Source organism: uncultured Veillonella sp., assembly GCF_937981445.1.
Taxonomy (GTDB): domain Bacteria; phylum Bacillota; class Negativicutes; order Veillonellales; family Veillonellaceae; genus Veillonella_A.
The window spans coordinates 1-57,671 of the sequence record NZ_CALJON010000008.1 but is presented as its reverse complement, the minus strand read 5'-3'; the positions used below and the strand labels follow the sequence as shown (position 1 = coordinate 57,671).

Genomic DNA, 57,671 nt, shown 5'->3' with positions numbered 1-57,671 from the left:
TATTATCCTTAATTGTTCTTCCCATTGTTGGTGGTTGGACTGCAGTACATGTAATTGCTGGTGAAACGTCAGCGATTACAGCACTTGCAGCAGCCGGTGCTGTTGGTGGGTTCTCCTACTTATTATGGTATAGTGCCAATAATAAAGTAGGCTGTGCAAAAGGTATGGCTATGAACTCTACATTTGTTGTATGGGGTGTATTACTCAACATTATCTTTGGTAATATTACTGAGATTACAACAAATATGGTAGTTGGTTGTATTAGTGTAACAATTGGTGTAATTTTAGTTTCTATGAATCCACTCGATTTTTTCAGAAAAAAATAGGAGGCACATAATTATGGCTCAAGTTTTGCCTTTACGATTTCGTTTGCTTCACTTTTTTTCTACTGTAGAAAAAGCGAATGTGGATCAAATGATGGAAGGCTTACGCGCTGAATATGGCACGGAAAGTCAATTTAAAAAGAGTAAGTTTAAAGATCATGCTTTATCTATGATGGCCAATGGCGTAATTGATGAAGCAGAACTCGGTATTACAGAAGATGGCGAGTTAGATGTATATTATTGTATTAGTGAAGAAGGTCGTAGGTTATTGAAAAAGTACTTACCTAAATCCTTCCGTCAATAATACTGATGTATTAAGCACAGTAGGGAGGGCGTTATGTCTGAACAGCTTTGTATAGAGCGTAAGGCACGAATCTTTAACGTCCAAAAGTACTCGATTTATGACGGCCCTGGCATACGGACGCTCATCTTTTTTAAAGGATGTCCGCTCCGTTGCCGGTGGTGTGCAAATCCAGAGGGATTGGAACGTAAATATCAAGTGATGTTTCAAGATAATTTATGTACACGCTGTGGTCATTGCGTTCCAGTTTGCCCTATGGATATTCACTCCTTAGTGCAAAATGGTGACAAGATTGATCATATTGTTAATCGTGAAACCAACTGCGTCGGTTGTCGTAAGTGCGAAAGTGTATGTCCGCGAAAGGCGATACATATTGTAGGACAGGATAAAACAGTAACTGAACTGGTTGATACAGTGCAGGAAGACTCCTTGTTTTATCTTAGCTCCGGTGGCGGCGTAACTCTTGGTGGTGGCGAAGTATCTACACAACCAGAAGCGGCTACCGATATCTTGCGTGAGTGTCAAGCCTTGGGCATCCACACGGCTATTGAAACTTGTGGCTATGCAAAATTAGAAAATCTCTTAATGATGGCAGAACATCTTGATTTGTTCTTGTTTGATATTAAACAGATTGATTCTGATCGACATGCAGAACTGACAGGCGTTCGTAATGAGCTGATTTTAACCAATATTCAAGAAATCTTGAAGCGTGGTTACAATGTAAAAGTTCGTATGCCGTTAATTCGTGGCCTCAATAGTCAAGATGAAACAATTCGAAAGACAATGGAGTTTTTATTACCATATAAAGACTTACCAAACTTCAAAGGAATAGATATTTTACCATATCATAAATTAGGTGTTAATAAATACGCACAATTAGATAAGGAATATACTATTAAAGAAGATTTGTCTTTCAAAGCAGAAGAGCTAGATCATATTGAAGCGATTGTAAAAGAATATGATATGGATGTAAAAGTTGTTAAACACTAGCATTTAGAAAGAGGTTTTCCAATGGATCGATTAAATCAATTGCTAACAGAAATAGATAACCTCGGTCGACAAGGACGGGATGTGGAAATGCTGCCCTTGTTTGAAGATGCCATTCATGAAACGCGCAGTCGCAATGACAATGGTTTATTAGCTCGCATTCTTAATGACTATGGTGGGGTCTTACGCAACACTGGTCGCTATGCACAGGCCAAAGACGTTTTGGATGAAGCAAAATCATTAGTTGCGAGTACGAGTGGTGTTAAAAGCCAAGCCTATGTAACTACCTTACTTAATGCAGGCACAAATGCGCTTGATTCTAAGCATTTTGATGAAGCTGAGAAAGAATTTACTACAGCTCTTGATATTGCAAGACAATTAAACATTCGCAATATTGTATATGTGTCCTTATGCAATAATCTAGGTAATTTACATTTGCAACGCAGAGAATATGATAAAGCCTATACGTATCAAAAAGAAGCGTTAGGCCTACTTAGAACACAGGAAAAAAGTCGAGTCAAATTGGCCATTTCTTGTAGTAATTTTGCAGAGACTTGTAGACTCATGGGTAAAACTGATGAGTATCAAGCCTTGATGAATGAGTCCGTGGACTTACTCTCTCAGGCTGTAGGGGAACAGCATCCTCTATATGCTACAGTAGTTAATAATATTGCTACTATGTTCTACAATGAGGGGCAGTATGAAAAAGCCTGCTCCTTAATGGAAGAGGTGCTCCCCATTATGGAGCGAACTTATGGTACAGAGAGTAAGGGCTATCGGTTATTAACTCAAAACCTAAACATAGTAAAAGATAAATTAAATCAATCAGGCCGTTCTAGTGTTTCCACTAGTCCTGCCTCAAGTATTGGCTCTAACGCAAGTTCAAGCGTTACTAACTTAAATGAAAGTGTTACGAGCCAAACTTCGAGTGGTATTAGTAATTTTGCTACGCAGGGTAATATCGATAAGGCTCAGCCATCGGTATCGAATCAAAGCAATGAGTTTGATTTTGCTGATGTAGGTTCTTTAGAGGAATTACTAGCGAAAGCAAGCGCTGCTCTCATGGGCGAGTCAAGTAGTGCCCAGCGTACAAGTGGTGCAACGAATCGGGGCTCTGTAGCAGGTATTGCACCGAGCACAGGGACGGTTCAGATTAGAACTGCTGATTCGAGTACTGAGACTGCTACGAGCACAGGCATTGTACGGAACACGGGGGCATTAGATGAGGCTTTTTTAACAAAACAATATTGGCCAGGTTCAGGCATGGGCTTAGCACACAGTTTGTTAAAAGAGGAAGTATATCCTATCTTAAAACAATCCTTCCCAGAATTACTTGCGCGGATGGCGGCCGGTTTAGTGGGTAAAGGATCGGAATGCTTAGGCTATGATGATGAATTTTCAAAGGACCATGATTTTGAAAGCAAAGTACTCTTATTTATGAGTGCTGCCGATTATGAGGCACATCATAGGGAATTAGAAGAAGCCTTAAAAGGAATTACTAAAGGACATGCTTATGTAGTGCCGACTCAAGATTTCTATCAAAAATATACGAGTACAAGTCAGGGGCCTAAGACTTTGGCAGAATGGCGAGCGATTCCAGAAGATTTCTTGGCAACGGCTACATCAGGTGAAATTTTCTTTGATAATTTAGGTGAGTTTACTCAAATTAGGCAATATTTATTAGACTATTATCCACGAGATTTATGGTTAAAATACTTAGCTTTTGAATGTATTAAGCTCGCACAGGCTGGGCAATATAATTTCCCGCGTTGTTTGAAGCGCAATGAAATTGTAGCCGCTAATTTAGCCTTAAGCGAAGCGATGAATCATGCAATGGCTATCGTATATATTTTGAATAAAACCTATATGCCATTTTACAAATGGCGTCATAGAAAGCTTCAATCCTTGCCTATTTTAGGGGCGGAGATTGGACAAATTATTGAATCAATGGTAAAAACAGGCACCATTGATGCGGACAATACAAATCGTATTGAACGTATTTGTGAATATATTATCGATCGACTTCGTGAAATTGGCTTAAGTCAGTCGAAGGACAGTTTCTTATTAGCTCATGGGTATGAAATTTTTAAACAAATTTCCGAACCTAGCTTACTAAAAGAAAGTCCTTGGTCTAGATAGAGAGGTACATATGCAGGTTATTGATAAAATTGCTAATTATGAATGGGATATGTTGCTCGCTACGCGCAGTGACCAAAAACATTTAGAATGCAAAAACAATAAATACATGTTTCTCCTTATGCGGCGAAGCCAATGGAATGTATATCCGCTCCATATTCAAGCCTCCTATTTGAGAGACATCCATAAGGCTATAGCGGAACGGCGTAATCTTATGATTGAAAAATATGGCTATATGATGGAAGATACAGATTCATTGGTATATGAACGCATTAAGGGAGAATTACCTGCTAAAAGTCCAGAAAAAGTAGCCTTAGTTCAGGACCTTATGGCTTATCATAGGGCTTGGTATGATGAGGCGAAGGAGATAGTACCTAAAACAGTTACCTTTGGACGGTCCATAAGTGCTGATGGCAGTAGGGATACCGCCATTGATACGTATTTAAAAGGTGAGTTTTACACATATAGTATAGATACATTGACGCGCTTAGTAGCCTATGCTAAGGATATGAAAGAGGCGCAGGTGAATCTAATTGTGGAAACTTATAAGCAGTATGTGGCATTACAGTAGTGAGGTATATAATGGATGGATTAGAAACAAATAAACAACGAATTATACAAGAGTTGGTTCCAGGAAAACAAGTCACTATGGCCCATATTATTGCGTCACCAGATGAAGAAGTGTATCAACGGATTGGCGTCGACCCAGTGGGCGCCATAGGGGTGTTAACCATATCGCCTGCTGAAGGTGCTATTATTGCTGGCGATATAGCACGTAAGTCCGCCAATGTGCACTTAGGATTTTTAGACCGATTCACCGGTTCATTAGTTATTACAGGTGATGTATCCAGTGTAGAAACTTCAGTACATGCAATTAATGATACTTTGCATACGCTATTGGGTTTTACACCGGCTACGGTGACAAAGGCGTAGCGATGAGACTTAAAATTATAATCATAGGGCCTCGTCAGTCTGGTAAGACAACCTTGGCTCATGTCATTGAAGAAAACGAGGCGCCTTTAAAAGCTACCTCAGATATTCGCTACGGTGAGTACACGATGGATATGCCCAGTGGCTATTTAGAAAGCCCCTGGATGTATGACTGTTTAATTGCATCAAATCAAGATGCCAGTGTGGTATTTTTCTTGATTGATCCCTTAAAAGACAAGCAGGAATATCCACCATCGTTCTCGAAATCTTTTCATGGGAGGCTTTGCGGCATTATTACTAAATGTGATCTTGCTAGTGAAGCACAAATTCAAAACGCCTATGATGCATTGCGCTGGATTGGGATTACAAGTCCTATTATTGAATGGTCGAGCGTAACTGAAGAGGGCAAAGATAATATATTAGCCTATAAAGAGTTTTGTAAGCTTCTATATTAATACATGGGAGCCAATGTATGAAATTTATTACAGAAGATACGTTGCGGTGGCAATATCGGCAAGAGCCGTTTACGTCATTTCACGTACAAAAAGATACGCGCCTGACACCAGAAGCTTATCAGTTTTTAGTAGATCGTCGGATTGTAGTCCACTACGAAGACCCTAAGTTTCAACGAGTGCAAGGCAACAATAAAATACAGGCCGCAGGAGCCGGTAAGGTTGGCGCTAGTGAATCAGTGGCTGTACCAGCTATTGGGAGTTCATTAGAATGGGCCTTAGCTTATCTCTTTGTGGCACAAACAATGGCCGCTACCATGTGTAATCGAAGCTTTAGTAAGGCCTTAGGCTCTATAGCAGAACAGTTAGGGGCGGTAAAAAAAGCAGCACTAGAACAAACTGATATAAGCTTAGCCTTATTAGAAGGGATTCCTGAAGGAAGTGTAGATACTGATTTTTCGATTCATCATATATCAGTTGAAGCACCCTATGCAGTAGCGGCGGGACAGTTAAATTTAGTACGCGTTAGTTGTATTGACCTAGTGGAACAATTAAGCACTGCCAGCGGCAGTAGTATAGCAATGAATTATAAAAAAGTCATTGAAGCTTGTATTGTACAGCTGGAGCAGTTGATTAAGAGTTTAGCGGGGGAATGATATGGACTACAGAATTATAAAAGCACCTACGGCAGGGGTCAGCTCCATTTTGCAGCGCCGTATTGATATGTCAGCAAAGCTTGATGTGAAGTCCTTTGAAGCCATTGGACTTATGCAAGGTAAGCTCTGTGATATGGTATTTGCTGCTGATATTGCTGAAAAAGCTTCTGGCGTTACCGTAGTAGATGTACGAGGTAATTGTCCTCAAAATTTAGTTATGATTGCTGTATTTGGTGATACGGCCAGTGTGGAAACAGCAATGAAAAAAATAAGCGAAGAAATTGAGCATCAGAAGGTTATTTTTAGAGCCAATCCAAAGTAAAAGGTGGTGAGACGTGTTGAAGAAACTGATTACAGTGTCTGATGTGGAAAGCGCATTGTCAAAACAGCAAGTGACTATTGCTATTGATGATAATACACTAATCACACCAGCTGCAAAGGATTTAGCAAAAGCTAAAGACATTACTTTTATTGAACAAATTTCTTTAGAACCTACTAAGCCTTGTGCTAAAACAGAAGTTGTAGGGGCCATAGGTGGGGCTGTAGGAGTTCCGTCTACAGGCAATCAAGTGCTTGACTTATTGCAATCTATTTTAGTCAACAAGGTGGGTGGTTCAGTAGCGTCTGATGGATTAGTTAGGGATAAAGATGCATCAGGCTTACAAATTGTTCGCGCACAAGATGTGGACTTTGATGAATTTGATACAGGGGTACCGGGTGCCAATGTACAGTACAAAGAATTAATCGGATATAGTGATTCGCCTAATATTAGTGCTGGTCTATTAAAAATTGTAGGGTCAAAATTTCCTTGGAAATTGCTTTACGATGAAATAGACATCGTTCTTGAAGGTGAATTAAATATAACCATTAATGGAGTTAAACGCACCGCAAAAGCAGGCGACGTTTTATACGTGCCAAAGAACTCTGACGTTATTTGGGGCGCAGATGAATATGCAAAAGTATTTTATGTAACTTACCCAGCTAACTGGGCAGAAACTATGGCATAATTAGGTATGGGAAAGGAGGATGTAGAACATTGGAAACTATTTTCGATAAAGATCTACAATCCATACAAGAAGCTCGCTGCTGTGCACGTCGAGCAAAAAAAGCACAACAAGAATTTGCGAATTTTACAGATGAACAAGTGGACCGTATTTTACAAAATATGGTGCGCGTAGCTGAAGAAAATGCTGAGCGTTTAGCTCGCATGGCTGTGGAAGAAACAGGCTTTGGTAAAGTTGTCGACAAAATTACTAAAAATAAATTAGCGTCCACTATTTTATATCGCGATATTAAAGATATGAAAGTAAGTGGTATCATCAACAATGATACAGCTAAACGAGTTGTTGAAATTGGTGTTCCTGTAGGCTTACTATTTGGTATCATCCCTTCAACAAACCCTACATCTACAGTAATTTACAAATCCATTATTGCGTTAAAAGCAAGAAATGGCATTGTATTCTCCCCACATCCATCAGCTAAAAATGCAACTGGTGAAGCGGCTCGTTTAATGGCAGAAGCTGCTGAAATGGCAGGGGCTCCAAAAGATATTATTACTTGGGTGACTATGCCTTCTATGGCAGCAACTAAAGAACTTCTTCATGCTCCAGAAGTTAATATGATTATTGCTACTGGCGGTGAAGCCATGGTTCGCGCTGCCTATAGCTCTGGTAAACCAGCATTAGGCGTTGGTCCTGGTAATGGCCCTTGCTTCATCGAACGCACGGCAGACATTCCAAATGCTGTACGTCGTATTATTGCAAGTAAAACATTCGACTATGGTACTGTTTGTGCATCAGAACAAAGCATCGTAGTAGAAGAATGCATTAAAGATCAAGTAGAAGCTGAATTTACTCGTCAAGGTTGCTACTTCATGAGTGAAGAAGAAACTAAGAAAATTTGTAAAATCCTCTTCAAAAAAGGCTTTGCTATGAATGCACAGTTCGTTGGCCGTGCACCACAAGTATTAGCTGATGCGGCAGGCATTACAATTCCAGCCGGTACTAAGATTTTAATTGGTAAACAAACTGGCGTTGGTAAAGACAGCCCATTATCTTATGAAAAATTAACTACTGTTCTTGGCTACTATGTAGTAAAAGATTGGCATGAAGGTTGTGAACTTTGTATCGAAATTCTAAACAATTGTGGTACTGGTCATACGATGACACTTCATACTAGCAATCCTGAAATTGCTATGGCCTTCTCCATCAAACCTGTTAACCGTATTCTTGTAAATACATCTGGTTCTCAAGGTGGTACAGGGGCATGCACAGGCTTATTACCAGCCTTTACTTTAGGTTGTGGTACACAAGGTGGCAGTGCTACTTCTGATAATGTGTCCCCACTTAATTTAATCAATATTAAACGCGTAGCCTATGGTTTAGAAGAATGCTACCCAACAGATGAAGTACCAGGCGTGGGTTGTGGTTGCGGTTGCAATACAGCAGCACAGGGCACTAACAGCGCAGCAGGATCAGTTACTACTGATGAAAGCTTGCGCAATGCAGTTGCTGAAGTACTTGCATTCTTGCAAAAACAATAAAACTTTTATTATAGAGGTCATAGGCCCTATAACGCGCCCTGTGCGGCGCACTAGTAAGATGTAGTTTTATAGAGTACGCACCTATAAAAGGCAGATAAAATTAATACTCTTTAGTTAAGTCAGAAAGTTGGTTTGTAGGTAGGATTAGGTGCAATTTTTATACATTTGATTACTATGTATTTTTACATTTAGTTTTGTGTCATTAAGAACATAATTGGAGGTATTCATTATGAAAAACGAAGCATTAGGTTTAGTGGAAACAAAAGGTTTAGTAGGTTCTATCGAAGCAGCTGACGCAATGGTAAAAGCAGCTAATGTATATTTAATTGGTAAAGAAACTATCGGCGGTGGTTTCGTAACAGTTATGGTTCGTGGTGATGTAGGGGCTGTTAAAGCGGCTACTGATGCAGGCGCAGCTGCAGCACAACGTGTTGGTGAATTAGTATCCGTACACGTAATTCCTCGTCCTCATTCTGACGTGGAACTTATCCTTCCTCAAGTAGACAACAAATAATCTGCCTAGCAAACTGCTGCAAACCTGCTTGAATTGAATAAATAGCGAAAAAGGGCTTTGCGATGCATATCGTAGAGCCCTTTTTATATAACTTTATATGAATTAGAAGCACTGTTTTTATCTAATGTGGTACACATATATTTAAAGGGAGTTATATGATGTATAAAAAAAATACTAAACGAACAATGATACTATTGGCTACATTTGCTTGTTTATCATTACCTTATGTAAATGGGGCAGAGCCGGTAGAGGTAGCAAAAGGAGTTTATGTACAAGAAGGGGCAACTCCTATAGAAAACGGCATGGCAAATCATAAAGATGATTTTACAGTTATTAATAATAAAATAGCTGTTTCTTTTGCAGCTGGCTCTAATAATTATTGGAATATGACAAAAGGAAGTATCTTAGATATAGCCTTAGTTGATAAGTCAGGAGACGTTGGTATTGATTTAATAAATGATATAGAGTTTTTGAATAATATGTGGTCTGCATCTGCTAGTTATGATGGAAAAGATTTATTACATCCAGATAGAGACCAGATAACATATCGCAAAGATGGGGATAATGTTATAGTTCAAGCGGATACACAATATTATGTTGATGGACATGATAAGCCGCTCGATGTAAAAATAGAGTATACGATTAAACCTGATAGTAATTATATTCCAGTAAAAACTACCGTTACTAATACAGGTAATGATGATTATAAGGATATGTATTCGGGCTATTCAATTAGTACATTAGCTGATAGCATGTATGGTCCATTTGGATATTATCCAGATAAAAAAATTACTGGAATTCGTATGGGTTCGGATTTAAGGATTAACGAAGAGTTAGGCAATTACATTGTAAGTTATGGAAAAAACTATGCAATTTCAGTTCAGCAAGACGGTGCTGATGCTTATAAAGGTTCATCGGGGTATAAGGACTTATATACATTGAGAGATATTAAAGCAAAAGAGTCCTATATTTATACTGGGGAAATTCTTGTTAATAACAGTGGAAGTACAACACCTATCTTAGCGCGGTATTTGCAGAAAAATAAAGAGATTCAATCTATTAATGTAAAAGGACAGGTTATTGATAAATTAGGTAAACCTGTGCCAGGGGCTTATGTTATTATTTCAAAAGAAGGAGCCTATGTAAGAACTCCTAAAGCTGATGAAACTTTGAATTCAGATGTAGTGATAAGTCATAAGCAGCCTTTAGCATGGCATGTGACTAATGAAGCTGGTGAATATGAATTTTTATTGCCTACAGGGTCTTATGAAATACATGCTGAGGCAGCAGGGATGACACCATCACAGCCGATTAGTATTAGTAAAGATGATAAGAAGTTAGCTGATGCGAAACTAATGTTAAATGAAGGTGCTCAGATATATATTAGACCAGTTGATGAAAAAGGGAATTCTATACCTGCACGTATAACATTTCCGGAGGCTACAATGGGGGTTAAGACAATTGGAAGTACTGTTTATTTTACAAATCCATATGATAATGTAGCTAATTTTACGTTCCAAGCAATTGATGGTAATACAGTTATAGAGATTGATTATGGAAAGGATTTTTTTGCACGCACTGCAAAACTAGAGATTCCTTTAAAAGCGGGAAAGACATATGATTCTCAAGTTGTTATTCCAACTTTAATAGATATTAACTCTAAACATTGGTACTCTGTAGATAATCATCAACATTCTAATATTGGTGATGGGGCGACTACACCACAAGCATTATTTGATGCTCAAGTAGCTGCTAAATTAGATCTGCATGTTATATCAGATCATGACTCTATTAATAATAATAAAGAAATGTTTGAGATTACTAATAAGGCTGGACATAAGTTTTTATCTAGCTTAGAAGTGTCCCCTGGATGGGGGCATTGGGGAATTTTAAATGTGCCCTATGAAGGGATTGAAGGAACTCCTATAGCTCCGACATCTACACCTAAAGAAATCAATGATTTAGCTCATAAAATGGGGGCTACAGTAGTTTTAAATCATCCGTATACAGACTATGGTTTCTATTTGAACCGTCCAGGAGTTTTAGGTGGACAAGAGGAAGGTGCTGATGATTATGATTTAGTGGAGCTACAAAAAACAATTAATTTATATGGCAATAATAATGATAAAAATTGGGATAAACGGACATTAGATGAAGTCATGACCAAATTTTGGAATCAGGGGATAAAAAAATATTTATCTGCCGGTTCTGATCAACATGATGTAACATCTACTTTATACCCTGGGATTATTAGAATGATTGCGTATGTACCAGGAGAGTTTAATCATGAGAGTTATCTAGCGGCGTTAAAAGATGGACATGCTTATATGTCTATGGGACCAATTATTTTCCCTGATAAAGATAATTTATTTGGTGAAACTATATGGGGTTATAAAGGCGAAGCTATCAATTTAGGATTTGACATTCATTCAGTTAATGGCATTGCTTTAGTTAATGTAATTAAAAATGGGGAAATAGTTAAATCGGTGAATCTTGATACAAAAGATATATTTACATATCGCTTAGAGTGGAAAGATGAACTTGAAAAAAATGGTTGGTACAATATTGTAGTTGTTGATACTAATAATAATTATGCAGTTACAAACCCAATATGGGTTAATATTAATAATTAATTAAAACTATATATTTAAATCTTACCTAATATAATTAAAAGGGTGTAATAATTGAATGTGTATGAAGTTGTTACACCCTTTCATGTTTTAATTGGGGATGATTTTCTTAACCTATAAGTTTAAAACAAGCGAACTTGCAACTGTTTTTATGGGGCGATAAAACTCTTATGTTTCTAATATAAAGATATAAAATGTATTTATAGGCAGTCAAAAAATACGCTATACCTAAACAGTATTTTTAATAGAAATAAAGCGCATAATAATGTAAAATGGTGAGTAAGATACTGGTGGTGAATTCATAACGCTTGGAGGTATGGTTTATGGAGATTGAAGGGCATAAGAGTGAAGGACATAAGAATGAAGGCCATACAAGCAATTCCTTCTATGAGGTAGGAAGCACTTATGGAGCGACAGAGAAAAAAATCTTAGACAGTATACAGGGATTAGCGAGTCAGTTAAAGGAAATGAGTGATTTTATTTTCGATAATCCCGAGTTAGGTCATAAAGAAGTACGGGCTCATGCATTGCTCTGTGATTTCTTAGAAGATCATGGTTTTTCTGTGAAACGTGAAGTGTGCGGTTTACAGACGGCCTTTAAGGCTGTGTATAAGAGTGCTGGTGGAGGACCTAAGATAGGGCTTTTATGCGAATATGATGCCTTAGAAGGACTAGGACATGCTTGTGGTCATCATATGCAGGGACCATCCATTGTGGGCGCTGCAGTAGCTTTAAAGGATTGTTTGACTGAACCAGCTACATTAATTGTATATGGCACACCGGCTGAAGAGACGGCTAGTGGGAAGCTTATCATGGCAAAAGATAATGTTTTCGATGAATTAGATCTGGCCTTTATGATGCATGGCAGTGATTCTACTACCGTAGATGGTAAATCATTGGCATTAAACCTTATTGATTTTAATTTTTATGGTAAAGCGGCCCATGCAGCCATTGCTCCGGATCAAGGGATTAGTGCCTTAGATGGAGTACTATCTTTTTTCAATGGCATGGAGTATTTAAGGGAACATGTGCCTGATGAGGTGCGCATGCATGGCATTATTACGGATGGTGGTAAAGCGGCCAATATTGTTCCTGAGTTTGCCTCTACACAGTGGTATATTCGAGCTCATACACGGGATCGATTAAATCAAGTATTAGAACGGGTTACACAGGTTGCTGAGGGCGCAGCCTTGCAAACAGGCACAAAGGTGGATTTGGTGACAAAGAAGGCGTATGATAATAAGTTTAATGTACCCGTGTTGAATGAACTTTTATTGGCTTATGCGCATAAGATTGGGGCACCAGATATTTCAGAACCACGTAAAAAAACTGGCTCTACGGATTTTTCTAGTGTCACTTATAGGGTGCCTGGGGCTTGCATTCGCGTAAAGTATGTGGAACGCGGCGTTTCGAGTCATTCTAAGAGATGGCTTGATTTGGGTAAGAGTGAGCAGGCGAAAGAGACAATATTAAATGGGGCTAAGATTTTAGCTTTAACGATTCAGCATATAGTACATCGTCCGGCATGCTTAAAAGCGATACAAGAGGAGTTTGAGTCTGCAAGAAGAGCAGCAAAATAGGCTTACAAGAAGAGCCGCAGAAAAGGTTTAGGTTGTTGGTGAAGTACCTGTAAATTAGTTAGGGAGGCGATGCGTATGGCACACACAGGAGGACTTTTAGGTACTATTATTGCATTGGTAGTGACATGTATTACAGGCTATTTTATTTTGAAGAAGTATAAGGCGCAGGCTGTATTGATTTGTGGTGGCTTTGTTATGATGGCCATTGCCCTTATGCTAGGCTTAGGCCCCTTGGTATCTGGCAAGGAATCCACCGGTAATATGTGGTTTGATATGTTCCGATTTGTCGATGTATTGGCCAATACGCGAACTGGTAGTTTAGGCCTTATGATTATGGTTTGTGCTGGTTTTGCTAAATATATGAACATCATAGGTGCCAGTGAGGCCATGGTTGAAGTGGCGGCTAAACCACTTCATCTCATTCGTTCACCATATATTGTATTAGGGGCGGGCTTTTTAATTGGGCAGTGTTTACATCCATTTATTCCTAGTGCGTCGGGCTTCGGGTTGTTATTGATGGTGACTATGTACCCTCTGTACATTTCCTTGGGCGTTAGCCGCACTACAGCGACGGCTGTTATTGCTACTAATGGTTGCTTGGACTTGGGACCTTCGTCAGGGAATACGATTTTAGCAGCTAAGTATTCAGGCTTAACACCAGTCGATTATTTTGTAAGCTATCAATTGCCCGTGGCCATTGCCATTAGTTTAGTTATGGTAGTAGCTCATTATTTTGTAGCTCAATATTTTGATAAAAAACGTAAATTAGGTTTAATGCCTGATGGTGAGACTGTAGTAGAAACTAGCACTAAAGAAACTAAAGATGTACCTAAGATTTACGCTATTTTACCAGCTGTACCGGTTATTTTAGTCCTACTCTTTGGTTTCTTTAAAGTAGGGGGCATTAAAATGGGGATTAATGTGGCCCTGTATATTGGTTTTGCAGCGGCCTTAGTGTGTGAGTTAATCCGGACACGAAATCTTAAAAAAGTCTTTAGTAGTATGCAAGGCTTCTTTGATGGTATGGGGGTCCAATTTGCTACAGTAGTAACATTAATTATTGCTGGTGAAACATTTGCTAAAGGCTTACAGCAATTAGGGGCTATTGATTACTTAATTGGCCTTGCTGAAAATGCCGGCTCTGGGACTACGGCTATGATTCTTGTAATGTGTGCTATTATTGGTGTAGCCACAATTGTTATGGGATCTGGGAATGCGCCATTCTTTGCGTTCTCTGCTTTTGCCCCAAATGTAGCGAATAAGATTGGTATTGAAGCGGTTAATATGCTATTGCCAATGCAGCTAACAGCAAGTATATTCCGCTCCACATCACCAATAGCAGCGGTGGTAGTGGCCGTTTCTGGTGTAGCCGGTGTATCGCCATTTGAAGTGGTTAAGCAGACAGCGATTCCACTGATCCTAGGGGCTATTACAATTCAGGTTATGACCTTTTTGATGTTTTAACTAATGTAAAAGGCTAAGGTGAATTGAAACGGCTCAATTAATCTAAATAAAAACCGCTTCATGACGCAGTATGTAATATACGTCATGAAGCGGTTTATTTTTTACTTATTTAATAGGAGAGAGCGTGTATGCCTCTGATTCATTAGCTAACCTATTATACTGATTCATTAGTTAGTCTATTATTGTAATTTATTAGCCAGTTTATTCCTCTGACTCACTAGCTAGTTTATTTTTAAATTTCAATGTAAAGGTGGTTCCTTCGCCAGGTTCACTGGCTACGCTGACAGCACCTTCGTGGATTTCCATAATGTGTTTTACTAAGGATAGGCCAAGGCCACTACCTTCTCGCTTGCTATTGCGGCTTTGATCTGCCTGGTAGAAGCGTTCAAATATGCGGGCCTGTTTATCTTTGGCAATGCCAACGCCCTCATCAGTAACGGTAATAATGGTTTGTAATTCATTGGGCTCAACCTTAACCGTTATATGATTGTCGATGCCACGGCTAAATTTGATAGCATTGTCAAAGAGATTGATAAAAACTTCTTCAACTAATTTAGTGCAGAGTGGCAAATTAACTTCAGGACCTACAATGGAAATCGTAATATTTTTACCCTGCCGCTTGCCTTCCAACAATTGCCAAGCGGTGTGAATGATGCGACGAAGGGGGCTTATTTCAAAGGTAATTTCAGAATGCTCATCTTCAATGCGCGATAATTTCAAAATCGTATTGATTAAATCTTGCATATGAAGGGCTGCTTCGTGAATATAGCCACCCAGTACAGTGGCCTCCTCTTTAGATGGATACATGCCATTAGCTAAGATTTCAGAATAACCACTAATTGTAGTAAGCGGTGTTTTTAGTTCATGACTCACATTGGACGTAAATTCATGACGGCGTTGTTGCTCTAAATAGGATTGCGTAATATCTGAAATGATGATGAGCAGGCGGCCTTTATAGCGATCATCTTCTGTTATATGGAAGACAATGTGAAAGTGCTGGCCATCATTGTGGTACACATAGTCGCCACCTTGATGTTTTTTTAGGGCATTAATTACATGGCGGCGCCATTCTACATCATCAGATAAGAGCAATAGAGGTTCACCGTGAAGGGAACGCTTGGTGTTTAAAAAATCTGTGGCATGATTATTATATACAATGATGGTACCGTCGAGTTCAGCGAGGAGTAAGCCATCATTCATTTCTTCCATAATGGAACGCAATGTATTCTTTTCACCACGCAGGCGAAGAATCATGGTTTCTAATTCTTGGCGCTGAAAGGAAAGACGCGATAAAAGAGGCGTAATTTCATTATATGCTTCATCAATAACAGGTTGTGTGTCACTGTTGGAGGTCCAAGCCTTTACAATTTCTTCAATCGGATAAATCGCTTCAGATGTCCAACGGCGCGCCACTAAGTAACAACCACCAGTTAAGATGAGGAACAAAGCGATAAAGCCAGGGGCCGCATCTAAAATGACTTTATAAACGGTAGAACCTGTACGCGATACGCGGAGAATGGAATTATCTGGTAGGCGTAAGGCCTCGTAATAACTGATTGTATTGAGGGTGGAGGAGTCCCGTATATCGCTGCCCTCACCGTGAAGGATGGCCTCTTTAATTTCTGGGCGTTCCAGATGATTGTCCATTTCTTCCGGATCTGTTGTATTATCGTAGAGAACTTTTCCTTCATAGGAAATCCACGTAATACGCAGCGCATTATCGGTAGACTTACTTATTGTATCGAGATGCTCTTTGGTTAGTTTACCATCAGCGGCTATGATGCGAGTCTCTGTATATAGGACGGTTTTAAAATCATCTTTCCAACTATTATAGAAAAGGTAACTTAAAATAACCGTACTAAAGAGTAAACTCATCATGCCTAGACCAAAGAGAGCTCTAAAAAACTTCTTCCTCATACTTTAGTCTCCCAGCGATACCCGATGCCACGCACTGTTTTTAAGTGCTTACCGGCAGGGCCTAAATGCTGTCGCAGTGTTACAATATGCATATCTACGGTGCGGGATTCGCCTTCGTAGGAAAAGCCCCATACCACTTCCATAATGCGCTCACGAGATAGAGCAATGCCTGGATTTTCCATAAAGAAGAGAAGTAGTTCGTATTCTTTTAAGGTGAGAGGAATGACCTCACCTTGTAAGGTCACTAGGCGACTACTTTGATCTAAGACTAGATTGTCACAGACCAAAACATTGGATTTGGCTGTACTAGGGCCCTGAGCACGGCGTAATACGGCTTTGATGCGGGATACTAGCTCTACTACACCAAAGGGCTTAGAAATGTAATCGTCGGCACCATTATCTAGGCCTTGAATAATATCGATTTCTGACGTTTTGGCCGTCAACATAATGATGGGCAGGTCCTTGGTTGCTGGCGTATTACGAAGTTTTTGAAGAATGGTGAGACCGTCTTCACCTTCTAGCATAATATCCAGTAATACAAGTTGAGGCCGGCGCTCTTCGATAGCGGCCCAGAAGGGCTCACTCGATTCGAAGGTGCCGACCTCAAATCCCTGCCCTTTGAGTACATACGAGATAAGACCGCGGATGCTGTCCTCGTCTTCAACGCAATAAACTAAGGGTGGGTTGGATTTCATGGTACGCTCCTTTAACTATTCATCACGTGAATAGACTTAATGAGTACGTAAATACGATTGTGATAGATATTTTCTACCAATCAACCGAAGCGACCATTGATGTAGTCTGCTGTTTTTGGTTGATTTGGATCGCTGAAAATAATCTTCGTCTTATTATATTCTATCAAATCTCCCATTAAGAAGAAAGCTGTTTTGTCAGAAATACGAGCTGCTTGTTGCATATTATGAGTTACGATAACGATGGTATATTTTTCCTTTAACTCGAGAGCCAATTCTTCAATTTTAGCCGTAGAAATAGGGTCAAGGGCACTTGTTGGCTCATCCATGAGGATAACTTCAGGTTTAGTTGCCAGTGTTCTAGCAATACATAAACGTTGTTGTTGACCACCGGAAAGGCTAACGGCACTTTTCTTAAGACGGTCTTTTACTTCATTCCAAAGGGAGGCACGTTGTAAACTTTCTTCAACGATTTGATCGAGATCCGTTTTGTTAGTGATGCCTTGAAGGCGTGGGCCAAAGGCTACATTGTCATATAAGCTTTGAGGGAATGGATTTGGCTGTTGGAATACCATGCCTACGCGGTGACGAAGTACGATAGGTTCAATATCTTTGTAAATATCGTCCCCTTCGAGGCAAACACGGCCCTTAACAGTAATATCTCCTTCTAGGTCGTTCATGCGATTTAAAATACGTAAAAAAGTAGATTTACCACAACCGGAAGGTCCGATAAGTGCAGTGATTTCATTCTTTTTAATATTCATATTAATATTTTTTAATGCATGAAAGGAACCATAGAAGAAGTTTAAGTCTTCTACAGTAAAAGCATTAGCCAATGCTTCTTGAGCAACGGCCATACCTTGTACAGCACTAATAGATTGCGGATTTGTAGATAAGGCTACATTAGATAGTTCCATTATTTTGTATCTCCTAAATTTTTACGATTTAAATAACGACTCAGAGCACGAGCTCCAATACTGAATATAAAGACTAAGGCTAATAATAAGAGGGCACTTAGATTCGCCATTGCACTGGCGTGAGGGTCAAGGGACTCACTGCGGGAGGCCCAGATTTGTAAGGATAAGGTTTCACCAGAACGGAATGGGTTAAAGGCATTAGTTGGGGATGTAATATCTGTGTTACTCCAATTAATGTCAGTACTCATACCAGCAGTGAACATTAATGCGGCGGCTTCACCGAATACGCGCCCTGCTGCTAAGATAATGCCGGTAATAATAGCAGGAAAAGCAGCTGGAAGTAATACGCGGCTGATGGTTTGCCATTTAGTAGCACCTAGACCATAGCTACCTTTAGCATATGATACAGGGAGTGCGCGAAGGGCATCTTCTGTAATTGTCGCAATTAAAGGCAAAGTCAAGATGGATACGGTTAAAGCACCAGCGAAAAGATTCCATTGGGAGTTAGTCATGATGATGAATACTAAGTAACCAAAGAGACCAACTACGATGGAAGGAAGTGAAGACAACGTTTCAATGGAAATGCGCAAGATTTTTTGGCTGCGACCATTGGACGCATATTCTGCCATATAGATACCAGCGCCGATGCCAAGAGGCACGCTAATTAATAGAGATAAGAATACTAGATAGACTGTATTGAATAATTGATTGCCGATGCCTGTAGGTGAGAATTCCAATAAGGACGGCTGAAAATCAATTAATGCTGAGTAGGCAATGTAGCCTACAAAGGATAAAAGTAGTAATAAGGTGGCCCCAGCTAAGGCATGTAATGACAGCGTGATAAGGCGATCATTTGTTAGGGCACGGCGCCGAGGCGTTGGAATAGCTTTACTTGCTTGCAAGGGACGCGCCTCCTTTACTGGAAATATAGCGAATTAATAAAATGAAGAATAAGGAAATAACAAAGAGTAAAAGAGCCATAGACCAAAGAGCGAAATTGTACTCGCTGCCTTCCATTGTGCCCCCCATATCAGCGGCGATGGCACCAGTTAAGTTAACTGTAGGTGAAAGAAGTGAAGTAGGTAGGGCTTTCATTTTACCGATTACCATGGCAACAGCTAAGGCTTCGCCGAAGGCTCTTGCAAGGCCTAAGATAATGCCAGCTAAGATGCCATGCTTAGCTACTGGTAAGACAATTTTGTAAATTACTTCCCAACGAGTAGCACCAAGGCCATAAGCACCTTGACGATAGGTTTTTGGTACACTATTTAAGGCGTTCATTGTAACCGATGTGATGGTTGGGAATATCATAATGGCTAGTACGATAGAGGCAGCTAATACAGAGAAACCACTATCAGAACTAGTGTAGCGTTGAATAAAAGGGACTAAGATGGTAAGACCTAACCAACCATAGATGATGGAAGGAATACCAACGAAGATTTCAATAACTGGTTGCCAGAAACGGCGACCTAAGGACGGTGTAATTTCTGCCATATAAATAGCAAGGCCAATACTTACTGGCGTTGCCATTAATAGGGCGAGTCCGCAAGTAATAAGGGACCCGACGATGAAGATGGCAGCGCCGACTTGGCCACCACCGTCTAAGGTGTCTTGTGGTTTGAAAGTAGTACTAAATAAGAATTCTGAAATACTATGTCCATACGTTGTGAAGGTGCCTGTGCCACGATAGATTAGGAAAAAACCTATCGCTATGGTAAGAAGGAGCAGGCAAAAGCCTGCTCCTTGGATCACATGGCGCCAGATTCGATCATTTCGAAGTGTGCTTTCAATGTTCATCCTTTATTTCCCCGTTTTAACTTTAGCTGCGATACCATAGCCTTTGCCTTCAAGGATTTTGCCGAATTCATCGGACATAATGAAGTCTAAGTAGGCTTTTTGAACTGCATCTGGTTGACCTTTAGTATACATGTGTTCATAGCCCCATACTTTGTAAGTGCCATTGTAAGTGTTTTCTAGAGTTGGTGCTACGCCGTCAATGGAAAGTGGAGTTACGCTTGTGTTATTTAATAAGTAAGGTAATGCTACATAACCGATAGCACCTGGTGTGTTAGAGATGCTTTGGATAAGAGCGCCGGAATCATCAGTTTCTAGAGACTTGTTAGAAACTTCTTGGTTGTTGTTAAGTGCGAATTCAGTGAATAGAGCACGTGTACCAGATGTGGAAGGACGAGTTACAAGAACTACATTAACGTCTGGGCCACCTACTTCTTTCCAGTTAGTTACTTTACCAGTGAAGATGTCGATTAATTGTTGTTGTGTTAAGCTAGATACAGCAGCGCCAACTTCTTTGTTAGCTACAGCTGCTACAGTTACAACTGCTACTTTATGGTCAACGAGTTCAGCCGCTTTTTCTTTTGGAAGTTTAGTTTCTGCTGCTACGTCAGAATTACCAATGTTTACAGTGCCATCAGAAACTTGTTTTAAACCAGTACCAGAACCGCCGCCATTGAGTACGATGGATACATCAGGATTTTTCTTTTTGAATTCAGCCGCTGCTTCTTTAGCCAATGGAAGTAAAGCTGAAGAACCAGACGATGTGATTGTTCCTTTTAGGGCTTGACCGACTCCTTGTTGTGCCGTGTTGCCGCTATTGCCACAACCCATTAACCCTAGAGTTAGTAAACCTGCCATGGCCAAAACTGATAATGCTTTCAAGTTGAATTTCATTTCTTCAATGCCTCCTGTAAAATTGAGTAAGTGTTTACATTCTTAACTTGTGCATTCAGTATACACAAAGTTTGTAAAGTTTCTACTCCATAGTTTGTAAAGCTTTTGTAAAATGACAAAACATCAGGAAAAATCATGCTATCAATGCATTTTGGGTATATTTTGGCCTATATATATTATAGGTAAAATATAGTAGGTAGTTAGGGACTATATGTAAAATCAATGTATTAAATAGTTTGCGAATTGTAAAAGGTACACTGTGAATGCACATGGTATGGGCAGTGTATGCTAATTTTGTAATGTAAATTCTAGAGCTTGTCTTACATTCTTTTACAAAAAATAGTTGAGTATTTAATCCTTAGAGGTATACAATAGGAACGTACTAAAAGTTTTAATTTGAGGTGACTTATGAGACCGACCCATTTAAGAATAGATACTGCTGTTTTGCGCGAAAATTTGCGCCGCATAAAAGATAGTTTGCCAGAATGGAGTTCTGCTACGGCTGTAATCAAAGCCAATGGTTATGGTCATGGCAGCGTCATGGTAGGACGTATTGCTGTGGAAGAAGGGTATGAATCCTTAGCTGTAGCCTTTCCTGAAGAAGCTTTGCCACTTCGGCGGGCAGGCATTAATTTGCCTATTTATTTATTGGGGATCACATTGCCCCAATCCTATGATTTAATTGTGGAAGGCCATTCCATTCCGGCTATTTCAGATTGCACGGATCTAGAGGCTCTGGAAGCCTGTGCAGTGCGTCATGATGTAATCATTGATTGTTGTATTGCTGTAGATACGGGGATGCACCGCATAGGAATTCATCCTGACGAGGCCCTTGATTTTATGGCTAAAGTAGAACGTTTCCCACATTTACGTGTGGATGGGTTCTTCTCACATATGGCTAATGCAGATAGTGCTGATAAGACAAGTGCTCATAAGCAAACAGCAGCATTTCGGCATATGGTAGAAATGGTGCGAGCACATCGCAGTGAACCATTCCGTTTCTCCTTGGCCAATAGTGCTGGTTTATTAGATGTAAAAGATAGTTTGTTTACTGATGCACGGCCCGGTATTATTCAATATGGTATTATGCCTTCTTTGGATGTGCCTAATCGCTTAGGACTTAAGCCTGTATTGAGCTTTCACAGTAAAGTTGTGCATGTGCAGCATTTAAAATCAGGTGAACGCATTGGTTATGGTGGCACTTATATGACAAATCGCCTTACTACTGTTGCGACGGTACCAGTTGGTTATGGCGATGGGTATCCTCGAAGCCTTTCGAATCGAGGGGCAGTATTGATCAATGGATACCGTTGCCCTATTGTAGGCCGGGTTTGTATGGACCAGCTTATGGTGGCCATGCCTGAAGGAGTGCCCGTACAGCCAGGTGATGAAGTGGTGCTCCTAGGGACTCAAGGGGAAGAAAGTATTACGGCTTTAGAAATCGCCACTTTAGTGGGGACGATTCCGTATGAAATCTTCTGCGGATTTTCTGAACGAGTACCGCGCATTTATGTGTAAGAGTATACAACATCTGCGGTGTTTTCTGAACGAGTACTGCGCATTGATGTGTAGAAGTATGTAAAATCTGCGGTGCTTTCTGAACGAGTACCGCGTATTTATGTGTAAGAGTATACAACATCTGCTGCGTTTTCTGCGAACGAGCATGACATATTTATTAGTAACATTATATATGACATAGAAAAACTACCTTATTCTAGGCTTAGACTTATGCAAGCTTCTTACTGTTAGCTTTATAGTTTTAACAGTAGGACTTCATAAGAGTGCTTATAGAATAAGGTAGTTTTTTTATTAAAGTTAATGTCTTTATAGTAAAGGAAGACTGTAATTCTATATTAGTAATGGAAATTTTTCGTAGCCATTAATTTTTCAATAATGGTGCCATAGCGCCGAAGATTTTCTTTGATTGTTTCAATATGTTCTTGAGAGCCATCAAAAATGATGAAACTAATACTGAGAGCGGCTACAATTTTTTTATTCACCCGCAAAGGCCGTGCAATACAGCGCGCGTACTTTGTAATTTCTTCTTCTTCATAAGTGAATTCATTATTTGTATCGGCATGGATATTTTGATATAAAGCATGAACTGTAGGAAGAGTCTTTTCCGTCAGACTAGGCAATGGATCGGAAAAAAGCTCTGCTAATTGCTCTTCGCGATGGTCCATTAATAGGGCTTTACCTAAAGCCGTAGCATAGGCAGGGAGTCGTTTACCTACAGAGGAGATGAGTTGTAAGGGTTTAGGGCTAGTTACTTTTTGTAAGTACATAATTTGGCTGCCCTCTAAAACGCCTAAATGCACTGTTTCCTTACAGTTTAATGACATGATTTCCATCTGTTCCTTGATTAGATCAAGAATATCTGCTTGATGATCATAGGTGTTACCAATAATAAATGCTTGTTTACCCATAGTATATATGAGGCTATCCTCTTCACAATGTAAATAATTGGTATCTACTAATGTTTTTAATATGGGGGTTAAGGTACTTTTGGGACAGTCTAAGGTGTCAGCAATTTGCGATAAAGTAAGGCCATGACTACTGGCTATGGCTTCTAGGACTTTTACGACTCGCAAGGTCGGTTTGTGTTGATTACTATTTTGAATTGATTTCATACTAACTCCTAAATATATAGTAAATGAATTGTATGGTATGGAATATATGGTATGGAACATACCTCATGAAATATAGGGCATACAACGTATGTCATGAAATGTATGTTATGAAACATATGGCATAACATATATGTTATGAAATATATTGTACGAAAAACATGTTAATATTCGGATATACGTAATTTTGGTTTTATTTTAGCACATTAATTGATATATGCCTACTCATATGTGGAAAGTGCAAAAGTAATAGATATTTTAGCTTGCATATGCATTATTGGCAATACGTATATACGTAAATTATTGACTTATACGTATAACAAGTATAAGATTAACTCATAGAGCGTACGAAAAAAATATTAATTTACTTATATACGAATGTGTAGGCGTGTGATTATGACGGAGGTGTACGTATGAAAGGCATTCATGTGGGTGCAATTGACAATGTGGCAACAGCCATTGAACCTTTGCATAAAGGTGATGTTGTATTAGATGTAACGATTAAGGAAGATATTCCGAAGGGGCATAAATTTGCTACTGAAGCGATTGCTAAGGGCCAACCGGTTATTAAATACGACTCCCATATTGGCATAGCTGAAGTGGATATTGAAGCAGGTCAATGGGTTCATGTTCATAATATTGAAGGTGAACGCGGGCGCGGCGATGTGGACACTTCAGTTCGTCACATTGAACAAGACGGAAACCGCAATAAAGTGGTAGAACATGTAGATACAAAGTATCACTTAACAGGCTATCGTCGCCCTGATGGTAGTTTTGGCTTCCGCAATCATGTACTTGTAATTCCTAGCGTACATTGTGCTAATAAAGTAGTAGAGCGTATTGCTAATGGTGTTATGTATAGTGATACACCACGACGGGATGATACGAAGGTGGTATATGTAAGTCATCAACATGGTTGTAGTGAGCTTTCCTATGATGCAGATCAAACTACAGATGTTATTGTAGGGACGGCAGCTAATCCTAATGTGTATGCTGTATTACTTGTAGGTCTTGGTTGTGAAGTTGTGCAGGCAGAAGAAACAGCTAAAAAGATTAAAGAGCGGGCACCATATAAGCGGGTTGAATTCTTTAATATTCAAGAATGTGGCGGCACTGATAAGAGTATTAAAAAAGGTATGGAGCTTGTGAAAGCTATGCTTCAAGATGCGTTAAAAGAAACGCGTAGTGAAGGGGACTTAACTGATGTAGTACTAGGTACTGAATGCGGCGGTAGTGATAGCTTCTCAGGGCTTAGTGCCAATCCAGCGCTCGGCGTAGCCTCTGACATAGTAGTAAGCCAAGGTGGTGCCGTTATATTAGCGGAAACAACGGAACTTATTGGGGCTGAACATATTCTAGCTCAGCGCGGTGTTACACCAGAAGTACAACAGGCTATTTTAGATACTATTAAAGGATATGAAAAGGTAGTACTCGATTCTCATGCTGATATTCGCGGCGCTAACCCAAGCCCAGGGAATATTGAGGGGGGACTTAGTAGTATTGAAGAAAAATCGTTGGGGTGCATTTATAAAGCTGGGAACTCTCCAGTGGTGGCAGTAAAACCATATGCAGCACCGATTACTGATAAAGGCCTTACGTTTATGAATACGCCAGGTAATGATATTGAACAGCTTAGCGGTATGGTGGCAGGTGGTTGTAATATTTGCGTATTTACAACTGGCCGCGGGACACCAACGGGCAGTCCTATTACACCAACAATTAAAATTGCATCTAACACCTTTACTTTTGAAAATATGAATGACTCTATTGATTTAAATGGGGGCACCATTGTAGATGGTAAGAAGACGATTAAAGACGTAGGCGTTGAAATTGTCGAAGCCATAGTTACATATGGTGATGGAGAAATGACTAAGGCCGAAATTAATGAGCAAAATGACTTCTCTATTTGGCGCTTAGCTACAACAGTTTAACTTTCTTGGTTGAAAATGGCTAGGTAAGGAGCCATAGGAAATATAATTTATATATTTTGTGTAATAGTGTATTTAGGAGGAATGAATCATGGATTTGCAATTAAAAGGGAAAGTAGTTATCGTTACAGGTGGTAGCAAAGGGATTGGCAGTGGCATCACCTTATCACTTGCTAAAGAAGGAGCGATTCCTGTTATTTTAACTCGTTCACCACTTGATGATGAATTTAAAAGTCAAATAGAAGCGATTACCACAGATTATGATTTCTATGAAATCGATCTTAATGAAACCGATAAAATCAAAGGCATTGTTGATGAAGTAGCTAAAAAACGGGGCGGCATTTATGGGATTGTAAATAATGCAGGGGCTAATGACAATAAAGATTTAGACTCAACTTCCTGGGAAGACTTTGAAAAGAGCTTACATGGTAATTTAACTCATTACTATGAACTCGTTCATGCATCCATTGATTATTTGCGTGAATCAAAAGGTTCTATCTTAAACATCGGTTCTAAAACAGCACTTACTGGTCAAGGCAAAACAAGTGCGTATGCAGCTGCTAAAGGGGCTATTTTAGGGCTGACTCGTGAATGGGCTGCCGCACTTCTTGATGATGGCGTGCGCAGCAATTGCATTGTTGTAAGTGAATGCTGGACTCCATTGTATGCTAATTGGATTAAAACTTTTGATGACCCAGAAGCTCGTAAAAAAGTAATCACTGATAAGATTCCATTTGAACGCCGTTTTACAAGCGTGGAAGAAATTGCCGATACAGCGGTATTCGTATTATCACCTAAATCCTCTCATACAACAGGTCAATGGATTTTTGTTGATGGTGGTTATGTACACCTCGATCGTGCCTTAAGCTAGGAGGAAGTTATTATGAGCAGTAATTCAAATGTAGTTAATAAGGTTGTAACGAGTAGAAATATTAAAATTGCCTTTTGGTTAGTTACGTCCCTATTCTTCCTTTGGGGCTTTAGCTATGGCTTATTGGATGTTATGAATAAAAACTTCCAAAACCATCTAGGCATTACTAAAGCCGTGTCGGGCTTATTGCAAGCGGCGTATTTTGGTGGATATTTTGTTATCGCCATTCCAGCGTCAATGATAGCTACAAAATTTGGCTATAAAGGCGGGATTATTATGGGGCTTGCCCTCTATGCCTTAGGGGCCTTGCTTATTATCCCTGCTAGTAATGCGCAGAGCTTTAATTTATTCTTATTAGCTTTCTTCATCATCGCCTGCGGTCTTGGTAGTTTAGAGACAAATGCGAACCCTTATATTACAAAGCTAGGGAGTGATGAAGACGCGGCGTTCCGTATTAATATGGCCCAAAGCTTTAATGGGGTGGGTCAGTTCTTAGGACCTATCGTAGGGGGCGCTTTATTCCTCTCCCTATCTCATGGCGATGTGGACCAAAACATGTCCAATGTACAAATGGTATATGTTGGTATTGCTGTCGTTGTATTAGCGGTGCTAGTATTGTTCTTCTTAGCTAAAATGCCTGAAGGCTCTGAAGTAAGCGAAGCCGCTGGCGATAAAGCTGTTACAGCTGCTGAAGGAGATACTGGTTCTTACAGTACCTTATTTAAATATCGCCATTTTCGTTTAGGTGTTATTGCTGAATTCTTGTATATTGCTGCACAAGTTGGTGCTGGTGCTTTCTTTATTAACTATTGCGTAGAACACTGGCAAGGTCTAGGGGACCATCAAGCAGCCTACTTCTTTAGTATTGCCTTGGTAGCTTTCTTAATCGGTCGTGTAGTGACTACGCCAATTATGAAAAAAGTTAAGAGTAATGTATTATTAGCTATTTATTCCTTAATCAATGCTGGGATTATGATTGTGTTACAATTCGTACATGATTTACCAGCTGTTATCGTGCTCTGGTTATCCTTCTTCTTCATGTCCATTAGCTTCCCTACGATCTTTGCCTTATCAGTTGTGAAAATCCCTGAAAACTGTGTAAAGAAAGCGTCTAGTTTACTCATTATGAGTATCGTAGGTGGTGCATTCATGCCATTCTTTATGGGGCATATTGCTGACCAATGGGGCACAGGGGCTAGCTTCTTACTCTTAACACCTTGCTTCTTGTATGTGGCTTGGTATGGACTTAAAGGTGTTCATCAAGGTGAATAAGGGATACTGTCCTTGCTTTAGATAGCAGGAAAGGAGTTTTTACATATGTTGGAGATAGTAGATTCCCATTTTCATATTTGGGATTTAGATGTGTTGCATCTACCTTGGCTCAATTCGTGCAAAGGGATTATTAGACGCAGCTTTTCTATGGATGATTTAGTAAAAGAATATGCTAAAGCAGGCGTAGATTTTAAAGGCGGCATCTATGTTGAGGTAGACTGTGATAATGCGATAAAAGAAGATGAATATATATTCAATCTTAATAGTCCATACATTTTAGCTAAAACAATGCGCGTGCGGAATTTAAGTGGTCATGTGCGCTTGCCATCAGGAATTGTAGGGGTTCGCGAACCCCTACACATTGATACGGCACCGCGCGGTCGCTGCTTAGAGCGCAGCTTTATTGAAGGGTTGGAAGTCTTAGCGGAAAAAGGCTTAATCTTTGAAAGCTGTAATCGCGTAGAAGAGTTGCTTGATATTTATCAAGCGGCAGCTGAAGTGCCTAGCTTGAAGCTAGTGGTTAACCATTGTGGCAATGTAACGGAATTGACGCCGGCTTATAAAGAGGCTATGACCAAATTGGCTAGCCTGCCTAATGTGTATTGTAAAGTATCAGGTTTTGCGACAGAAAATAAAACGTTTGTAAAAGAGCTTTTAGATTTTATTAGTGGGACTTTTGATCATGGTAAATTACTTTATGCGTCAAACTTCCCAGTAGTGGAATTATATGCATCCTTTGACAGTCATTTACAGGCGGTACGCGAGTATTTCCAAGATGACCCAGATATTTTCTCAAAAAATGCAAAGAAATTATACAAAATCAATACGCCTCAAGTGTTTGCCAGCGTTATTAAATTGCGTCCTGAAAAAGCAGAATATTACAAAGAGCTTCATGCCAATCCATTCTCTAGTGTAAACAAAATGATTCGCGAATGCGGGATTACAAAATACAAGATTTTCAATCGCGATGATTTATTATTCTCCATCATGGTTTATGAAGGTGATGATTTTGCCTATGATATGGCTAAAATGGCGCAGGACCTAGAAACACAACGATGGTGGCGCGAAACCGATCCATGCCAGACCCGCATTGAAGGGGCCTACAAGGATGAGTGGTGGGCTAATATGGATTTAGTATATGATTTAAACAAGAAATAAAAGGGAGTTAGACCAATGAATGCAAAATATATATGTCCTATACTGACCTCTATGAATCAAGATGAGTCAGTAAACTATGAAGAAATGCATGCCTTTTATGACCGTTTAATTGAAGCTGGCCTAGATGGTGTGTTAGTAGGCGGAAGTGCAGGCGAATTCTACGCATTTTCCTATGATGAAATTAAAGAATTTATTTTAGATGCTATTTCGTATACAAAGGGTAAATGGGAAATCATTGCCGGCACAGGGCGCATGGTTAAAGCAGAGACGATTCAGCTTTCCAATGAAGTGCTAGCAGCTGGTGCTGATGCGGTTATCATCGTGGGTCCGTATTACAGTGCTTGTAATGAACAAGATGTATGGGCTTATTATGATGAAGTATTGAGCGCTATTAATGGGCCTGTGTACTTATATAATTATGCGGATCGCACAGGTTATGATGTGAGTGCTGAAATGCTCCTTTCCTTGCGTGAGAAACATGATAATTTAGTGGGCGTTAAAGACACGCATCCTGTACTTCGTCATACACAGCGATATATTCAGTTTATCAAACCTAAATATGCAGATTTTAAAATCTTTACTGGTTATGATAATAACTGTATTCCATCTGTCATTTCTGGTGGTGATGGTTGTATAGGGGCACTGTCTAATGTAGATGCAGCTATGTGTGCTAAAGTTGTAAAAGCATTGAAGGCTGAAAACTTAGGCGAACTTCAAGAGTTACAACGTCAAATTGATGCTTACTTTGCTTTCTATGAAGTACATACGCCATTTAATCCAGTTATGAAATGGGCCTTAAAGGAAAAAGGCTATCCTATGCAGGAATATTGCCGTGTACCTATTAAGCCATTAACTGAAGGTGAGAAAAAGGCCTTAGAACCAGTGGCTAATGCCTTGTGGCGTAATAAATAATTTAGTTGACGCGTAAAATAAAAAGGGGAAATTAAAAGCAGGGAAATGACCCTTTATGGTCGAATAGTATAAGTATGATGTAAGGGATAATATAAAGCAGTATTTTATCCAAGCGGTATTTTATCCAGATGACAAATCAATTTTAGTGTTACTCAATTAGGAGGCATAGCATTATGGTAAACCGTATGATTTTAAATGAAACATCTTATTTTGGCTTTGGTGCCATTCAGAAAATTGTGGGCGAGTTGAAGGCTAACAATTTGAAGAAGGTACTTGTAACTACTGACAAGGATTTAATCAAATTCGGCGTAGCTACTAAAGTAACAGCTCTTTTAGATGAAGCTGGCGTAGCGTATGAAATTTTTGATGAATTAAAAGCTAATCCAACTATTAAAAACGTGCAAGATGGTGTAGCTGCTTGTAAAAAAGCAGGTGCTGACTGCATCGTTGCTATTGGTGGGGGCAGTACCATTGATACAAGTAAAGCCATTGCCATTATTATGACAAATCCTGAGTTTGCTGATGTGCGCAGCCTCGAAGGGGTAGCAGATACTAAGAATAAATGCTTGCCTATTATTGCCGTAACAACTACATCTGGTACAGCTGCTGAAGTTACAATTAACTATGTAATTACAGACGAAGAAAAACATCGTAAATTCGTGTGTGCGGATCCTCATGACATCCCAATCGTTGCCATTGTTGACCCTGATATGTCTATGGGTATGCCAAAAGGTCTTTGTGCGGCTACGGGGATGGACGCTTTAGTTCATGCTGTGGAAGGCTTCATTACTAAGGGTGCTTGGGAAATGACGGATATGCTTCATCTTAAAGCAATCGAAATTATTTCTCGCTCCTTACGCTCCGCAGTAGCTGGCGATGCTAAAGCACGCGAACAAATGGCTCTTGGCCAATATATTGCAGGCATGGGTTTCTCCAATGTAGGGCTTGGTATTGTTCACTCTATGGCACATCCGTTGAGCGCTTTATATGATATTCCACATGGTAAAGCTTGTGCTATGATGCTTACAGCAGTACTTAAATTCAATGCACCAGCTACAGGTGAAAAATATCGCGATTTAGCTAAGGCTATGGGTGTACAAAATGTAGACGGCATGAGCAAGGAAGAGTATCAAAAAGCAGCTATTGATGCCATTCAGCAATTAGCTGACGATGTAGAAATTCCTAAGAGCCTTCTTGCGGCGGGTGTAAAAGAGGAAGATATTGCATTCCTAGCTGAATCAGCTGCTAAAGATGCTTGTACACCTGGTAATCCTCGTGACGTATCTCAAGGCGAAATCGAAGAAATTTACCGCTCCATTTTATAAGATTTGACTTAAATTAAGGTTTATATAAGGTTAGGCTTATAAGCTTATAGGACAAAACAAAGAAAGAGACTGTAATGATATGGTACTGATAGATACCTGTCATTACAGTCTCTTTTCATATTGTGAGGAAGGATTAACATGGCAAGTTAATAGTCACAATATTATGTAAAATTTTTCTCAACATAAGTAGGAGAGAGTTTTTAATATACCGTAGGCTCCTATTATAAGGTGGTGGTATTTGTATTTGAAACGCTTTCGTTAGGAATATTTGGCGATTTATGTAATAGTAGTAAAGTTAATGATATTTAATCCACTATAAATAAAACAGTCTAACGTAAGAGACGTGTTCTAAATACTTTGATACGTTAGACTTATAAAATCCGTTCTATGTAAATGAGCCTAACGTGATGGTACATTAAAAACTCTCTTTGTAATTTTATTATATCATATGTAGTTGTAGAGTCAATTAGTAGAAGACTAAAATCTTCTTGTAATACACAAAATGAAAAATTACAAATGAAAGGGACCTTTTGATTTAGGGAGCCATAGTTTTATATATTGCTTAGGCATACTGATTGATAACCAAAAGCTATATATGACTAAAATCAAGGTAAAATACTTATCATCAATTAAATTAATAACAAACTTCGTCTTTTACTGTTTTACAGAATGAACTAAGGTAGATATAATTAGCCACTGTAATGAGGTTTTATTAATAATATTTTATTGAGGAGATGTTATTAGCTATGGAGGCTAAAAAAGAAAAGCTTTGGACATTACCGTTCATGCTTGACACAGTAATTAACTTATTGGTGTTTTTGATTTATTATTTATTGATCGTAATCATTGCGGTTGTGGCAAAGGATACTTTGCATGCCACTTCAAGCCAAGCCGGTCTTGCTGTTGGTATCTATATTATAGGTACCGTAGTGGCACGTATTTTTGCCGGCCGTTTTGTAACTACCTTGGGTAGTCGTAAAGTGCTTTATGGCGGACTTTTTATTTATCTTATTTCCACAGCACTTTATTTCTACATGCCAAACTTAATTGTTCTTGACATAGTGCGCTTTATCAATGGCTTTGCCTATGGTGTTACCTCCACAGCTACTAGTACAATCGTAGCCAGTGTTATTCCTAAATCGCGTCGTGGCGAAGGCATTAACTACTATGGTTTAAGTACTAGCCTTGCCGCTGCTATTGGACCATTTTTAGGTATTTTCTTATTATCTACAACAAGTTTTAATTTTATCATCGCCCTTTGCGTAGTGTTAGTAGCACTTTGTGTAGTTGGTGCCTTTATGATGAAATATGATGAACCAGTATTTAGTGACGCTGTTTTAAAAGAAGAATCAGGACGTAAAATTTCTGATTATTTAGAACCTCGTGTTAATTCCATTACACTTGTTTCCATTTTAGTTGGTTTCGCTTATTCTGGTATATTAGGCTTTATGGCGTCTTATACTCGTGAAATTAACATGGTACAAGCTGGTACCTGGTTCTTTGTTGTGTATGCCGTTATTATTACGTTAACTCGTCCATCTCTTGGCCTATTATTTGACCGAAAGGGTGAAAACTATGTATTATACCCTTGCTTTATTTCCCTTGCTATTGGCATTTTATTATTAGCCTATGCCACAGCTAGCTGGATGATTTTACTATCTGCTATTTTTGTTGGTTTAGGTTATGGTACATACATGTCTAATGGTCAGGCCGTAGTTGTAAAAATGGTTCCATTCCATCGCATTGGGATTGCTACTTCAACCTATTTTATTGCTCTTGACTTAGGTCTTGGCTTTGGTCCCTATGCCTTAGGTGGCATTAAGGAACTCATTGGTTTTACCAATATGTTCTTACTTACCGCAGCAATTGCCATTGTAGCCTTCTTGTGCTATCACTTCTTATATGGTCGACTTCTTGGTACACTTAATGATCCATCTTTAAAAGCGCAAAAAGAAGAAATGGAAATTCGCAATCAAAATGGTGAATTTGTACCAGATATGGAAGCATCATCCCTTAACTAGAGGTATCATTATTTAACTATAAGCATTATTTCTTAACTAGAAGCATCATCAGTTAACTAAAAGTATCATCAATTAACTAGAAAATTTATCCTTTAACTATAGGAATGATTTCAAGCTAGTACGTATTACAATTACACAGCATCAAATGTCTTGGTACTTATATTAGCTTATAAAATAGTACTTTTATAAAACAAAATAAAAAATTTCAATGCCCTTGTAAGAGTTTGTTCTTCTTTTACAAGGGCTATTTGTTTATCATAAAGACAAAGATGTGAAAAGTGATATGTAAGTATGAGAAATTATCATTGTAAAGGAGGGGCCATGAATCATAGACAAGTACAAATTTTGCAGCGCATTTTAGTAGATCCGCAATTTTATACAATTAAGAAATTGGCCACCTTGATGGGTCGGACGGAACGGACCGTTTACAATGATCTTCTAGAGATTAATGATTTCTTAAGCTCCTATCAATTAGATACTATTGAGCTCAGTGAGGATAAAAGCATTTCCTTAGAACAAAGGGAAGTGCTAGATAATTTTTTGAAGAATCAATTATCTTACAAAGATTATGAACTCACTGGGGATGAACGAATCGTTCTAGTTTTTTGGGCTTTGCTAGTGACGCCGGATATAACCATTGATCGCTTAGCTGAAATTGTATTAGTATCCCGGTCTACTTTGTTAAAAGATCTCAAATTACTACGACAAAGGCTAGAAGCCTATGATATTAGCATTGTAAATAAATCGGCGAAGGGCATCGCAGTGGAAGGTGATGAGTTCGCTATTCGCAAAGCATTTTTTAATGCCTATAAATCCCATTTATTTATATTGCGGCTCTTTATTCGCGATAGTATGCCGCAGCTCTGTCCTAATATTTTAGAATTAAGCCATCAAGTATATCTTCATATTGTTGATTTGATGATGGCACAAAAATTCTTTTTCACTGAAGAATCCTTAGAGGCCTTGCGGCAATATATTTTGCTCATTGCCTATCGAGAAACTGTGACGGCGGCCCCACTGGTTATGATGGGTGAGGAGAAGCAGTCCAAAGTGCGTTATGACATGGCCAAGGCCATATTGAGCATAGTGGAAAAGGATACAGCCATATGGGAAGTACAATTATTGGCTTTCTTTTTAAATAGTCTCTATGTAGTACGCGATCGAAAGCCAGAGTTTTCCTATTTATCAATTCAATTTTTAGTGACCATTTTCTTAGAAAAAGTGTCTGATATATTGGGGTTCAATCTTATAAAAGACCGTGATTTAATTGCTAATTTAAGTAATCATATGACAGATATAGCCGAACATGGTGTGCCCGCTAATTTAGAAAACTCATCTATCCGTATTTATATGGAAAAGAATATGGATATTATTGTGAAAATAAAATCGGCCGTATCAGTGTTTGAAAATTATTTAGGTCGTAGTTTGAGTGATTTAGAAATTGCCTATATGGCCCTTCATGTATCGGCGGCCATGGAAAAGCTTACTACCTTGAATGCTGATGTGAGAGCTCTTTTAGTTTGTAACAGCGGCATTGGAACGGTGCAATTGTTGAAGGCGAAGCTACTTCGTCAATACAAGATGAAAATTGTGGACACCATTCAGGTATTTGAATTGTACGAATACGACTTAACGAATATAGACTGTGTTATAGCTACGGTGCCTTTGCCAGATTGGCTCGATAAGGAACATATTACGGTAAGTGTTAATTTACCACGAGGAGACTTTGAAAAAATTTCAGAGTTACTTCGCAAAGTAACCGATACACACAGTAGTGTGCGCCATGTAGGGGACAATCAAAAGCTTAAGAAACTTCTTCGTGACTTAGGCGAAGCTACAAAAGAATATCCTGGTTTATATGAAGCCTTAGAGGTGCCGGCCTTGACATACTGGGAAGAAGTGGAAAATAAGAAAAAACGTCTTGTTTCCGATTTTATGGATATTCATTGCATCGACCTAGATGTAGAAGTGAAGGATTGGCAGGAGGCGATTCATAGGAGTTCCGATTTATTGCTTAAGGAAGGTTATGTAGATGTGACTTTTGCCCATAATGCAGTGAAATCGGTAAATCAATATGGTCCTTATATTGTTATTGGCCCAGGCATTGCCTTTCCTCATGGTGGGTTTGAGCAGGGGGCGTTGAAAACAGGATTTTCCCTTTTGAGGTTAAAAACGCCTGTATCTGTTGAAGAGGGCGGTGCTTGTGATATTTTTATCGGCCTTAGTGCTGCCGATAGTACAAGTCATTTAAATGCGCTGTATTCACTTATGGAATTAGTAAGCAATGAGGAGTATTTAAATAAAATACGTCATGCTAAATCAAAGGACCATATACTCGCTATAACGCGCTGGTATGAAACTCATGATAATGGTTGAGACCTTGTTGGCGGCTAATACAAGTACTACTAATACAAGTGCTACTAATACAAGTGCTGCTATTACAGCTTCTCTAAGAAGGGGCAGAAATAGTATGAAGTCTGTGTACTGCATAGAAAGGGTAAAATCCATGCAATGCATAGAAAACGTGCAATCCGTGTAAGGCATAAAAAGCGTAAAACCCGTGTAATGCGTAAAAAGGGTAAAATCCGCATAATGTATAGAACATGTGCAATCCATGTAAAGCATAGACAGAGATAAGGAGGTATTTACATGAAGGTGGAGCAGTTGAGTCCTGTAACTGTAATTTTGCGGGGCTATGGGTATGATGTTGTAAAAAATGTCTGTGAGGCTATTTTGCCTACAAAACATATTCATAATATAGAAATTACTATGAATACAGAGGGGGCCATTGACTGTATTAAAAAAATCAGTGCTGAATATGGAGACCGGCTCAATGTAGGTGCTGGTACAGTGACTAATTTAGAACAGGCTGAAGCGAGTATTAAAGCAGGCGCACAATTTTTATTAGCTCCTGTGGTACTTAGTAAAAAGATTATTGATTTTGCTAAGACGAAACAGGTGGTTACAGTAAGTGGCGCTTATTCGCCTACAGAAATCTGGCAGGCTCTACAAAATGGCTCTGATGTAATAAAGGTATTCCCTATTTCTAATGTGTGTGATTCCTATTTTAAAGATGTAAAAGCACCATTAGGGGATTTTCCTTTAATGGCTGTAGGCGGCGTTAAAATCAGTAATGCAAAAGAACTCTTACAGCGTGGCGCTAGTCATTTAGGTCTAGGCGGAGTATTTTCAAAAGACGTATTAAAAGCAAATGATTTAGAGGCCATGAAGCGCGAAGCCTTAGCCTTTGATCAAGTGGTAGAGGAGGCTCTAAAGTAATGGGTTCAAAAATGTATGACAAAAGTTGTGTCTTCTTAGATGTAGAGGCCAGTAGCAATGTAGCTGCTGTACGCTGGCTGGCTGAGCAGTTGTATGAGCAGGGCCGTGTAAAGGAAGGGTATTTAACTCGCATTATTGAACGAGAAGGGGAGTACCCAACAGGTTTATTATGTGGCGATATTAATGTAGCTGTACCACATACGGAAGTGGAGTTAGTAAATCAAAAGACGTTGGGTATTGCAGTACTAAAGAATCCTGTTAAATTCCACCGCATGGATGCACCCGATGATTTAGTCGATGTTAGTGTGCTCTTCATGTTTGCCCTTACGGAAGCACATGCTCATGTGGAAATGCTCCAGAAGGTTTTTGAGTTCATTCAAGGGGACGGCAACTTAGCGGCTTTGACTAAGGCTAAGGACCTAGATGAAGCCCTTCGCGTATTAGATGAGAAGTTATAACGTAATAGATGAAAAACTATAATGCGTTGGATGGAACGCTATAACTTAATAGATTAAAGGCAATAAAGAGTTGAATATAAATAGTATTTTGTAATGTATAGGAGGAATTTATTATGAAACGTGTATTGATCGCTTGTGGTAATGGTATTGCAACTTCAACAATGGTAGCTATGAAGGTTAAAGAAGCATTAAAGGAAAAAGGCATTGAAGTAAAAGTGGAACAATGTAAATTGTTAGAAGTGCCTGCTAAGGGTGCGGATTATGATGTAGTTGTTACAACTGGTCGTTATGACAATACAACGAATCTACAGACGCCTATTATTTCTGGTATGGCTTTCTTAACAGGCATTAACAAGGCGGCTACAGTAGATGAAATTGTAAATGCATTGGGCTAATTATATTCTGTTGCAACGAGCGCGTTGCTATTGTGTGGGCTGGCTGAAGTAAGACTTCAGCCCCTAGTTTTATATAGGAGGTAGTGTAATGCAATTTTTATATGATGCGTTTCAGGCTTTGCTAAAAGCAGGCGCCTTTGTTATGTTACCTGTAATTATTACAGTGGTTGGTCTTTGCTTAGGTATGAAAATTACTCGTGCCTTTCGTTCAGGTTTGACTGTAGGTATTGGTTTTGTAGGGATTAAATTAGTTATTGATATGCTTGCTGCCAACATCGGTCCTGCTTCTAAGGCGATGGTTGAAAATTTCGGCTTGCAACTCGATATTATCGACGTAGGTTGGGGTGCCATTGCATCAGTTACGTGGGCATCGCCAATTATTCCATTATTAATTTTAACCATTTTCCTTGTAAACGTTGTGCTCTTATCCTTAAAAGCTACTGATACACTTGACGTAGATATTTGGAATTATCATCACATGGCCATTGTAGGCGTACTTGTTTACTTTGTAACAAATAATATTTTTGTTGCAGTTGCATCTGCCGCTGTTATGGCTTTTATAACATTTAAATTATCAGACTGGACATCACCTTTGGTAGAACGCTTCTTTGGTATTCCGAATGTGTCCTTACCAACAATGTCCTTCTTATCCTCTGTGGTGATTGCCTATCCTATGAATTGGATTCTTGATCGTGTGCCTGGTATCAATAAAATTAATATGGACCTTAATAAGGCACAAAAATATTTAGGTATTTTCGGTGAATCCACTATGCTTGGTTTCATTTTAGGTTGTATTATTGGCGGTCTTGCTAAATATAGCGTAGGTGCGGCTTTTAACTTAGGCGTTCATATGGCGGCCGTTATGGTGCTCATCCCTAAGATGACATCGCTTTTCGTAGAAGGTTTGATGCCTATTTCTGAAGCAGCTACTGAATTTACGTCCAAGCGCTTTAAAAATCGTAAGTTCTTAATCGGCCTTGATGCGGCTGTAGTTGTTGGCGATAGCCGTGTTATTACTACTGCGCTCGTATTGATTCCATTGACCATTTTAATGGCTGCTATTTTGCCAGGTAACCGCGTAATGCCATTCGCTGACCTCGCTGTAATTACGTTCCGTATCGCCCTCGTTGTAGCCATCGCGCGAGGCAATGTATTTAGAAGTATTTTAATGGGTCTTGTTGTAATGGCAGCAATCTTGTATGCAGGTACATTAACATCTCCAGTACTCACAGCAGTAGCAACGCAAACTGGTCTTGATTTCAAGGGTCAAATGATTTCGTCTTTTGCCTCCGTAAGTATGACCTTAAGCTTCTTAGTATATCAAGTATTTATTAATAATTTGATTATTACAGTGCCTATTTTACTAGTTGTTCTTGGCGTAGTATATTATTTTGCACAAAAAGCGTATAAGAAAGCCATTGCTAGTAATGAACAAGGCGAAGCATAAGATAGTTGATTAGTACAGGGAGGTAATGAAATGAAAATTTCAAATATAGAATTATTTCAGGTAAAACCTAGATGGATTTTTGTAAGACTCACAACAGATGAAGGTATCACTGGTTGGGGCGAAATGATTTCTGGCACTAAAACAGAAACTGTTATTGCTGGCGCTTATGAGTGGGGCAATCGAATTTTACTTGGTCAAGACCCTTTTGATATTGAACGATTATGGCAAAAACTTCATCGCTCCTTCTTCCGCGGAGGTCCTATTAGTGGTACTATCGTGTCTGGTTTTGAAATGGCCCTATGGGATATTAAGGGTAAGGCTCTAGGTGTGCCCGTATGGCAGTTGCTAGGTGGTAAGGCCCGTGACCGCATTAAAGTATATTCTTGGATTGGTGGCGACCGCCCTTCTGATGTAGTGGCACAGGCACAAGACCGCGTAGACAAGGGTTTTGATTCTATTAAAATGAATGCCACTGAAGAGCTTCACTATATTGATAGTTTAGAAAAAGTAAATGCTGTAGTTGAACGGGTGGCGTCATTGAGAGAAGAGTTTGGCGACAAACTCAATATTGGAGTAGACTTCCATGGGCGTGTTCATAAAGCTATGGCTAAAGTGCTGGCCTGCGCGTTAGAACCATATCGTCCTATGTTCCTTGAAGAAGTAGTACTTCCTGAAAATGAAGAATCCTTTAAGGAAATTGCCCATCACACATCGACTCCACTGGCGACAGGGGAACGATTGTATACTCGCTGGGCGTATAAAAATATTTTCCGCGATAATGTCATTGATATTATCCAACCTGATGTGGCTATGGTAGGCGGTATTTTAGAAACTCGTAAAATTGCGGCCATGGCAGAAGCCTATGATATTGCGGTAGCACCACATGCCCCATATGGTCCTATTGCATTAGCAGCAACCCTTCAAGTGGATGTGTGCACGCCAAATGTGTTCATTCAAGAACAATCCTTGGGTATTCATTACAATAAAGGCTTTGATCTCTTAGACTTTGTAGACAATAAGGAAATATTCTACTATAAAGATGGGGACGTAGCCATTCCAGAAGGCCCAGGCCTAGGCATTAAACTCAATGAAGAATTTATTGAAGAACATGGCAAAGCGTCCATTAATTGGACTAATCCTCAGTGGGAGAACTATGATGGCACCGCTGCCGAATGGTAAAATCTGATTAAAATCTTAATATGTATAATTCAATAAAGACCTATAAATAGATAAGTGCAGAAAACCAGCTCCGAAAGGGGCTGGTTTTTGTTATATTGTATTTTAAAATTTTATTATAGTAGAGAATTTTAACCTGACACGCCCTTGTCCACTTCATTTGTTATGCTACTAATACAGAAGCGTACCCGCATACCAGGCGTCCTACCCCTAAAGTTACTGACCGGTAAGGGGGGAATCTATGAGGGGCAGAAGATATAAAGGGGAGAAGATATAAAGGTACTAATATGTGAGGATTGTAGCATATAAGGAGGATTAGTATGAATAACACAAAAAATACGAATAATGCAAGTAATACCAGTAATACGCGTAATACCAGTAATACGAATAATTCCAATAATAAGGGAGCGTCATCAAAATGGAAGTTTTCATGGAATTGGAAGAGTGCATTTTTTATTAAAGAGAAAAGGCAGGAGCCGTTGCGAAGGCTTTTAGATGAAACAGAATCCAAAGTTTTTTTATGGATTATATTATTAGGTGCCATTACATTAGGCTTAGGTCATATATTGTATTATTTAGGCGTACAACGGATGTATGGTTTAGTGGCCTTGCTTGCAGGTACACTATTTCCTATGTCTGCTTATACATTTCAACTAGTTAGCAAGCCTCGAAGTGTATGGCCGCTCGCTTGGTCCGCCTTTGTGGGGCTATGCCTGGTATATTTTTCTGCTTCCTTAGCGATACTGCCAATAAGTATTATGGGATTTACGATTTTTGTAACTTTGTTCTTAGGCATCGTAGCCGTTACTTTTTCGGATGTAATCAAACAAACGCCCTATATTGCTGAAGGCGTAGGGCTTTGCGTTGCGTGCTTTGCATTCTTCATGCTATATCTTTCACCTCTGCGAAGTTCAGAATGGTCACCACTCATTGAGAAGCTAGCTTGTTTAGGTCTAGTATTAAGCTTCTTTGGTATGCTTGTATGGCAGTTTGTGCGTGCTCGAGTGGCCATAGTTAATGATGTGAAAGCGGCAGCGGTTTATATGGTACGATATGGTGATAATGACGTATATAGAGATAATGGCGTATATGGAGATAAAGACGTATACGGAGATAATGTAGCTTCCGGGGAAAAAGCAGAGTCTGGAGTTTTGGGCATCTCTGGAGATCCTGCAGCGGATGTAGTAGAGACAGTCTCTGGATTTCATACATCTTATAAAGATGATACACCCGCAGATATGGACATATTAAGTCATTATGGAATCTTAAAGTATATGGCGCCTATTTGTGTTGAATATGGCAATCCAGAGGAAAAAGCTGTGTTCTATAAGAAGTTATTGGATGGGAAATTAGTTTATCAAACAGCAGCCTTAGCCGCAGATCCTACTATTATAGAGCGGGTGACTCAATTATTAGAAGATAAGCAAGTAGTGTCTAATTTATATAAGGCTACCAAGGTGTCAACTATTCGTTTAGCTATAACAAGATATGTTATTTTTGCAGGGCTCTTTATGAGCTTGTTGCGTTTAGTTTTACTATGCGTGTTGGGGTAGGTTTTTGAACATAGGTTGGCGGTTTTTGGAGCTGATTTTCACTTGATAAAATGATATAATGAAAATAACATGAATGAACGGACTTTGAAGTGAGAGCTAATAGCTTAGAAATAAGTTTTTTAAAATTTTGTGAGTTTATACGGGGATTTAATATATTGTATTGTCGTCAAGGGAGTCGATGATATTGCGTATAGGAAAAGACCAAGGCTCTTTATCTAAGGAGGAGAAAAGGGCGTATAGACAGCTTAATAAGGCATTGCGCGAGTATGATTTAGATAAGAACTTAGCCATGCTCATGGCGGTTTCGGAGGAGCAAAGCGACGCTACTGGTATGGAGACGTCTTTGTACATGATAGAGATTGATCAAATATCTGTAAATCCCATACGAGCTATGGGCGCCGGTTTTGCCTCCTTTGCTATGCCGGCTCATGAACTACAGGTATGGGAGCGAATCATTAGCAATCGTCTTGTAGATGTAAATAAGAGTATAAAGCGATTAAATGCGCAGGGCTTATTTGATAAAGTGCGAAAGATTGAGCCCTTAGTAGGTAAATTGAAAAAGATGCAAGGCCTGTTTAAGGAAAATATGCCTCAGCCGATTCAAAATACGGCACACCAGGTGGTACAACAAGGGGTGACGGTGCTTAATCGCGTAGCCGTTGGAACTACGGTAAAGGAAAGCCATATGGCGGGTGTTAAAATGGCCGGAAATACGGCACAATATATGGTTATAGTAAAAGGTTTATTGGAGCTTATTCATATACTATTAACTAAGAAGGCCTCAAAGGAGCGCATTTTAGAATTAGCTAAAAATATAGGCAAGGCCAGTGGGGATGCTTATATTAAAGGGATCGGTATTAATGTATTTAAGAACTATTTAAATTCTTCTTCCCATATTATAGCTAAACGACTGGGGCAGACTAGTTTGCCAGCTCTGTTGGTAATATATGCAAATAACATAATTTTCACCAGTAAAAAGTTAGTAGACGGAGAGATTGACACCGATCAATATGTAGGTGAAATGTCTAAAATTTTCTCTGAAATGTCAGTGTCTAGTGCCGGTATAACTATCGGCCAAGTGGTGATTCCCATTCCGGTAGTAGGTGGTATTATCGGTGGTATGGTGGCCTATACACTGAATCAGACATATTTTGACTCTTTGCTAAATTTACTAAAATCTAGAGTTGAATCTGAAGTGGCCTTAGAAGAAGAGCGTGTACGGGTACAAAATAAAATTGCTGAATTAAGACGGGTACGTAAAGAGTTTGAAGCAAAGTTTGAAGACCAGTATAATCAATGCCGACAGTTTTTTGAGCAAAAGCTTGAAGACGTACAATATGGCATTTTAAATAATAACCGAGATTCTGTCATACAGGCACTCAATGATATTACTCGCTGTCATGGTGGCGTAGTGGCTGAGTGTAGTACTGATGAGTTGGAAGATTTAGTGCGGTCCGGTAAAACGGTAACATTTAAAATTTAAGTATGAGGTGGAGACTATGGCAATTCCTCTTATAATCCTTGCAGTGGCAGCTACAACGGCTGCATTTGGTGTTCGTAAAGGTAAAAATGCACATCAAATGAAGAAATTAGCTCATCACATAATGGAAAAAAGTGAAGCAGAAATTACCGAATTAAAAGCAAAGATAGAGCGCGATATAAAAGCAGCTGAAGAAAGTCTTGAAACATTAGGTCGGAGAAAGCAAGAAATTTACGAATACTCCTTAAAGGACTTTGCAAGAACATTTAATCGCATTTCTAATATTGAAATCAGTGAACATCATTTCTTTGAAAATATGCAAATGGTTCGTGATTCTATGGATACTATTGAGGATAGTATTGCCAAGTCGGATGAAGTGAAGACCTTGATTACTAGTGGTGTTGCAGGGGCTTTAACAGCCTATGGGGCCTATAGTGCTATTAATGTTCTCTCTGTAACCGGCGCTGGGGTGGCTTCTGCTGGGGCAGCTACGGCTGGTGCAGGTACTGCCGCTGTGGCTGGAGCCGGCACTGTAGCAACGGGTGCTGCCGGTACGGCTAGTACGAGCCTAGTGGAGCGGCGGTGCTAAGTGGGGGGACTATATTAATAAGTGCCATGATAGGTCCTGCTGTAGGAATTTATGGAAAAATAGCAGAAACTAAAGCAGGTATAAAACTTAATGAAGCGTATAGACACAAGTATCAAACCAAAGAGAAAATAGAAGAAATGAAATTAAAGCGCAGCAGCTCGCGGGCTTTAAAATTGCAAGCCGATTTATATGCTAAGCTGTTGGGCACGATTAATTCATACTTCTGGTATCGTGTAAAGCAGTTAGATAAAGCATTGGATCAATATGGTACTGATGCGGCTACATTGCCGCAAAGTACGATTGACTTGGCCATGATTTTATTGGCTATGGCACGGACTTTAAATACCTTGTTGAGTACAAATTTGGTAACTAATAAAGGGGCTATCGATGTGAATTCTGAAATCGTATATAACAAAACGGTAAAAGATTGGCCTACCTTACGCGATACATGTCGCGCTATTACTTGCTGAGTAAAGCTGTTGAAGTGTGTTTATAGATTCATTTTAATCGGACGCCCTTCTGTCTTATCGATTTGTTATAGTACAGGTATAAGGCAGAAGGGCATTTTTATAGCCTATAGGTAAAAATGATTTGAAAATAGTTAGGAGTTATTATGGAGCAGAGTGTAGATAAATTGATGCGCGTGTTAGCTATTTTCTATCGCGCCATGAAGGGCGAAAGTATTAGTGTTAAATCCTTAGCATTAGAATATGGTGTATCGACGAAATCTATTTCACGAGATATTAATGACATAAAGAACTTTCTTTGTGATCACCGGGAACTCGTAGGTAATACGGAGCTCATGTATAATGGCCAAACAAAATCCTATGAGCTGCAATTTGATTCATTTTTATTAAATGAAGAGTTGATGGTATTGATTAAAATCTTAATTGGTACTAGGGCGTTGCGGCGCAATGATTTATTAACCTTAATTGGTAAATTAAAACAATTAACAACTATAAAAGACCGTGGCCTTGTGGAGCAGCTGATAAAAAAAGAACTCCATCGGTATATTCCGGTGGAGCATATTGAACAAAATGTGATTGACCGTGTTTGGCAACTAACACGCTGCATTCATGATAAAAATGAAATTACCATTTCCTATTACAAGGCGAATCGTGAAAAGGTAAGCCGCACCATACAGCCGGTAGCATTGCTGTTTTCAGAGTATTATTTTTACTTGGTAGCGTACTGGTTAGATAAACAGGGTGAGACCGATTATGTGCCTATTTTATATCGCGTAGACCGTGTGGTGGATGTAGTGGAGCATCGGAAGCATTTTGAATTAGATAAGAACGTCGATTTTGATGAAGGAAACTTGCGCAATAAGGTGCAATTCATGTATGCAGGAAAACCTCAAACGGTGAAATTTGAGTATATAGGTGACTCTTTGCAGGCTGTGCTAGATCGGATACCGACAGCACAGGTATTGTCCTTGGAAGGCAAACGGGCCGTTATTGAGGCTGATGTATTTGGGCAAGGCATAAAATTTTATCTCTTGGGACAAGGAAGTCGTGTGAAGGCGCTGGAACCGCCGGAATTTGTGGCGGAGATGAAAGCAGAAGTCGCGAAAATGAGCGCCCTTTATGCAGATAGGACTAGTTAGAAGCAGAGTGCAATAGATAGTATCTACTGAGTGGTTTTGTATAATTTGATAGGCTTACCATTATTAATTATCAAAGACAAGTGTTTAGTTATAGTTAGGGAGGCATACGTATGACTATCGTAAACATTAAAAGTAATGTTAGAAAATGTGCATTTTGTAAGCATTGGTATGACCCGACGAATAGTGCCATTAGCCCTAAGGCTCCTAATATTGGGCTGTGGGAAATCGTAGATACAAGTATGCGCAAGAAATGTTTATTGTACAATTCAGACCGTGCGGCCATGCATTTTTGTCCAAAGTTTGAAATGAAGCTATAGAGGGTAATAGATAGTATAGAGTGTATAGAGTGTATAGATAGTATAGATGCTTTATAGAGTAGATAGAGATGATTTATAGAGTCGATATAGTAGTTCATAAGTGAATCGGTTTCAATCCAGAAAGGGGGCACTATGAGCAAGGATATTAAGGACGGGAATAAAGAAAACCAGTTTAATCGCCGTGGCGTAGATGATTACCAGCGCCGTAATGGCGAGGCTAGAGGGAATACGAAAGAAGCGGAATATGATGTAAACCAAAGCTACAAGAACCGTCGCTTTTCTGGCAAAAAGTCAACCACTGATGAATATACGAACGAGCGCATTTTTTATAATCGTAAGGGCAATCGTTCGCCGCAAACAACGGCTAATGTGGACCATGTAAATCCATTGAAGAGCATTGTAGATGAGCGCCAAGCGGACCTTGATGCAGGGGTGCTCACCCATGAGGATATAAAAGAGGCGGCCAATCGCGATTATAATCTAGCTCTTACAAATGAATCCTTAAATAAGAGTAAAGGGGCTAAGTCGAATGCAGAGTATTTATTAGATGAAGCCTTGAAGGGCAATGTAGAGTCTCTCGATACGGCCTATAATATGCTACGACGCCAAGCGGCAGCTGAAGTGGGTACTAATGTATCCTTGGGGATGAAAAAGAGTGCACGCCAAATTGATTCATTATTCAAAAATAAACCAGGTCAAGGACTAGCGGATAATGTACATTTTAAGCGCATGGAAGCAGGGATTTCTCAATCAGTGGCTACTGGCGTAGATGCAGGGATTATAGGTGGTACACTAGCAGGTGTAAATAATTTAGTTCTCTGCGTTGCTGGGGAAAAAGATGTAGATGAAGCCGCCATTGATGTGGCTAAGACAACGGCTGTGGCTGGTGCCAGTGGTGTGGCCATGGAAGCGAGTGAGACCGCATTACTCGTAGCAGCACAAAAAATAGGGCTTCATCGCGTAGATAAGTACATACCTGGTGTCGTGTCTATGGGTGCTATGGTGACGGGCAGTGTATTGCGCTATGTGGAAGGTGAAATTTCTGGCGAACAATGTATAAAAGAAATGGCGGTCACCATTGGTTCATCCTATATGTTTACCTTTGTGGAAGGCACTACCTTGGCCTTTTTAGGCATTGCTACTGGTGGTTTAGGGGCATTAATTCTGTCCTCTGTGGCGCTTACGGCTATTAGCGGTGCAGTGTCTTGGATTTTAGGGAATACCCCCGATTTACATGCAGCTGAGTTAGCACGGATTGATCGTATTTTATACGAAACGGAAATAGAGATTCGAGCACAGCGGGAACGTTTAGTCATTTTAAAAGAGGCACAACAGGCTGAATATGTGCGCCTTGTGCAAATTGGATTTGGCAATATTTTTAAAGGCTTAGAGTATAATGATGCGGAGCAAATCGCTTATGGACTTGATACCTTAGCTAGTCATGTGGATGGTCATGTTCCATTTAAAACACGGCAGGAATTTAATACGTTTTTTGACGATAAACAAAGTGTATTTGAGCTTTAAATGCTGGCTTTATTAATAGTTAAAGTACTTACATTGTTAGTAGATAAGGTACGGGCTTCGTTAGTAGTTGAGATAGTTGCTTTGTAGCAGTTAATATGCTTAGTTGGTAGTTAAAGTGCTGATTTTGCTAGTAATAAGGTATTTACTTCGTTAGTAGAGACGTAAGGGAGGTTTTGTATGTTACCTTTAGTTGGAATTGTAGCAGGCGCTGTGGTAACTAGTTTTGTGGCTAGTATTCCAGGGCTTGAAAAAGCGGAACGCCTAGATGAGAAGGCTCTTAAAAAGTTGGCGAGAGCCTATGAACGGCGGGAACTGGCTGCTGAATTAGTGAAGAAAAAAGAAGCTGAATTAGAGACGGCGTTGAGGAAAGTCATGAATCGCAAAATGGGTGTTTTAAGTACATCGATTAAAGATTTTGTGGCTGTATATCAGCAAATTTTACGTATTAATTTCAAGGACACATCAGCATCCTTTGATATGTCTAAAGCATTGGTGCCTGTAGATGATGTGTCGGTGTACCAATCGTTGGCGTTTACACCTTGGTCGGGGCTCAGTGATAAAGAAGCTGCTACGGCACTTATTCGGTGGCATTGGCATGGGGGCCGCTAAAGAGGCGGAACGAAATCTATCTAATGCGAACCGCCAATTACGGGCTGCTAACTCTATTTACGAACAGGCTGAAAATATTGCTACAAGCTTTGATTTGATGATAAATGAATGTCATGCGGTGGCTGATATTGTGGCGAAGTTAAATGTGTTCTTAATTCGTAGTATTAAAACATCTAAGAGTCTCATTGAAGAACGGGGTCTTGAGGCGAGTGCGTATTCAGAAAAAGATCGTGATGTACTTATGACTTGTATGAACTTAGCGCAGACCATAAAACAGCTCATTGATGCGCCTATTTTAACTAAGGACAATGAAATAACTGGCGAAGTTAAAGCGGCAGTTCAAATTGGACAGTCCATGCAGAAGGCGTTGCAAGGATAAGATGCACTGAGAACGAGAAGTACTAAGAATAAGTAGTACTAAGAACATGGAGTACTAAGAATGAGTAGTATTAAGAACATGGAGTACTAAGCGTAAGTAGTGCTGAGGATAAGATGAACTAAGTCTAAGGTGCTATAGGGGTAAAACACGAGTTTAATTTATGGTATTGATGCGATTTAAGGTAATAGCGTGTTACTATGTGGGAGGCTATGATGGAGTATTTACAAATTGATGAATCAAAATGTGTGGGCTGTGGGGCTTGCTTGGGGGCCACTGATTTAGTAGAGGAAACGTCTGAGGGAAAGGCCAAAGTAAAAAGTAAGACAGTGTTGACGGGGAAACATCTTAGTACGGCTAAAGAAATTATGGCGGACTGTCCAGCGCAGGCTATTTCCCTTGTAAAAGGTACTAATGTGGTAACTAAGGATATAGGCCCTTTAGTTAACAAATTAGAGAAAGACCTTACTCGTGTGTGGCAAGAGATTAAAAAAATTAGCGTTGCTGATGTGAAGTTTGATGCTAATAATTATAGTGTGGATATGCCTGAAAAAGTATATATGAGTTATAGTCGATATGAATATTCTAGTGATAGTAAAGCGAAAAAGGCGGCATTGGCTATTTTTGATCGGTATGTATATTCTCAATACCGCCGCTTTATTTTAGAAGTTTTTGTAAAATATAAACTCGATAAATTAAGATACTATTATTCTCAAGAGAGCGATGGCTTTATTTATAAGCTAAATAAGAAATTTGAAGAGATTCTTAAAGAGTTTGCTAGTCAGGTAACAGCAGCGGGTAAATCAACACTGCCATCTGATTTTACGAAGTTTGAAGCAGTGCCAGAGTTCTTTTTTAAGCTCTTGAGTAATTTTGAAGAGAATAGTACGAATTCAGGGGTCATGAAGGAGTTTAGAAGTGGTAGCTACTCGTCTCTAAGTGATTATGATATGTACATAGATACTGACTGTATAGAAGTGGGTGAATCGTTCTTCGGTGGTGCGAAATTAAAATGGCGCCATGATAATATCATAGAAGCAGCTACTGAATATATTAAAGATTTAAAGAGCAGTATGAATTTTGTAGACATTGACGAACATGCCATGAATTTGGTCAATCACATGATTGATGATTACCAACAGGTAGCTAAAGAGCTAATTGAAACTAAAGTTCGCGAGGCCCAAGCTATAAAATAATTGCTTAAGTAGGAACTACATCTAGAGAAGATTGGTTACGTTAGATTACTCATATATTATTGTGTTATGTTGCTCATATACTATTGTGTTAGGGGCTCATATACTGTTGCGTTAGATCACTCATATACTGTTAGGTTATAGATAAAGCCTATATAAGTGGTTATATTCAATTCCTTTGGCTAACTGTCCTCTCTAAATGTACGCTTTATTTAACATTATGAAATTTTAGAATACTAGAAAAAATAAGGTTGTTTTTGTTAATCACTTAGTATAGACTAAATGTACTAAATCACACAAAGAGTTTATTGTCAGTAGACAATAAACTCTTTGTAGTATGTATAAGCTAATTTAAGTTAGGATTGGCATTTTGCCATAGATTCGCTTTTTATATAATTTCGTATGGCGGTTTGTAAGGTACAGAGGTGTCTAACATGTCGATTAAGCAAGCAGAATTGATGATGTTGTTTGTGACGTTTGCGTGGAGCTCGTCGTATTTATTGATGAAAATTTCACTTACTGGGGTGGATCCTTTTAATCTTATGGCATTGCGCTTTGGGATTGCCTTTTTTTGTATGGCGCCGATTTTTTATAAATCATTTAAACATTGCACTAAGAAGACTATCTTAAAAGGGTTTGGGCTAGGCTTTTTAGTCTATATTTCACTATTCGGTACTATTACTGGGGTTAAATACACGGCCGCTTCTACGGCAGCTTTTTTGGGGACCACAACAGTTGTGCTTGTGCCTATTTTAGAAGGCTTATGGCGTCGTGCTTGGCCCCCTCGTATGACAATGTCTAGTATTGCACTAGCGTTCTTTGGTCTTATTTTATTTACTGTAAAAGAAGGGTTATCCTTTGATGTGGGCGCTTTATATTGCTTATGGGGCACATTAGGTTATGCTACGTATATCCTCTTCATGAGTCGTATTGCGCGAGATAAAGATATTTTCTTAGTAAGTATTTTGCAATTTGGAGCTATCGCTCTCTTTAGCATCATTAGTTCATATATCTTTGAAGAGCCACGCCTACCACAAACAGGCTTACAATGGGGCGCTGTATTAGGTTTAGGCATTGTATGTAGCGCTATTTGCTTTACCTTGCAAGGGGTAGCACAGCGCTATATAACACCATCTAAAATTGGCCTCATTTACTCTATGGAACCCGTATTCGCAGCAGTCATGGCATTTGTTTTCCTTGGGGAAGTTATGGATGCACAGGGCTTTGTCGGCGCTTGCTTTATTATGATGGCCATTATTCTAAAAAATATTGTTCACCGAGCTCGCTATATGCAGTTGCGTCATCGTCGCAAAGTGTGGATGCGCAAGAGATTAGTGTGATTGAGTATTTACAAACTAAGCCAAAGTTGATAAAATATAAAAAGATTCGCGGCCGTAGTTCATCGGTAGAACGACGGCTTCCCAAGCCGTAGAGGTGGGTTCGACTCCCATCGGCCGCTCCATAGTTTCAAAGCTTATAGCCTTATATTTCTAGTTGTTTCTATTATGTAGAAAACAACGGTAATATAAGGCTTTTTCTTTGCTTTCAGTTGTTCTCAATATTTCTGTTGTATTCTAATTTTAAAGATTTAGACTTTTGTTGTGTTACTTGTTCTGCCCTTTATTTTGCCCTTTTGCGGGTGTTGCTCTTTTTGCCCTTTTGCGGGGTTGCCCTTTTTTCCTTTTTGCCGGTGCTACCGTTTTTCCCTTTTGCTGGTATAGCCGTTTTTATTGACAAAGTTTCGTAAATTATGGTACATATATATCGAAAAGTGATGATATTGTATATAATAATATGTAAGAGAATACATTATGGTCTTGTTGAATGATTTGACCGATTTAGTATGTATTACATCAGTTATTTTTATGAACAAGGGGGAATAAAGATGTCCTTTTTAGATGATGTATTAAAAGCGAATGAAGTGTATGTAGAAAATATTTTAGCAGAACATGGCGAGGATGGATCCCCTGCAGCTAAGAAGCCACAAAAGCATATTGCAATTTTAACTTGTATGGATACACGTTTAGTGGATTTGTTGGAAAAGACCATGGGCGTAGATCGTGGTGATGCGAATGTAATTCGCGTAGCGGGGAATTGCATTACCGATGTATTTAGTGATGTAATTCGCTCTCTTATTGTGAGTATTTTCGAATTGGGGGCTAAGGAGATTTTCATCGTTGGCCATGAAGATTGTGGCATGGAAAAAACTTGTCCTGATGAATTAGCTAAGCGCATGGTGGCGCGTGGCATTAAACCTGAGGCTATTGCTATGATTCGTTGTGAAATGGACCGCTGGGCTAATAATTTCTGCCATTCGGAACAAAATGTAATTAAAGCAGTGGCACAGCTTCGCCAAAACCCATTAATCCCAGATGATGTGAAGATTCATGGTCTTATGTTAAATCCTTATACCAGTAAATTAACATTGCTAGTTGATGGTAATAAACCAAATGAAGAATTAGATACAATGGATGTGTGTGCTTGTAGCTGCAGTATTGGTTAACTACCTGTGTTATAAATTTTAAGCTACTATTAATTGAATAATTTTCAAATGTATAATAGGTCTAGAATCGTTGGGTGATAATTGATTCTAGACCTATGTTTTATTTGACTAGCGTGCATGGTAATGAATGAGTACACAATATAAGTATAAAAGCTATGTATCTAGATTACATAATAGGGGGATACAAGACAAAATCAGGCTCACTAGGGGGGACTATGTTTTAGTCGCTTCCTATTAAGAAACTTGGCATGGATTAAATAAATGACTTGACAGTATAAGGGTTATACAGCGTATCATTAATAGTTGAGATGTAGAAATGGAGGTAGTTCTGTGGAGCTAAAAGAAGAAAATAAAATTTTGATTGCAGTTATGATTGGCTCATTTTTAACGCCCTTTTGTGGAAGTTCTATAAATTTATCTTTGCCAGATATTGGTAATGAGTTTTTAGTTAGTACTTCGGCACTAAGTTGGATTATTGAAATATTTTTAATGACTTGTGCTATTTTTGTATTACCTATGGGCCAGCTGTCCAATCGTATTGGTAAAAAAACGGTCTACTTGATGGGGACGGGTGGCTTTGCCATTGTATCCTTTTTAATTCACTTCACAAATTCCATTGAAATGTTACTTATTTTGCGGGTGCTCCAAGGAATTTGCTCCGCCATGATATTTGCTACTGGTACTGCTATTGTGGCCCAAGCATATCCGCTTGAACGCCGTGGCCGGGCTATGGGACTGGTCGCGTCAGTTGTGTATATTGGGCTCTCTATAGGACCAGTTGTAGGAGGATTTTTAAATTACCATTTTGGTTGGCGTAGTATATTTTACTTTATTGCTATTTTAGGCGCCGTAGCCTTTGGAATGACTGTGCTTTGGATGAAAGAAAATTGGAAGCTTGAAAGTGAAGGGCATTTGAATAGTTTGAGTATTGCTTTGTATGCGAGTACCCTGATTTTAGTAATGTATGGTCTTTCGGAAATTGTTAACCAATGGTGGGCAAAATATGTCTTATTCTTGGGAATCATAGTGGGGCTCATTTATATTTGGCATGAAGCGCGTGTAGAAAAGCCGCTCATTCCGGTGCGAATCTTTTTAGAGAATAAAGTCTTTGCCTTTTCGAATATATCGGCCATGTTAAATTATAGTGCAACCTTTGCTATTGGCTTTTTATTGTCGTTATATTTGCAAATGATTATGGGCTTTGATTCTGCATCAGCAGGCTTAGTATTATTAGTGCAATCGATTATTATGTCGGTTTTATCACCTGTGACGGGGGCTTTATCTGATCGGTATGGATCAGCTGTACTCGCGTCTGTTGGGATGGCGGTTATATCTGTAGGTTTAGTGATTATGGTGTATGGGACTCACGAAGCAGCATTGGCGGTTATTATTGGTAGTTTAATTGTTATCGGCTTAGGCTTTGCCATGTTTTCAGCGCCTAATAATAATGCAATTATGAGCTCTGTGCCACCTAAATATTTTAGTTTTGCCAGCTCGGTTATTGGCACAGTGCGTTTACTAGGACAAGTGTTGAGTATGGCTATCGTGGCGTCCATTCTATCGCGTACCGTTGTGGGCTTGGCGCCGGGGTCAAAAGAGCTGTTGCTGTCTAATATTCAGTATGCCCTTATTGTATTTACCGTTTTCTGTGTTATTGGTATAGTACCCTCTATGATTCGAAATCGCTAAGTGGCACTCTCTATGATTCGAAATCGTTAAGTATACCGACTAGGATATTCACTCGTGAAGCGCTAATAAAATAAAGAAATGCAAACGAAACAAAATATTTTATAAGAAATGTTCGGAACCAATATTGAGTAAAAAGTTTTCAAAATGCTGAATTTTGGAAAAAGTCTGCTTTATTTTGAATCTTAATTCATAGAAATTTATCTATATATAAAATAGTTTAATATTAAACTTAGTAGTGAGAGCGGGTGATAGATGGAGTAGCAATATAATCAAGCGAAACCATAAAAATAAATTTTGCTACAAGTATAAAGCCTCTCATAGTATAATAGAAGATACATGTAAGGTATAAGACGATTACGAGGAGCTTAAATAGATGATTTTAGAGTTTAGAACGTATAATAGATTGCCCGATGAAGCGCGTGTAGTACGAACTGAAGTCTTTATGCAAGAACAGGGCTTTGTTAATGAATTTGACGCCACTGATGCGATAGCAAAACATATTGTAGCTTTTATAGATAATGTTCCCATTGGAACGTGCAGGATCTTTGAATATGATGGTCATGATTATCATGAGGCAGTTCCTACCAATGGCAATGCAGTAGACACTGTAGCAGGTATTGAATCGCCTGTAAATAGCCAAGCAATAGAGAATGAAGTTATTGTAAGTGGCCGAGCAAATGATAGTGAAGTTGGCGCAAGTAGTCAAGTGAAGGCTAGTGAAGCTGCTGAAAATAGGGAGATGGCAGGACCTGAAGTGTTGGCTATGCCTAATGAAATACAATCAAAAACAGCTGAAGCGTCACCGCATAATTTAGTTTGGCAAGATTTACCAGATGATGAATGGAATGTAGCGTGGCGCGAAGAGCAGGAGCGTACGCAGAAGGTAGTGAAGGAAGTAGCACCTGATGTATCTGTAGAGGTTCCGCCTATGCTGTCTATAAAATCCAGCCCTAAGAACTTTAAAGAAGAACGTGAAGTTGGTGTTGTAAGATCATCTGCTTCTTTAGATGGTGCTATGGCAGTAGAAGGGCAAGGATATATTATTGGCCGTGTAGCTGTAGTAAAGGCCTATCGTGGCAAGAAAATTGGCGCGTATATTTTAAAAGATGCTGCTAGGGAAATTAAGAACTTAGGGGGCACTCATATTCGTTTGGCTGCACAAGTAGAAGCAAGGGGTTTTTATGAAACTTTGGGCTACGAAGCGTATGGCGACGAATTTGATGATGAAGGGTGCCCACATATTTGGATGCAAAAAAATCTCGTGTAATGAGTTCTAATATATAAAATAATCGTAAGTTAGCAATACAAAGAAAATAAAATAAAATAATAGCTACTGTGTAGTCCCTTATTCTATGAGGACCTAAGGAATAGCGTATCGATATGATATGGAGTTCTTTAATCGTCATAGAATAAGGGGCTTTTTTATTACTGTTAATACCATATACGTTTTTCATTATATTAATTCATGAATAAGTAAATAAAATTAATGAAAAAGTAGATATTAGTTAAAGAGATAGGCTTCGCAAAAAATGTATTAAAATGAATAAAAATGCAACTAAGGGAATATATTTTCTTTTGAAATAGTAGGAATTACATAAATAAAATGTTTTGTAAATATACTTATGTATTATATTGAGAGGATTTTAGGTGAAATGTATATAAAAATAATTCAAAATAATATATAGATTTCATGAAAATGATAAAAATATATAAGTAAACATAAAAAGTGGATTAAATTTTAAGATGATGTCATAAATTATGATTACAGGTTATATAAAGTGATATAAGTTATATAAATGCTGTATTTAAGCCTCTTTTGTAACTGGTAATAAATCGTATAAATCATAAATAAAATTTGTGTGTAAATAAAAAAATGCTTGAACTTGTAATTTAACTGTAATATAATCAAAAATGAAGATGATAATTTAATGAAAATGATAAAGGGGTTATTTTTTTTAGGATTTAATGCTAACCGGAGCGGTATTCTTTATATTGATAGTGTATTTATATACGGTTGGCATGTAACAGTAAGAGAGTTAGGTTATATTCATGCAAAGGAGAAAAGACCATGAATAAGATATATAAGGTAATTTGGAGTAAGACAAAAGGGTGTTATGTGGTCGCGTCTGAATTTGCAAAACGTGAGGGAAAAGCATCTAGCTCTCATGTAGGCGCTTTACGCGCAACATTTGCCGCTTTTTTTGTAGCCAGTGTATTGACTGGTAATGCTTTGGCTGCAGGCACTATTATGACACGAGATACACAACATAATCTTTTAATAGCTGATAATTATGATGTTAAGTCCGAAAATTCTATTGTAATAGGCGATAACATAACTGTTGGTGAAAAAGCAGATGGCTCAGTAGTTGTAGGCGGCTCCTATACAGAAGGAAATGTAACTACTGATACGAATGTGACAGCACTTAATTCTGTTGTTGTAGGTCTTGGTAATACAGTAAATGGCTATACAAAAGATTTAAATAACATCAATAAAGATACTAATGTTTTTAACACTGTTATTGGTACCGGCAATGTGGTTGAAGGCCAAAATGCAACTAATCAAGGGCAAGTATTTAAAAATGTAGCGATTGGTTATAAGAATAGGGTAGCGACTCAAAACTCTGTAGCTATGGGCTCAGAGGCAGAAGTAACAGGCATTTCATCTGTAGCAATTGGTGATAAAGCGAAAGCATTAAAGGGGAATACTTTGGCTATTGGTCAAGGGGCGACTGCTAATAACCAACGTTCCATGGCCTTAGGTGTCGGTGCTACAACTAATGGTGATGATAGCATCGCTATTGCTGCTAGAAGTGGTGCTAACTATAGTATTGCTATGGGTTCTAGTGCTAATACGGGCACTGGCGCGACTAGTTCGATCGCTATAGGTCAAAATGCCACTGTAGGAGCGTATTTGCCTGATGCTGTTGTTATGGGCCGTGGTGCTACTGCTTCAGGAAATGGTAATAAGTCGGTGGCCATTGGCTCGGACACAAGCGTAACCGTAGCCGGTGGGGTAGCCCTTGGTGACCGCTCTGTTGCATCTATAGTAAATGGACAAAAAGGCTATGATCCTTCTATTAATGCTAATAGCTCTAGCACAGATAAAACTTGGAATAGCACATATAGTGCTGTGTCTGTAGGCAATGATAGTGCTACACGTCAGATTGTGAATGTAGCAGCTGGTACAAAGGATACTGATGCAGTGAACGTAGCACAGTTAAAATCGGTGACTTTGACTACTATAGCTGATGATAAAACGCCAGCTAATCGTGGTGATGGTAAGGTTAAATTAGCTACAGAAAAATTAAAATTAACTGGTGGTGCCCAAGGTGAGGTAGCATCAACAAAAAATATTAAAACAAGATTAACTAGTAATCCTAACGAAATCTTAATTGATTTAGTGAAGGATGTTAATTTAGGTGCTAATGGGTCCTTAACAACGGGCAACACTGTAGTTAATAATGGCGGTGTAAAGGTAACAAATGGCACGCAATCCACGACCTTAACTGAAGGTGGTTTGACCGTTCAAAATGGCCCAACTATTTCTACTACTGGTATTAATATGGGTAATGACCAAATCACTAATTTGGCCAGTGGTTCTGACGGCACAGCTAATGGCAAACCAACTTATAACACACCAACAAATGCCGCTAATATTGGTGATGTGAAGAATATTACTGATGATGCTAAAAATGTAGTTATTAACAATTTAACGGCTAAAGGTTTAGATTTTGCTGGCAATACAGGTAAAGTACATCGTGATTTAGGTCAAACTCTTAATGTTGTAGGCGGTCAAAGTGATACGACTAAACTCTCTGAAGGCGCTAATATTGGTGTAGTGGCTGCAGGTACAGGTAATGATGCAAGCTTAACTATTAAATTGGCTAAAGATGTAACCGGTTTAAACACTGTAACAGCTGGTTCGGCTGTAATAGGTAACCAGAGTGGTACAGTAATCAATTCGGATGGAAACACATCACAAGCGCCGAATGGTAGCTATGTAACGGGTTTGAGCAATACCTCTTGGGATGTTAAAAACCCATCCTATGTATCTGGTCGTGCAGCAACAGAAGATCAATTAAAAGCAGTCACTGATGCATTGGGCAACCAAGTGGCAAGTAAAGGCGATGTGCGTTTAGTTAAAAATCCAGCAGCTTCTGATGGTGCTTACAAAGTGACGGATAATAAGGTGACTTTAAAAGTACAGGACCCTAATGATGTAGCTAATACAACGCAGGATGTAGTGATTGATGATGTAGCATCAGCTACTGATTTAAACAATCTAAATGACCGTGCTGTTAAATATGATTTAAATGACGATAAAGTCAATAAAGACCAAGTTACACTTGAAGGTACTAATGGTACACAAATTCAAAACTTAGCAAGTGGTTCTGACGGCGTTGATACAGAGGGTAATAAAACTTACAATATCGACACTAATGCAGCTAACATTGGTGACGTGAAGAATATCACTAACAATGCTAGCGAAGAGGTTATCAAAAAAGGCTTAGACTTCTCTGCAGATTCTGGTGAAAAGGTTCATCGTGACCTTGGACAAACATTAAAAATCGAAGGCGATGGTCAAAACATTACTACAGCTGCCGATAAAAAGGATGGTAAAATTACTATTTCCT

51 protein-coding genes and 1 tRNA gene (1 of these 52 running past the window's edge) are annotated in these 57,671 nt (G+C 39.1%); 45 read left to right on the top strand and 7 right to left on the bottom strand.

Annotated features, from left to right (window positions below; genetic code table 11):
* The 15 genes from Q0376_RS01355 to dcuC form a co-directional block, all read left to right on the top strand.
* Positions 1-326: the final stretch of a DMT family transporter gene (locus Q0376_RS01355; RefSeq protein WP_298703234.1), read on the top strand. The gene continues 694 nt to the left of window position 1, outside the view; 326 of the gene's 1,020 nt are visible here — the last part of the coding sequence; the start codon falls outside the window, past its left edge; its stop codon occupies positions 324-326.
* Positions 327-339: 13 nt separating this feature from the next.
* Positions 340-627 carry a hypothetical protein gene (locus Q0376_RS01350; protein WP_298703232.1) on the top strand — a complete coding sequence of 96 codons (288 nt, stop codon included), beginning with the start codon at positions 340-342 and terminating at the stop codon, positions 625-627.
* Positions 628-660: 33 nt separating this feature from the next.
* Positions 661-1,614, top strand: coding sequence for a choline TMA-lyase-activating enzyme (gene cutD, locus Q0376_RS01345; protein ID WP_298703231.1), 954 nt, complete (start codon positions 661-663; stop codon positions 1,612-1,614).
* A 21-nt stretch (positions 1,615-1,635) separates the two neighbouring features.
* Positions 1,636-3,750: a DUF4037 domain-containing protein gene (locus tag Q0376_RS01340; RefSeq protein ID WP_298703229.1), complete on the top strand. Its 2,115-nt coding sequence runs from the start codon at positions 1,636-1,638 to the stop codon at positions 3,748-3,750.
* Between the two features lie 10 nt (positions 3,751-3,760).
* Positions 3,761-4,318 carry a DUF4125 family protein gene (locus tag Q0376_RS01335; protein WP_298703227.1) on the top strand — a complete coding sequence of 186 codons (558 nt, stop codon included), beginning with the start codon at positions 3,761-3,763 and terminating at the stop codon, positions 4,316-4,318.
* An 11-nt stretch (positions 4,319-4,329) separates the two neighbouring features.
* Positions 4,330-4,680, top strand: coding sequence for a BMC domain-containing protein (locus tag Q0376_RS01330; RefSeq protein WP_298703225.1), 351 nt, complete (start codon positions 4,330-4,332; stop codon positions 4,678-4,680).
* Positions 4,681-4,682: 2 nt separating this feature from the next.
* The gene (locus tag Q0376_RS01325; protein ID WP_298703223.1) at positions 4,683-5,132 is read left to right on the top strand and encodes a EutP/PduV family microcompartment system protein; all 450 of its coding nucleotides are present in this window, start codon (positions 4,683-4,685) and stop codon (positions 5,130-5,132) included.
* Between the two features lie 17 nt (positions 5,133-5,149).
* On the top strand, positions 5,150-5,785 hold the full coding sequence (locus Q0376_RS01320) for a hypothetical protein (protein WP_298703222.1): 636 nt from the start codon (positions 5,150-5,152) through the stop codon (positions 5,783-5,785).
* 1 nt (position 5,786) lies between these two features.
* Positions 5,787-6,107, top strand: a complete 321-nt coding sequence (locus Q0376_RS01315; protein ID WP_298703220.1) for a BMC domain-containing protein — start codon at positions 5,787-5,789, stop codon at positions 6,105-6,107.
* Between the two features lie 16 nt (positions 6,108-6,123).
* On the top strand, positions 6,124-6,792 hold the full coding sequence (locus tag Q0376_RS01310; protein ID WP_298703218.1) for a cupin domain-containing protein: 669 nt from the start codon (positions 6,124-6,126) through the stop codon (positions 6,790-6,792).
* A 29-nt stretch (positions 6,793-6,821) separates the two neighbouring features.
* Positions 6,822-8,327: an acetaldehyde dehydrogenase (acetylating) gene (locus tag Q0376_RS01305; protein WP_298703217.1), complete on the top strand. Its 1,506-nt coding sequence runs from the start codon at positions 6,822-6,824 to the stop codon at positions 8,325-8,327.
* Positions 8,328-8,556: 229 nt separating this feature from the next.
* Positions 8,557-8,841, top strand: a complete 285-nt coding sequence (gene eutM / locus Q0376_RS01300; protein WP_298703215.1) for an ethanolamine utilization microcompartment protein EutM — start codon at positions 8,557-8,559, stop codon at positions 8,839-8,841.
* Positions 8,842-8,999: 158 nt separating this feature from the next.
* Positions 9,000-11,474 carry a CehA/McbA family metallohydrolase gene (locus Q0376_RS01295; RefSeq protein ID WP_298703213.1) on the top strand — a complete coding sequence of 825 codons (2,475 nt, stop codon included), beginning with the start codon at positions 9,000-9,002 and terminating at the stop codon, positions 11,472-11,474.
* A gap of 320 nt (positions 11,475-11,794) precedes the next feature.
* Positions 11,795-13,051: a M20 family metallopeptidase gene (locus Q0376_RS01290; protein WP_298703211.1), complete on the top strand. Its 1,257-nt coding sequence runs from the start codon at positions 11,795-11,797 to the stop codon at positions 13,049-13,051.
* Between the two features lie 75 nt (positions 13,052-13,126).
* Positions 13,127-14,515 (top strand): C4-dicarboxylate transporter DcuC, encoded by a 1,389-nt coding sequence (gene dcuC / locus Q0376_RS01285; RefSeq protein WP_298703209.1) that lies wholly within the window; start codon positions 13,127-13,129, stop codon positions 14,513-14,515.
* A gap of 201 nt (positions 14,516-14,716) precedes the next feature.
* On the opposite strand, the gene Q0376_RS01280 is transcribed toward dcuC, so the two are convergent.
* The 6 genes from Q0376_RS01280 to Q0376_RS01255 all read right to left on the bottom strand — a co-directional run bounded on the left by Q0376_RS01280 (position 14,717) and on the right by Q0376_RS01255 (position 20,729).
* The gene (locus Q0376_RS01280; protein WP_298703207.1) at positions 14,717-16,432 is read right to left on the bottom strand and encodes a cell wall metabolism sensor histidine kinase WalK; all 1,716 of its coding nucleotides are present in this window, start codon (positions 16,430-16,432) and stop codon (positions 14,717-14,719) included.
* Complete coding sequence (locus Q0376_RS01275) at positions 16,429-17,127, bottom strand: response regulator (protein WP_298703205.1); 699 nt, start codon at positions 17,125-17,127, stop codon at positions 16,429-16,431. The genes Q0376_RS01280 and Q0376_RS01275 overlap by 4 nt, the downstream gene beginning before the upstream one ends.
* A gap of 80 nt (positions 17,128-17,207) precedes the next feature.
* Positions 17,208-17,981 (bottom strand): phosphate ABC transporter ATP-binding protein PstB, encoded by a 774-nt coding sequence (gene pstB, locus Q0376_RS01270; protein WP_298703556.1) that lies wholly within the window; start codon positions 17,979-17,981, stop codon positions 17,208-17,210.
* Positions 17,982-18,040: 59 nt separating this feature from the next.
* Entirely contained in the window at positions 18,041-18,943 is a 903-nt protein-coding gene (gene pstA, locus Q0376_RS01265) for a phosphate ABC transporter permease PstA (protein WP_298703203.1), read from the bottom strand.
* Positions 18,930-19,838, bottom strand: coding sequence for a phosphate ABC transporter permease subunit PstC (gene pstC, locus Q0376_RS01260; protein ID WP_298703202.1), 909 nt, complete (start codon positions 19,836-19,838; stop codon positions 18,930-18,932). The genes pstA and pstC overlap by 14 nt, the downstream gene beginning before the upstream one ends.
* Before the next feature lie 3 nt (positions 19,839-19,841).
* Positions 19,842-20,729, bottom strand: coding sequence for a phosphate ABC transporter substrate-binding protein (locus Q0376_RS01255; RefSeq protein WP_298703200.1), 888 nt, complete (start codon positions 20,727-20,729; stop codon positions 19,842-19,844).
* A gap of 408 nt (positions 20,730-21,137) precedes the next feature.
* Here Q0376_RS01255 and alr point away from each other — a divergent pair, with 408 nt between their 5' ends.
* The gene (gene alr / locus Q0376_RS01250; RefSeq protein WP_298703197.1) at positions 21,138-22,247 is read left to right on the top strand and encodes an alanine racemase; all 1,110 of its coding nucleotides are present in this window, start codon (positions 21,138-21,140) and stop codon (positions 22,245-22,247) included.
* A gap of 335 nt (positions 22,248-22,582) precedes the next feature.
* Here alr and Q0376_RS01245 read toward each other — a convergent pair whose 3' ends face one another.
* The gene (locus Q0376_RS01245) at positions 22,583-23,359 is read right to left on the bottom strand and encodes an IclR family transcriptional regulator (RefSeq protein WP_298703195.1); all 777 of its coding nucleotides are present in this window, start codon (positions 23,357-23,359) and stop codon (positions 22,583-22,585) included.
* A 410-nt stretch (positions 23,360-23,769) separates the two neighbouring features.
* Between Q0376_RS01245 and Q0376_RS01240 the strand changes: the two genes are divergently transcribed.
* The 29 genes from Q0376_RS01240 to Q0376_RS01100 form a co-directional block, all read left to right on the top strand.
* A complete protein-coding gene (locus Q0376_RS01240; protein WP_298703193.1) occupies positions 23,770-25,287 on the top strand; it encodes a UxaA family hydrolase in 1,518 nt (505 codons plus the stop codon).
* Between the two features lie 88 nt (positions 25,288-25,375).
* Positions 25,376-26,155 (top strand): SDR family oxidoreductase, encoded by a 780-nt coding sequence (locus tag Q0376_RS01235; protein WP_298703191.1) that lies wholly within the window; start codon positions 25,376-25,378, stop codon positions 26,153-26,155.
* 12 nt (positions 26,156-26,167) lie between these two features.
* Positions 26,168-27,427 (top strand): L-fucose:H+ symporter permease, encoded by a 1,260-nt coding sequence (gene fucP / locus Q0376_RS01230; RefSeq protein WP_298703190.1) that lies wholly within the window; start codon positions 26,168-26,170, stop codon positions 27,425-27,427.
* Positions 27,428-27,472: 45 nt separating this feature from the next.
* On the top strand, positions 27,473-28,585 hold the full coding sequence (locus tag Q0376_RS01225; protein WP_298703188.1) for an L-rhamnose mutarotase: 1,113 nt from the start codon (positions 27,473-27,475) through the stop codon (positions 28,583-28,585).
* A gap of 15 nt (positions 28,586-28,600) precedes the next feature.
* Positions 28,601-29,497 carry a dihydrodipicolinate synthase family protein gene (locus Q0376_RS01220; protein ID WP_298703186.1) on the top strand — a complete coding sequence of 299 codons (897 nt, stop codon included), beginning with the start codon at positions 28,601-28,603 and terminating at the stop codon, positions 29,495-29,497.
* A gap of 173 nt (positions 29,498-29,670) precedes the next feature.
* Positions 29,671-30,822, top strand: coding sequence for a lactaldehyde reductase (gene fucO, locus Q0376_RS01215; protein ID WP_298703184.1), 1,152 nt, complete (start codon positions 29,671-29,673; stop codon positions 30,820-30,822).
* A 746-nt stretch (positions 30,823-31,568) separates the two neighbouring features.
* A complete protein-coding gene (locus Q0376_RS01210; RefSeq protein WP_298703182.1) occupies positions 31,569-32,843 on the top strand; it encodes an MFS transporter in 1,275 nt (424 codons plus the stop codon).
* A 321-nt stretch (positions 32,844-33,164) separates the two neighbouring features.
* Positions 33,165-35,219, top strand: a complete 2,055-nt coding sequence (locus Q0376_RS01205) for a BglG family transcription antiterminator (RefSeq protein WP_298703180.1) — start codon at positions 33,165-33,167, stop codon at positions 35,217-35,219.
* A gap of 273 nt (positions 35,220-35,492) precedes the next feature.
* A complete protein-coding gene (locus Q0376_RS01200; protein WP_298703178.1) occupies positions 35,493-36,122 on the top strand; it encodes a bifunctional 4-hydroxy-2-oxoglutarate aldolase/2-dehydro-3-deoxy-phosphogluconate aldolase in 630 nt (209 codons plus the stop codon).
* Positions 36,122-36,580 (top strand): PTS sugar transporter subunit IIA, encoded by a 459-nt coding sequence (locus tag Q0376_RS01195; protein WP_298703176.1) that lies wholly within the window; start codon positions 36,122-36,124, stop codon positions 36,578-36,580. Before Q0376_RS01200 ends, Q0376_RS01195 begins: the two co-directional genes overlap by 1 nt.
* Before the next feature lie 113 nt (positions 36,581-36,693).
* Positions 36,694-36,975, top strand: a complete 282-nt coding sequence (locus tag Q0376_RS01190) for a PTS sugar transporter subunit IIB (RefSeq protein ID WP_298703174.1) — start codon at positions 36,694-36,696, stop codon at positions 36,973-36,975.
* A gap of 88 nt (positions 36,976-37,063) precedes the next feature.
* A complete protein-coding gene (locus tag Q0376_RS01185) occupies positions 37,064-38,422 on the top strand; it encodes a PTS galactitol transporter subunit IIC (RefSeq protein ID WP_298703172.1) in 1,359 nt (452 codons plus the stop codon).
* Positions 38,423-38,452: 30 nt separating this feature from the next.
* Positions 38,453-39,601, top strand: a complete 1,149-nt coding sequence (gene dgoD / locus Q0376_RS01180) for a galactonate dehydratase (protein ID WP_298703170.1) — start codon at positions 38,453-38,455, stop codon at positions 39,599-39,601.
* A 317-nt stretch (positions 39,602-39,918) separates the two neighbouring features.
* Positions 39,919-41,151 carry a hypothetical protein gene (locus tag Q0376_RS01175; protein ID WP_298703167.1) on the top strand — a complete coding sequence of 411 codons (1,233 nt, stop codon included), beginning with the start codon at positions 39,919-39,921 and terminating at the stop codon, positions 41,149-41,151.
* A 184-nt stretch (positions 41,152-41,335) separates the two neighbouring features.
* Complete coding sequence (locus tag Q0376_RS01170) at positions 41,336-42,634, top strand: hypothetical protein (protein WP_298703164.1); 1,299 nt, start codon at positions 41,336-41,338, stop codon at positions 42,632-42,634.
* 16 nt (positions 42,635-42,650) lie between these two features.
* Positions 42,651-43,220, top strand: coding sequence for a hypothetical protein (locus tag Q0376_RS01165; protein WP_298703162.1), 570 nt, complete (start codon positions 42,651-42,653; stop codon positions 43,218-43,220).
* 26 nt (positions 43,221-43,246) lie between these two features.
* Entirely contained in the window at positions 43,247-43,690 is a 444-nt protein-coding gene (locus Q0376_RS01160) for a hypothetical protein (protein ID WP_298703160.1), read from the top strand.
* Positions 43,691-43,833: 143 nt separating this feature from the next.
* A complete protein-coding gene (locus tag Q0376_RS01155) occupies positions 43,834-44,826 on the top strand; it encodes a YafY family protein (RefSeq protein WP_298703158.1) in 993 nt (330 codons plus the stop codon).
* A 110-nt stretch (positions 44,827-44,936) separates the two neighbouring features.
* Positions 44,937-45,143, top strand: coding sequence for a hypothetical protein (locus Q0376_RS01150; RefSeq protein WP_298703156.1), 207 nt, complete (start codon positions 44,937-44,939; stop codon positions 45,141-45,143).
* Positions 45,144-45,275: 132 nt separating this feature from the next.
* A complete protein-coding gene (locus tag Q0376_RS01145; protein WP_298703154.1) occupies positions 45,276-46,667 on the top strand; it encodes a hypothetical protein in 1,392 nt (463 codons plus the stop codon).
* Positions 46,668-46,844: 177 nt separating this feature from the next.
* A complete protein-coding gene (locus Q0376_RS01140) occupies positions 46,845-47,276 on the top strand; it encodes a hypothetical protein (protein ID WP_298703152.1) in 432 nt (143 codons plus the stop codon).
* On the top strand, positions 47,221-47,655 hold the full coding sequence (locus Q0376_RS01135; RefSeq protein ID WP_298703150.1) for a hypothetical protein: 435 nt from the start codon (positions 47,221-47,223) through the stop codon (positions 47,653-47,655). The genes Q0376_RS01140 and Q0376_RS01135 overlap by 56 nt, the downstream gene beginning before the upstream one ends.
* Positions 47,656-47,867: 212 nt before the next feature.
* Positions 47,868-48,848 carry a ferredoxin gene (locus Q0376_RS01130; RefSeq protein ID WP_298703148.1) on the top strand — a complete coding sequence of 327 codons (981 nt, stop codon included), beginning with the start codon at positions 47,868-47,870 and terminating at the stop codon, positions 48,846-48,848.
* A gap of 431 nt (positions 48,849-49,279) precedes the next feature.
* The gene (locus tag Q0376_RS01125) at positions 49,280-50,185 is read left to right on the top strand and encodes a DMT family transporter (RefSeq protein WP_298703147.1); all 906 of its coding nucleotides are present in this window, start codon (positions 49,280-49,282) and stop codon (positions 50,183-50,185) included.
* A gap of 48 nt (positions 50,186-50,233) precedes the next feature.
* A tRNA-Gly gene (locus Q0376_RS01120) sits at positions 50,234-50,307 on the top strand.
* 423 nt (positions 50,308-50,730) lie between these two features.
* A complete protein-coding gene (locus Q0376_RS01115) occupies positions 50,731-51,348 on the top strand; it encodes a carbonic anhydrase (protein ID WP_298703145.1) in 618 nt (205 codons plus the stop codon).
* 330 nt (positions 51,349-51,678) lie between these two features.
* Positions 51,679-53,037, top strand: a complete 1,359-nt coding sequence (locus tag Q0376_RS01110) for an MFS transporter (protein WP_298703144.1) — start codon at positions 51,679-51,681, stop codon at positions 53,035-53,037.
* Positions 53,038-53,410: 373 nt separating this feature from the next.
* The gene (locus Q0376_RS01105) at positions 53,411-54,304 is read left to right on the top strand and encodes a GNAT family N-acetyltransferase (protein WP_298703142.1); all 894 of its coding nucleotides are present in this window, start codon (positions 53,411-53,413) and stop codon (positions 54,302-54,304) included.
* 801 nt (positions 54,305-55,105) lie between these two features.
* Positions 55,106-57,671 (top strand): ESPR-type extended signal peptide-containing protein (locus Q0376_RS01100; RefSeq protein WP_298703141.1); only part of this gene is annotated, 2,566 nt, incomplete at its 3' end.

Bases quoted from the DNA above. Each gene is read 5' to 3' on its own strand.
- pstC (WP_298703202.1), bottom strand. From the start codon at position 19,838: ATGAACATTGAAAGCACACTTCGAAATGATCGAATCTGGCGCCATGTG.
- Q0376_RS01220 (WP_298703186.1), top strand. From the start codon at position 28,601: ATGAATGCAAAATATATATGTCCTATACTGACCTCTATGAATCAAGAT.
- Q0376_RS01315 (WP_298703220.1), top strand. From the start codon at position 5,787: ATGGACTACAGAATTATAAAAGCACCTACGGCAGGGGTCAGCTCCATT.
- Q0376_RS01140 (WP_298703152.1), top strand. From the start codon at position 46,845: ATGTTACCTTTAGTTGGAATTGTAGCAGGCGCTGTGGTAACTAGTTTT.
- Q0376_RS01200 (WP_298703178.1), top strand. From the start codon at position 35,493: ATGAAGGTGGAGCAGTTGAGTCCTGTAACTGTAATTTTGCGGGGCTAT.
- Q0376_RS01185 (WP_298703172.1), top strand. From the start codon at position 37,064: ATGCAATTTTTATATGATGCGTTTCAGGCTTTGCTAAAAGCAGGCGCC.
- Q0376_RS01150 (WP_298703156.1), top strand. From the start codon at position 44,937: ATGACTATCGTAAACATTAAAAGTAATGTTAGAAAATGTGCATTTTGT.
- Q0376_RS01130 (WP_298703148.1), top strand. From the start codon at position 47,868: ATGGAGTATTTACAAATTGATGAATCAAAATGTGTGGGCTGTGGGGCT.
- Q0376_RS01225 (WP_298703188.1), top strand. From the start codon at position 27,473: ATGTTGGAGATAGTAGATTCCCATTTTCATATTTGGGATTTAGATGTG.
- eutM (WP_298703215.1), top strand. From the start codon at position 8,557: ATGAAAAACGAAGCATTAGGTTTAGTGGAAACAAAAGGTTTAGTAGGT.
- Q0376_RS01105 (WP_298703142.1), top strand. From the start codon at position 53,411: ATGATTTTAGAGTTTAGAACGTATAATAGATTGCCCGATGAAGCGCGT.
- dcuC (WP_298703209.1), top strand. From the start codon at position 13,127: ATGGCACACACAGGAGGACTTTTAGGTACTATTATTGCATTGGTAGTG.
- Q0376_RS01210 (WP_298703182.1), top strand. From the start codon at position 31,569: ATGGAGGCTAAAAAAGAAAAGCTTTGGACATTACCGTTCATGCTTGAC.
- Q0376_RS01155 (WP_298703158.1), top strand. From the start codon at position 43,834: ATGGAGCAGAGTGTAGATAAATTGATGCGCGTGTTAGCTATTTTCTAT.
- Q0376_RS01165 (WP_298703162.1), top strand. From the start codon at position 42,651: ATGGCAATTCCTCTTATAATCCTTGCAGTGGCAGCTACAACGGCTGCA.
- Q0376_RS01330 (WP_298703225.1), top strand. From the start codon at position 4,330: ATGGATGGATTAGAAACAAATAAACAACGAATTATACAAGAGTTGGTT.
- Q0376_RS01235 (WP_298703191.1), top strand. From the start codon at position 25,376: ATGGATTTGCAATTAAAAGGGAAAGTAGTTATCGTTACAGGTGGTAGC.
- Q0376_RS01290 (WP_298703211.1), top strand. From the start codon at position 11,795: ATGGAGATTGAAGGGCATAAGAGTGAAGGACATAAGAATGAAGGCCAT.
- alr (WP_298703197.1), top strand. From the start codon at position 21,138: ATGAGACCGACCCATTTAAGAATAGATACTGCTGTTTTGCGCGAAAAT.
- Q0376_RS01115 (WP_298703145.1), top strand. From the start codon at position 50,731: ATGTCCTTTTTAGATGATGTATTAAAAGCGAATGAAGTGTATGTAGAA.
- fucO (WP_298703184.1), top strand. From the start codon at position 29,671: ATGGTAAACCGTATGATTTTAAATGAAACATCTTATTTTGGCTTTGGT.
- Q0376_RS01255 (WP_298703200.1), bottom strand. From the start codon at position 20,729: ATGAAATTCAACTTGAAAGCATTATCAGTTTTGGCCATGGCAGGTTTA.
- Q0376_RS01320 (WP_298703222.1), top strand. From the start codon at position 5,150: ATGAAATTTATTACAGAAGATACGTTGCGGTGGCAATATCGGCAAGAG.
- Q0376_RS01350 (WP_298703232.1), top strand. From the start codon at position 340: ATGGCTCAAGTTTTGCCTTTACGATTTCGTTTGCTTCACTTTTTTTCT.
- Q0376_RS01245 (WP_298703195.1), bottom strand. From the start codon at position 23,359: ATGAAATCAATTCAAAATAGTAATCAACACAAACCGACCTTGCGAGTC.
- Q0376_RS01205 (WP_298703180.1), top strand. From the start codon at position 33,165: ATGAATCATAGACAAGTACAAATTTTGCAGCGCATTTTAGTAGATCCG.
- Q0376_RS01340 (WP_298703229.1), top strand. From the start codon at position 1,636: ATGGATCGATTAAATCAATTGCTAACAGAAATAGATAACCTCGGTCGA.
- dgoD (WP_298703170.1), top strand. From the start codon at position 38,453: ATGAAAATTTCAAATATAGAATTATTTCAGGTAAAACCTAGATGGATT.
- Q0376_RS01160 (WP_298703160.1), top strand. From the start codon at position 43,247: ATGATAGGTCCTGCTGTAGGAATTTATGGAAAAATAGCAGAAACTAAA.
- Q0376_RS01240 (WP_298703193.1), top strand. From the start codon at position 23,770: ATGAAAGGCATTCATGTGGGTGCAATTGACAATGTGGCAACAGCCATT.
- Q0376_RS01280 (WP_298703207.1), bottom strand. From the start codon at position 16,432: ATGAGGAAGAAGTTTTTTAGAGCTCTCTTTGGTCTAGGCATGATGAGT.
- Q0376_RS01125 (WP_298703147.1), top strand. From the start codon at position 49,280: ATGTCGATTAAGCAAGCAGAATTGATGATGTTGTTTGTGACGTTTGCG.
- Q0376_RS01275 (WP_298703205.1), bottom strand. From the start codon at position 17,127: ATGAAATCCAACCCACCCTTAGTTTATTGCGTTGAAGACGAGGACAGC.
- Q0376_RS01295 (WP_298703213.1), top strand. From the start codon at position 9,000: ATGTATAAAAAAAATACTAAACGAACAATGATACTATTGGCTACATTT.
- Q0376_RS01190 (WP_298703174.1), top strand. From the start codon at position 36,694: ATGAAACGTGTATTGATCGCTTGTGGTAATGGTATTGCAACTTCAACA.
- pstB (WP_298703556.1), bottom strand. From the start codon at position 17,981: ATGGCCGTTGCTCAAGAAGCATTGGCTAATGCTTTTACTGTAGAAGAC.
- cutD (WP_298703231.1), top strand. From the start codon at position 661: ATGTCTGAACAGCTTTGTATAGAGCGTAAGGCACGAATCTTTAACGTC.
- fucP (WP_298703190.1), top strand. From the start codon at position 26,168: ATGAGCAGTAATTCAAATGTAGTTAATAAGGTTGTAACGAGTAGAAAT.
- Q0376_RS01145 (WP_298703154.1), top strand. From the start codon at position 45,276: ATGAGCAAGGATATTAAGGACGGGAATAAAGAAAACCAGTTTAATCGC.
- Q0376_RS01175 (WP_298703167.1), top strand. From the start codon at position 39,919: ATGAATAACACAAAAAATACGAATAATGCAAGTAATACCAGTAATACG.
- Q0376_RS01195 (WP_298703176.1), top strand. From the start codon at position 36,122: ATGGGTTCAAAAATGTATGACAAAAGTTGTGTCTTCTTAGATGTAGAG.
- Q0376_RS01335 (WP_298703227.1), top strand. From the start codon at position 3,761: ATGCAGGTTATTGATAAAATTGCTAATTATGAATGGGATATGTTGCTC.
- Q0376_RS01325 (WP_298703223.1), top strand. From the start codon at position 4,683: ATGAGACTTAAAATTATAATCATAGGGCCTCGTCAGTCTGGTAAGACA.